General features: G+C 75.5%; 36 protein-coding genes and 3 pseudogenes. 9 read left to right on the forward strand and 30 right to left on the reverse strand.

The features are described 5' to 3' along the window. Positions 1-248 precede the first annotated feature (248 nt). A complete protein-coding gene (locus H7K62_RS20915; protein WP_186722405.1) occupies positions 249-599 on the forward strand; it encodes an integrase core domain-containing protein in 351 nt (116 codons plus the stop codon). 342 nt (positions 600-941) lie between these two features. Further along, positions 942-1,580 carry a hypothetical protein gene (locus tag H7K62_RS20920; RefSeq protein ID WP_186722407.1) on the forward strand — a complete coding sequence of 213 codons (639 nt, stop codon included), beginning with the start codon at positions 942-944 and terminating at the stop codon, positions 1,578-1,580. Positions 1,581-1,598: 18 nt separating this feature from the next. Here H7K62_RS20920 and H7K62_RS20925 read toward each other — a convergent pair whose 3' ends face one another. The 16 genes and pseudogenes from H7K62_RS20925 to H7K62_RS20995 all read right to left on the reverse strand — a co-directional run. Continuing rightward, a complete protein-coding gene (locus H7K62_RS20925) occupies positions 1,599-2,090 on the reverse strand; it encodes a hypothetical protein (RefSeq protein WP_186722409.1) in 492 nt (163 codons plus the stop codon). An 11-nt stretch (positions 2,091-2,101) separates the two neighbouring features. Beyond that, positions 2,102-3,265, reverse strand: coding sequence for a WXG100 family type VII secretion target (locus H7K62_RS20930; RefSeq protein ID WP_186722411.1), 1,164 nt, complete (start codon positions 3,263-3,265; stop codon positions 2,102-2,104). 58 nt (positions 3,266-3,323) lie between these two features. Continuing rightward, complete coding sequence (locus H7K62_RS20935; RefSeq protein WP_186722419.1) at positions 3,324-3,590, reverse strand: WXG100 family type VII secretion target; 267 nt, start codon at positions 3,588-3,590, stop codon at positions 3,324-3,326. A gap of 148 nt (positions 3,591-3,738) precedes the next feature. Beyond that, on the reverse strand, positions 3,739-4,974 hold the full coding sequence (locus H7K62_RS23355) for an RDD family protein (RefSeq protein ID WP_186722421.1): 1,236 nt from the start codon (positions 4,972-4,974) through the stop codon (positions 3,739-3,741). Continuing rightward, a complete protein-coding gene (locus H7K62_RS20945; RefSeq protein ID WP_186722423.1) occupies positions 4,974-9,395 on the reverse strand; it encodes an FtsK/SpoIIIE domain-containing protein in 4,422 nt (1,473 codons plus the stop codon). The genes H7K62_RS23355 and H7K62_RS20945 overlap by 1 nt, the downstream gene beginning before the upstream one ends. A 19-nt stretch (positions 9,396-9,414) precedes the next feature. Then, on the reverse strand, positions 9,415-11,673 hold the full coding sequence (locus tag H7K62_RS20950; RefSeq protein ID WP_186722426.1) for a transglutaminase-like domain-containing protein: 2,259 nt from the start codon (positions 11,671-11,673) through the stop codon (positions 9,415-9,417). Further along, entirely contained in the window at positions 11,670-12,917 is a 1,248-nt protein-coding gene (locus H7K62_RS20955) for a DUF58 domain-containing protein (protein WP_186722428.1), read from the reverse strand. Before H7K62_RS20955 ends, H7K62_RS20950 begins: the two co-directional genes overlap by 4 nt. Positions 12,918-12,924: 7 nt before the next feature. Next, positions 12,925-13,908 carry an AAA family ATPase gene (locus H7K62_RS20960; protein ID WP_186722430.1) on the reverse strand — a complete coding sequence of 328 codons (984 nt, stop codon included), beginning with the start codon at positions 13,906-13,908 and terminating at the stop codon, positions 12,925-12,927. 422 nt (positions 13,909-14,330) lie between these two features. Beyond that, complete coding sequence (locus tag H7K62_RS20965) at positions 14,331-20,996, reverse strand: Ig-like domain-containing protein (protein WP_186722432.1); 6,666 nt, start codon at positions 20,994-20,996, stop codon at positions 14,331-14,333. Further along, entirely contained in the window at positions 20,993-21,778 is a 786-nt protein-coding gene (locus tag H7K62_RS20970; RefSeq protein ID WP_222438003.1) for an FHA domain-containing protein, read from the reverse strand. The genes H7K62_RS20965 and H7K62_RS20970 overlap by 4 nt, the downstream gene beginning before the upstream one ends. Continuing rightward, positions 21,775-23,385, reverse strand: a complete 1,611-nt coding sequence (locus tag H7K62_RS20975) for a serine/threonine-protein kinase (RefSeq protein ID WP_186722435.1) — start codon at positions 23,383-23,385, stop codon at positions 21,775-21,777. The genes H7K62_RS20970 and H7K62_RS20975 overlap by 4 nt, the downstream gene beginning before the upstream one ends. Beyond that, positions 23,382-24,533: an FHA domain-containing protein gene (locus H7K62_RS20980; protein WP_186722444.1), complete on the reverse strand. Its 1,152-nt coding sequence runs from the start codon at positions 24,531-24,533 to the stop codon at positions 23,382-23,384. The genes H7K62_RS20975 and H7K62_RS20980 overlap by 4 nt, the downstream gene beginning before the upstream one ends. Next, complete coding sequence (locus tag H7K62_RS20985) at positions 24,530-25,330, reverse strand: PP2C family protein-serine/threonine phosphatase (protein WP_370591888.1); 801 nt, start codon at positions 25,328-25,330, stop codon at positions 24,530-24,532. The genes H7K62_RS20980 and H7K62_RS20985 overlap by 4 nt, the downstream gene beginning before the upstream one ends. A 573-nt stretch (positions 25,331-25,903) precedes the next feature. Then, on the reverse strand, positions 25,904-27,097 hold the full coding sequence (locus tag H7K62_RS20990; protein ID WP_222438004.1) for an APC family permease: 1,194 nt from the start codon (positions 27,095-27,097) through the stop codon (positions 25,904-25,906). A gap of 82 nt (positions 27,098-27,179) precedes the next feature. After that, positions 27,180-27,470 (reverse strand): annotated as a pseudogene (locus tag H7K62_RS24405) (Putrescine importer PuuP); the annotation flags it as partial. Beyond that, positions 27,467-28,270 (reverse strand): annotated as a pseudogene (locus H7K62_RS20995) (amidohydrolase); the annotation flags it as partial. The pseudogenes H7K62_RS20995 and H7K62_RS24405, both read right to left, overlap by 4 nt. Before the next feature lie 357 nt (positions 28,271-28,627). Between H7K62_RS20995 and H7K62_RS21000 the strand changes: the two are divergent. Next, the gene (locus H7K62_RS21000) at positions 28,628-32,488 is read left to right on the forward strand and encodes an NACHT domain-containing protein (protein WP_186722449.1); all 3,861 of its coding nucleotides are present in this window, start codon (positions 28,628-28,630) and stop codon (positions 32,486-32,488) included. A 1,239-nt stretch (positions 32,489-33,727) separates the two neighbouring features. Here H7K62_RS21000 and H7K62_RS21005 read toward each other — a convergent pair. Genes H7K62_RS21005 through H7K62_RS24410 form a run of 3 tightly spaced genes read right to left on the reverse strand, consistent with a single transcriptional unit; the run spans position 33,728 to position 37,931 of the window. Then, on the reverse strand, positions 33,728-34,636 hold the full coding sequence (locus H7K62_RS21005; RefSeq protein ID WP_186722451.1) for a hypothetical protein: 909 nt from the start codon (positions 34,634-34,636) through the stop codon (positions 33,728-33,730). Next, entirely contained in the window at positions 34,633-35,139 is a 507-nt protein-coding gene (locus H7K62_RS21010; protein ID WP_186722454.1) for a hypothetical protein, read from the reverse strand. Before H7K62_RS21010 ends, H7K62_RS21005 begins: the two co-directional genes overlap by 4 nt. Before the next feature lie 23 nt (positions 35,140-35,162). Next, on the reverse strand, positions 35,163-37,931 hold the full coding sequence (locus H7K62_RS24410) for a cell wall-binding repeat-containing protein (protein ID WP_186722462.1): 2,769 nt from the start codon (positions 37,929-37,931) through the stop codon (positions 35,163-35,165). Positions 37,932-38,086: 155 nt separating this feature from the next. Between H7K62_RS24410 and H7K62_RS21020 the strand changes: the two genes are divergently transcribed. Then, positions 38,087-38,506 (forward strand): phosphomannose isomerase type II C-terminal cupin domain, encoded by a 420-nt coding sequence (locus tag H7K62_RS21020; RefSeq protein ID WP_222438006.1) that lies wholly within the window; start codon positions 38,087-38,089, stop codon positions 38,504-38,506. A 458-nt stretch (positions 38,507-38,964) separates the two neighbouring features. After that, positions 38,965-40,803: an HNH endonuclease signature motif containing protein gene (locus H7K62_RS21025; RefSeq protein ID WP_186722466.1), complete on the forward strand. Its 1,839-nt coding sequence runs from the start codon at positions 38,965-38,967 to the stop codon at positions 40,801-40,803. A gap of 48 nt (positions 40,804-40,851) precedes the next feature. Here H7K62_RS21025 and H7K62_RS21030 read toward each other — a convergent pair whose 3' ends face one another. Together H7K62_RS21030 and H7K62_RS21035 are read right to left on the reverse strand one after the other, a co-directional pair. Then, a complete protein-coding gene (locus H7K62_RS21030; protein WP_186722468.1) occupies positions 40,852-41,523 on the reverse strand; it encodes a LuxR C-terminal-related transcriptional regulator in 672 nt (223 codons plus the stop codon). Continuing rightward, positions 41,501-43,330 (reverse strand): sensor histidine kinase, encoded by a 1,830-nt coding sequence (locus H7K62_RS21035; protein WP_186722470.1) that lies wholly within the window; start codon positions 43,328-43,330, stop codon positions 41,501-41,503. The genes H7K62_RS21030 and H7K62_RS21035 overlap by 23 nt, the downstream gene beginning before the upstream one ends. A 145-nt stretch (positions 43,331-43,475) precedes the next feature. Here H7K62_RS21035 and H7K62_RS21040 point away from each other — a divergent pair, with 145 nt between their 5' ends. Then, a complete protein-coding gene (locus H7K62_RS21040; protein ID WP_186722475.1) occupies positions 43,476-43,922 on the forward strand; it encodes a hypothetical protein in 447 nt (148 codons plus the stop codon). A 33-nt stretch (positions 43,923-43,955) separates the two neighbouring features. On the opposite strand, the gene H7K62_RS24415 is transcribed toward H7K62_RS21040, so the two are convergent. Then, complete coding sequence (locus H7K62_RS24415) at positions 43,956-44,570, reverse strand: response regulator transcription factor (RefSeq protein WP_186722476.1); 615 nt, start codon at positions 44,568-44,570, stop codon at positions 43,956-43,958. Positions 44,571-44,729: 159 nt separating this feature from the next. Here H7K62_RS24415 and H7K62_RS21050 point away from each other — a divergent pair, with 159 nt between their 5' ends. Beyond that, complete coding sequence (locus H7K62_RS21050) at positions 44,730-45,356, forward strand: Uma2 family endonuclease (RefSeq protein ID WP_186722477.1); 627 nt, start codon at positions 44,730-44,732, stop codon at positions 45,354-45,356. A gap of 390 nt (positions 45,357-45,746) precedes the next feature. Here H7K62_RS21050 and H7K62_RS21055 read toward each other — a convergent pair whose 3' ends face one another. After that, on the reverse strand, positions 45,747-46,352 hold the full coding sequence (locus tag H7K62_RS21055) for a response regulator transcription factor (protein WP_255480949.1): 606 nt from the start codon (positions 46,350-46,352) through the stop codon (positions 45,747-45,749). Between the two features lie 219 nt (positions 46,353-46,571). On the opposite strand from H7K62_RS21055, the gene H7K62_RS21060 reads away from it, so the two are divergent. Both H7K62_RS21060 and H7K62_RS21065 read left to right on the forward strand, forming a co-directional pair. Beyond that, complete coding sequence (locus H7K62_RS21060; RefSeq protein WP_222438007.1) at positions 46,572-47,576, forward strand: helix-turn-helix domain-containing protein; 1,005 nt, start codon at positions 46,572-46,574, stop codon at positions 47,574-47,576. Positions 47,577-47,680: 104 nt separating this feature from the next. Beyond that, entirely contained in the window at positions 47,681-48,679 is a 999-nt protein-coding gene (locus H7K62_RS21065) for an endonuclease/exonuclease/phosphatase family protein (protein ID WP_186722480.1), read from the forward strand. A 73-nt stretch (positions 48,680-48,752) separates the two neighbouring features. Here the strand turns inward: H7K62_RS21065 and H7K62_RS24420 are convergent, their stop codons facing one another. The 7 genes and pseudogenes from H7K62_RS24420 to H7K62_RS21100 form a co-directional block, all read right to left on the reverse strand. Continuing rightward, a complete protein-coding gene (locus H7K62_RS24420) occupies positions 48,753-49,343 on the reverse strand; it encodes a helix-turn-helix transcriptional regulator (RefSeq protein ID WP_186722481.1) in 591 nt (196 codons plus the stop codon). A gap of 129 nt (positions 49,344-49,472) precedes the next feature. Next, positions 49,473-50,933: a helix-turn-helix transcriptional regulator gene (locus H7K62_RS21075; RefSeq protein WP_186722482.1), complete on the reverse strand. Its 1,461-nt coding sequence runs from the start codon at positions 50,931-50,933 to the stop codon at positions 49,473-49,475. A 73-nt stretch (positions 50,934-51,006) separates the two neighbouring features. Next, positions 51,007-52,587: a hypothetical protein gene (locus tag H7K62_RS21080; protein WP_186722483.1), complete on the reverse strand. Its 1,581-nt coding sequence runs from the start codon at positions 52,585-52,587 to the stop codon at positions 51,007-51,009. A gap of 33 nt (positions 52,588-52,620) precedes the next feature. Further along, complete coding sequence (locus H7K62_RS21705; protein WP_222438008.1) at positions 52,621-53,661, reverse strand: lytic transglycosylase domain-containing protein; 1,041 nt, start codon at positions 53,659-53,661, stop codon at positions 52,621-52,623. A 2-nt stretch (positions 53,662-53,663) separates the two neighbouring features. Next, positions 53,664-55,328, reverse strand: coding sequence for a hypothetical protein (locus tag H7K62_RS21090; RefSeq protein WP_186722484.1), 1,665 nt, complete (start codon positions 55,326-55,328; stop codon positions 53,664-53,666). 64 nt (positions 55,329-55,392) lie between these two features. Next, positions 55,393-56,928 (reverse strand): hypothetical protein, encoded by a 1,536-nt coding sequence (locus tag H7K62_RS21095; protein WP_186722485.1) that lies wholly within the window; start codon positions 56,926-56,928, stop codon positions 55,393-55,395. Next, positions 56,909-57,224 (reverse strand): annotated as a pseudogene (locus tag H7K62_RS21100) (hypothetical protein); the annotation flags it as partial. The pseudogene H7K62_RS21100 and the gene H7K62_RS21095, both read right to left, overlap by 20 nt.

A 57,224-nucleotide genomic window follows, 5' to 3' on the forward strand; every position in this document is an offset into this window, starting at 1 on the left:
CGAGCAGCGTCCACAGTTCGTCGCTGATCGAGTCCATGGCGGGGGAAGGCGCCTTGGACGGCATGCCTCAGCAGGTTGCTCCGAGCCCCACAAGATCGCTACCGGACATCTGCAACGTCTTCTAAGCCGAGGTCGATGAAGGTCTACGTCCGGGCACCACCACCGACGAAGCGCAACGGATCGCCAAGCTCGAGCTGAAGCTGGGGCTGTGGACTCAGGCGCACGCCGGCCGCGATGTCGCCGGCGTCGTGGCGCGCTCGGACAAGGGCGCCCAGTACGTCGCGATTCGCTACATCCAGCGCCTGACCGAGGCCAGCGCCGACGCGTCGGTCGGGTCCACCGGCGACTCGTATGACAACGCCCTGGCTGAGGCGTTCAACTCGCTGTTCAAGGCCGAGCTGGTCCGTCACCGGGGCCCGTGGAAGGGAACCGACGACCTGGAGATCGCGGTGGCGGAGTACGTCGACTGCGTCAACCAGCGACGTCTACACGGCGAACTGGGCCTGGTCCCGCCGGTGAAGTTCGAGGCCAATTACTACGCCAGCACCGCTGGCATCCGCGTTCCGGCTACCGTCGAGGCGTTAGTTTCGAGTCTCTGACAGAGACAGACCGTAGCCCGGCGGCGTCAGCGACTGGCCGCCGTACCCGGCGTGGGACTGCACCAGCCCTATGGGGTCGGCAGCCCGGGCTGGCCGGGCTGCTGCTGGCCGGAAACGGCCGGCGGGCGGTCGAAGGCGTCGTCGTTGCTCATGTGCTCCGACTCGCACGCCGCGACCTACACGGCCGACGGCTCCTCCCCCACGGTAGAGCTCAGGTGGCGCGCAGCGGCCCGCGCTGAGCCGCTCGTCGTCACCCTCCGTCACCTCCGCCGGGGGACGGGCGATGCGCCAGCGGCAGGGAGCGTCATCGCTCCACCTCGAGCCGTCGGGCAGGGTGGCGCCGTGCCTGCGAAGCGCTCCCACCGCCCGGCTCCGAGGCGCCGCCGCACCGCGCCGGTGCGCCCTTCCTCGCTGGTCACCCCGCTGGAGAAGTTCACGTCCTTGCACGACGAGGTGCAGACCTGGCTGGTCGAGACGGCACCTGACCTGGGCGCCGACGAGCTGCAGTCGATCCACCGGGACATGGCCCTCACCGTCAGGCTGGCCCAGGAGGCCGCGGGGCTGACCCGCCTCGGTGCGTGGACCATCGAGCACGTCCAGGCCCTGGTCGCGGCGGCCTCCCACGTGGAGGGGCGGCTCATCGAGGACGCCGGTGGCGCTGGCGCCGCCGGCGTCGACCCCGCGGTCGCTGACCTCACCGAGCGCGTCGTCGCCGCGCTGGGCCCGCTCGCGGCGTTCCTCGTGAGCACCGACCGCTGGAGCGGCAGACAGGAAGACCTCGACGACGTGCACGCCCTGCTCGACCACCTCTCCCCCGCGACCGCGCAGGCACGGGCGCTCGCCGAGGTGCTCGACCGCCCCGACGACCCCGCCGCGCAGGCCGCCGAGGCCGCAGCGCTCACGGAACGGCCTGCATCGTGGGTGGAGGAAGTCCTCACCCGAGCGCTCGACGAGATCAGGATCCCCCCCCCGTTCCGTTAGCACGGAACCGGGCTGTACTCATGGCTGTCGCGCCTCCGTCGTGTCGCTGCCGCCCGCGGTGCTGCGGGGTTCGCTGGTCAGGTCCGCCGAGGCCACAACGCGGCGCAGCCCGTCAACGACATCGGCGGGGGCTCCCCCACCGACGGTGCCGACGCAAGTGAGGGTGGTCCCGCCATCTCGGGGCACCAGCAGCCGGTAGACGGTGACCTGCGCGCCGCCCTCAGCACCTCGATGGGCCACCTCGAGCACCTGCTCCTCGCGACCGTCTGCGGTGTCCCGACGCCCCTCGAACGCCGTGGTCGCCTCCAGCAGGCCCGCAGCCCCCAGGCGCAGCGCGTCCCAGGCGGCATCTGCCGAGTCGGCGGTGTCGAGCGCCACCTGCACGCTCGGGGCCATGACGCCGTCTGCCGGCTCCGGGCCGACCACGAGGAGCACGAAGCCGGAGGCCTGCAGCTCCCCCCACGTCGGCGGGACGTCGGCGGTGACCACCAGCGGCGTCCCCGTGATCATGCGGGTGAGTCTCATCGGATCCCCTTCCAGAAACGTGCTGCGCCCTCGGCGACGTCGTCGGCGAGCTCGGTCGGATCCACGCTGACGTCGACAGCGCCACCAGCGCCCAGCCCGATCGCCGCTCCCACGTTGGCCCTGAACCCGACCTTGTGCGCCGTGAGCGACAGGCCCGCGTCGGCCTGGGCCCCGGCACCAGCGTGCCCCTGCACCTGGGCGTCCACCGTCAGGGGGCCGAACTTGGTGCCCAGCCCGGCGGTGACCGTGGCCATGACGCCGGCCTCGGCCTTGGCGTTGAGGTCGGCCCCCTTCGGTCCCACCTGCACCTTCCCGCCGGCGTCGGCGTAGGCCTTGAGCTCACCGGCCACCCGGGCGTGGGCGTTGACCGCGTCGGTGCCGACACGACCGGCGGCGGACGCGCTCACGGCCGCTACCACCCCGACGCCTGCGGCGGCCGCGAGACCGTCTGAGGAGAGCTTCGCTGAGGCGTCAGCGGTGACCGAGGCCTCTGCTAGGGCCGCGGCGTCGTACTGGAACAGGCCGTCGGCCGTGGCTCCGTGGTGAGAGGCCTCGACGTGCCCCTCCACGCCGGTGTGCGCCTCGCCCAGCCCGAGCTGCGGGCTGAGGTGCACGGCCTCCACCAGGGTGTCGACGTCTCCCTGCCAGTGCAGGAACTCCGACAGCAGGTGCGGATCACGTGCCAGCTCGGTCAGCAGCGCGCGGGTGGTGTTCGAGGCGCCGTCCAGGCGCTCCAGCACGGTGAAGAGACCCGGGGGGAAGAACCGGTCGGAGTAGGCGAGGTCTGGTCGCTCGACAACGCCGCGCAGCAGAGGACCGAGGACCGAACGGCCAGCTGCGCCCAGGAGGAGGCCGTCTCCAAAACCCCCTCCTGCGCCCGTGCTGCCGCCGGAGGAGCTGGCGCGCTCCTGCTCGTCGGCGTTGCGCCGCAGCGTGCGGGCCGCCTCCTCCAGCAGGCCGACGGCGGATCGGAGCGCCACGAGGTCCGTGCCGTTGAAGCGGCGCCGGTAGTCGTCGGCGCGCTGCCCGGTCCACGGGGCCGCCGCCAGCGACGCCCGGACCCCCTCCCCCAGGGTCCGGACGCGCTGGGCGCCCAGGTCCAGCTGGCGGGCGAGGTCGCGCAGCTGCGCGACATCAGCTCCGGTCAGGTTCCCTGCCACGCCCCGCCCCTCCCCTCGTCACGCTGCGCGGTGTTCTGCGGTGTGCTGGCCGGCCGCCTCAGCGGCCCGAGACGTCGCGCTGCTCGCGGGCGTTGCGGGAGGCGGCCTGGCTGGCCTGGTTCAGGCCGTCGACCACGCGCTGCAGCGCGGTGCGGTGGGTGCCGTTCCACTCGTTGAGGAACTGCTGCTGGTCGTTGCCGACCCACTCGGCGCTCTGCAGCAGGCTGGAGAGCTTGGCGGACAGCTGCTGGATCTGCTGACCGGCGTCGCTCAGCTGACGCGCGACACCCTCGACCTGCTCCACGTTCATGCCGACCATCGCCATGGCTGCCTCCTTCATCAGGCCCCGAGCGCTGTGCCCGGGGGCTCCTCCCCGGCTGTTCCGGGGTGGTGGGTGAACTCCACCGCAGCGGCGCTGCGGCGTCGATGGGGACAACTCCCCGCCGTCGAGAAGAGCCCTGCGAGCAGCAGTTTCAGGTGCGCTGCACCGTGATGACCACGCCCCCGAGGGAGAGCTGGTCCCCGGTGCGCAGCTCGGTGCGGTCCTCCGGGACCAGCCGACGGGGCGGCTCGCCGGCCCGGACCAGCTGCGTGCCGTTCGTAGAGCCACGATCGACGGCCCACAGCGCCCCGCCCTCGGGGCGCAGCAGCAGGTGGGTCTTGGACACGAGCCGGTCTCCGTCGCGGACAGGCACCAGAGCGGCCGCGTCCTCCCCGCCTCGCGGCGCCGGGTCTCGCCCCAGCAGGGTGGCCTTGTCGACGACGACGGCGGTGCCGTCGGCGAGCACCACCCGCCAGCCTCCGACGGAGGGCGGGGTCGACGGGCGCCGCACGTAGCGCGTGACGTCCTCGTCGTCATCCTCGGCCTCAGGGGCTGTGGAGGTCGACGCAGCGGCGGCCGCCCCGCCTGCAGCCGGCGCGGACGGCGACGGCGGCGACGACGGCCCAGGTGGTGCCGGTGGCACCGGTGGCGCGGAGGAGCCGGGCACGCCGGTGATGAGCCCCGTGGTCGGCGGTGGCGGGGCTGGCGCAGGAGCGGGCGCACGATGCGGAGGTGGCGGCGCGAGCCGCGGGGCCGACGACGACTCGCTCGAAGCTCGCGGCGCGGGCGCCACCGGGGCAGCCGGGCCCGGGGCGCTGACCGGCACCGGACGGTCCAGCGGCTGGCCGAACGGCCGCGCCTGATCCGGCGCCGCGTCGGATGGGTCCGGCGGGCCGGAGACGGCCCGCTCGTCGACGACGATGCTGTCGAAGGCCTGGTCGTGCCACATGCGGCCGCCACGGCTGGGATCCCGCGCTACGAGGACGATCATGATGATCGTGGCGATGCCGAACGTCAGGCCACCGATGAGCCCGAGGACGAACACCCGGCCGAAGGCCTGTCCCGTCGTGAGGTTCTCCCCGCTGCTGACGCGCGCGACACGCAGTCCCAGCAGCCTCTTGCCGGGGCTGGCACTGCGCGACTCCATGACGGCCAGGGCCACCGACCACGCCAGGCCGCCGAAGAGGTAGACGAAGATCACGATGACGCTGCCGGCGCCCGAGACGGCTCCCGCGCCCGCCTGCTCGCCCAGGGCGATCACGAGCAGCCCGAGGAAGAACACCACGAGCACCGCCACCACTCCGATGGCGGTGTTGATGAGGTAGGCGCCGATGCGGCGGTCCAGCGGGGCGGGAACCGGCTGTGGCGGGTGCAGACCGAACGACATCACGACACCTCCGGGAGAGCGACCTGCACCCGCACGGCAGCGCCGCGGGAGACGAGCAGCCCGCGCCCGGGCGGGAACTCCGCCCGGGCCACGCGGGGGAAGGCGGTGCGGAAGACGGCGTCGCCGTCCACCTGGTCCGGCTGCAGCACCACGCCGCGCCGCCCGGCGCGCACGGCGGTCAGCAGCGGGCCCCACTGGGTCAGTGCGCTGGTCTCGCCGTCCACCAGCAGCGTGTGGCCGCCGCGGAGGCAGGCAGCGACGAGGTCCACCAGGGCGGTCTCAGCCAGACCGCCGACGTGCAGCGGAGCGTCCTCGACCACCACGAGGTGCGGGGCGGGTGCGTTGCCAGGGCGGCCCAGCTCGTCGAGCACTCGGCGGGCGGCCTCGTCCACCGCTTCGGGGCCTACGGCGCGGGAGGTCCACGCGAGCAGACCGGTCAGCGACGACGGGTCTGCGCTGAGCAGGTGCGTGCGCACCTGCGGGCACCAGCGCTGCACGCTGCGCGCCAGGGAGGCCAGTGCGGTGGTGCGTCCGCTGGCGGGCGGTCCCGCCACGACGAACACCCCGCGCGGGTCGAAGCCCACGGGCGCGAGCCCGTCGTCCTCCACGCCCAGCACCGGCAGGCCGCCCACCGCCACGGGCAGGTCGGCCAGCGGCACCCGCTCGGGCAAGCGTCCCACCGGCTCAGCCACCGCACCGGGGCGGCGCGCCACGCTCGTGGCCAACGCACGCAGGGCCTCGCTCTGGTGGCGCACGCTGCGCGAGCCCCCGAGAACCGCCACCTGCACCTCGCGCCCGTCCAGTACGCCGCGACCGGGCGGTGAGGCGGCACCGAGCACGTCCTTGGGCACGTCGACGAGGGCGTAGTCGTCCTCGGAGGCCAGGCGCAGCACCAGGCGGCGCTGCACGGACGAGGCCAGCGCCGGTGGGATGCCACCGGGTCGGTCGTTGCTCACCGCCAGGTGCACGCCCACCGCCCGCCCGTCGCTGGCCACCTGCAGCAGCGCGGTGAACCACGGCGCGCCGCGGCCCACCTCGTAGGCCTCGCGGAACGCGCCCAGCCCGTCGAGGAGCACCAGCACGCGCGGTTCCTCGGGGGCTCCGGCCAGCTCGCGGTACTCGGTGATGGTGGAGGCGCGCGCTGCCGCGTACCGCCGACCCCGCTCCTCCACCAGGGCGCGCAGGCGCGCCAGGAGGCGCACCACGCGCTCGCCGTCGTCCCCGGAGACCACCGACCCCACGTGCGGCAGCCCCTCCAGGATCGCCAGGCCACCCCCGGCGAAGTCGAGGGCGTGCACGTGCACCGGCCCGCCGCGCGGGGTGATGGCCGCCGCCACCGCCAGCGTGCGCAGCGCGGTGCTCTTGCCGGAGCCGCCCGTGCCCAGCACCAACAGGTTGCCCTCGGAGTCGGGGTGGAAGGCCACCGGCAGCTGCCGCTGGTGGTCGGGGTCGTCGGCCATGCCTAGCACCAGCTCGCGGTCGTGGCGCTGACGCAGGTCCGCCAGGTCGTACCCGTCACCCAGCGGCTCCAGCCAGGGGCGGCGCGGTGTCGGCAGCTCGGCCAGCTGCGCGGCCGTCTGCAGTGCGCCCACCAGGCGCGTGACATCGGTGGGGCCGTCGTCGTCGTCAGCGGTCGAGGAGGACGCCGACGGCCAGGGCCGCCCCCCGGCGCCCAGCCCCTCCACCGAGACCTCCGCGGCCGCGGGGCGCCCGCTGCCCGAGCGGCCACCGGCGTAGGCCGCCTGGAAGGGCGTGAGGCTGGTGGGCCCGCTGCGGGCCAGGGCGCGGCCTGGCACCGACGGGTCGATCTCGGCGGCGGCGGGGTCGCCCACCACGTCGTCGGAGTCTTCGGCGTCGGCCAGGCGCAGGGCGATCCGCAGCGCCGTGTTGGCCCGCAGGCTGCCGGTGATGACGCCGGCGGGGCGCTGCGTGGCCAGCACCAGGTGCAAGCCGAGGGAGCGGCCGCGCTGGGCGACGTCGACCACGCCGTCGACGAACTCCGGCACCTCCCCCGCCAGCGCCGCGAACTCGTCCACCACGATCACCAGGCTCGTTGGGGTGGCGGGGTCGCCGCTGCGCTCCATGGTCAGCAGGTCCTTGTGACCACCGGCCGCCAGCACGCGCTCGCGGTGGCGCAGCTCGGCGCGCAGCGACGTCAGCGCCCGCCGCACGAGGTGCGGGGTGAGGTCGGTGACCAGTCCCACCGCGTGCGGCAGCTCGGTGCACGCACCGAACGCCGAGCCGCCCTTGTAGTCCACGAAGAGGAACGTCAGCCGCTGCGGGGAGTGCCCCGCGGCCAGGGCCAGCACCCACGACTGGAGGAACTCGCTCTTGCCCGACCCGGTGGTGCCGCCCACCAGCGCGTGCGGCCCGTGCAGGCGCAGGTCCAGCACGAACGGCTCCAGCGCAGTGAGCCCGACCGCGGCGCGCAGCCCGTCACCGCGCGCCTCGCCCCACCGCTCGAGCGCGGCCTGCGGGTCGAGCGCGGCCGCACCGCCGAGCAGGTCGAGCAGCGCGGTGGAGCGGGGCAGGTCGCTGCCGTCATCGATGCGGGCGCCGGAGTCGACCACGGGCGCCAACCGGCGCGCGAAGGCCTCCGCGACCTCCGCCGTCACCGTCTCGCAGGCCACCGGGTCCACCCGGGTGCCGGTGCGCGGCAGCTGCGCGGAGGCACTGCCGTCAGGGCGCACGGCGACCACCGCCCGGCACGCCGACGGCAGCGCCTCCACCTCGGCGGCGCACCACAGGACGACGATGCCCACCGCCGACCCGCTCTCGGCCAGCTGCACCAGACGGCTGCGCTCGACAGGCGAGTCGCGGCCGACCACGAGCAGCACCGCGGGCAGCGGGCCGTGGTGCTCGTCGGGCTGCTGGACGGACTGCCGAGGACGGGCGGCGCCCGGCTCAGCAGCGCCGGCGCGCAGCTCCACCAGCTGCTCCAGGCGAGCTACGAGCGCGGCTCCGTCAGCGGCCCCGGCCGCGAGGTGGGCGGCGGTGGACCCGCCGAGCGGCGAGGCCGCCGAGCTGGTGTGCGGCAGCCAGCGCAGCCAGCTCCAGGCGGCAGCGCCGGCCGCACCGGTGGTGGCGGTCACCACCACCTCGGCCGGGGAGTGCAGCGCGACGAGCTGCACCACGAGGGCGCGGGCGGTGCCGTCGGCGTGCTCGCCGCGCCCGGCGACGCCCACCACGCCCGCCGGCGCATGGGCGGTGCTGTCCGCGGCGGTGAGCAGGGGCACCACCACGGGCACGCCGGTGAGGGTGGCGCGGCGCTCGACCAGCTCGGCCACGGCCCGCAGGTGTTCGGGACGGCCGCGCACCCCGGAGGAGACCGCCACGTGGTGGCGTGCGGGCGCAGCACCCAGGCCCAACCGCAGGGCCAGGAAGCGCGCGGAGTCGGGACGTCGGCACCACAGCAGCGGCTGGAGCCGGTAGGCCGCGGCCACCGCGTCCGCCGTGGAGGGCGCCTCGGCCAGCCGGTCCTGGCGCTCCTGCTCCTGCAGGTGGCCGAGTTGCTCGTCGAGGGCCGCCAGCGCGGCGGTGAACGCAGCCGCCTCCTGCCGCTCCTGGCGGCGGCCCGCAAGGCGCTGGTCGAGCCAGACCGCCACCGCGAGCACGGGGCTGAGCAGCACGAACACGAGCGAGAGCAGGGAGCCGGTCACCACCAGCAGCACCACGCCGGCCACCAGAGGGGCGAGCATCGCGAGCAGCGGCAGCGGGTAGGGCTGCACAGCACCGGGGGGCTCGGGCGGCTCCAGCGCGGCACCCGTCGGGGGCTTCTCGGACACCGGCGACCTCACGAAGGCGACGGAGGTGCTGCCGTCCTCGCGAGCACCCGAGCGTGGCAGCAGCCGCACCGACAGCTGCGTCTCGCCGACCACCACGACATCGGAGGGGCTCAGGACGGCGCGCCCCACGGGCCCTCCGCCCACAGCGGTGCCGTTGGCGGAGCCCAGGTCCACCACCTCGGCCACCTCGCCCACCACGAGGCGGGCGTGCCGCTTGGAGGCGAGCGGGTCGTCCACCACCACGTCGCAGCGCGGGTCGCGCCCGATCACGGCGGTGCCGGCGGGCAGCTCCACCTGCCGGCCCGCGTGCGGGCCGGTGAGCACGGTGAGCACCGCGGCGGTGGGCCCGCGGTCAGCCCGGGGGTCGGCCCAGGACCGGCCGGCGGTGGTGGCCGAGACGGTGGCCCCGGAGGCCAAGGGGGCCTCGGCGAGAGGCTGAGACGGGTCGAGCACGAGGTCGGGCAGACCCCCGTCGGCGTGGCGGCGCAGCGTGAGGCTGCTCGTAGCGGCGGGACTGCTGGGGCCACCCGCGTCGAGGGCTGCTGCGACGTCGTGCACGGTAGCCACCACGTCGGCCGCCACGAGCACGTCCTGCGGCGCGCCGCCACGGTCCACCCAGGTCAGCTTGAGCCTCACCTCAGCTCCACCGGTCCCCTCACCGCCGGCGCCACAGGCTGCGGGGCGTCACGCGCGCCCACAGGCGGCGGCGCCGGCTGGTGCCGGCGCGCAGGTGCCCGAGCAGTTCATCGAGCTCCGACCAGGTGCCGGTGACCTCCGGCTCGCTGGGCTGCCTCGGGGCGAACGCCCCGGCGTCCACGCGCTCGGCCAGGGCGGTGGCGGCGGCACGCTGCTCGGGCGGCAGCACCGCGGCCGCCTCGCGGCGGGTCGCCCGGACCGGTGGTGCCGCGCCGAGGTCGCGTGCGGTGTCCACCAGCTCTTCCCAGGCACCCACCATCCGCTGCGCGCCGTCGCCGCGGGTGCGGCGGCGGCGCTGGCGCAGCGCCTTGGTCAGCACCAGGCCGCCCGACAGCAGCACCACGAGGAGCACGGGCGCGCCCCCGGCGGCGATGCTCCCCCACGGGAGGCCACCGGCGCTGCGGTCGCGGTCGGGCTGGTCGGTGTCGGTGGAGCGCGCCTGCGGCTGCTGCGGCTGGGGAGCCGGCTCCTGCTGGGGCTGCACCTGCGGCTCAGGCACCGAGCGCGGCCGGGCGGACTGCGGCTGCGGCACGCGGCTCGGGTCGGGTGTCGCGTCGACCGCCACCCACCCCACGCCCTGCACGTCCACCTCGGTCCAGGCGCGCACGTCACCGCCGGTCACCGTCACCGCACCACCACCGCCCCCTCGTCCGCCGGCGGCCTGCGGCGCGAAACCCATGACCACCCGCGACGACAGGCCGACCTGCCGGGCCGCGAGCGCCATGAGGGCCGCGTACTGCTCGTCGTCGCCGATCATCTGGTCCGACGCCAGCATCGAGGCGAGCCGGCCAGCGCCGTGGCCGGCGCGCGAGGCGGCGTCTCCCTCCAGACCGTGGCTGAAGAAGCCCTGCTGGAGCGCCGTTGCGAGGCCCTGCGCGCGCTGCGCCGCCGAACCGTCGCCGGCGTGCTCGGCGGCGAAGGCCCCCACGCCGGTGGGCACGGTGGCCGGGGCGGGCAGCGCGGTGGTGGCCGCAGGCGCGGTGGCGGCGCGCGGGTCGGCCAGCAGCTGGGTGAGGGTGATGGCGGTCACCGGCTCGGCCCGGACGGTGTACCCGTCGCCCGGGGCCAGGCCGGCCGACGTCACGGCGACCTGGGCGGCGGAGTCGTAGTGCAGCCCCTGCTGGAGGGCGGCGGCGCGGGGACCGGTGAAGCGCACATCGGTGACGTCACCGGTGGTGGGCAGCCAGACGCCGGAGTAGCCGCGGTCGACCACGCCCAGCCGCACGGTCGCGCCCGAGGGCGCCTCCCCCGCCAGCGGCACCCAGCGCCCCGACCCCGGCGACGGCGCGGACCCGGCGACGTCCCACACCGTGCCGTCGTAGGCGTCCATGACCGCCAGCCGCAGCCGCGCGCCCTGCGGCAGCCCGGTGACCTCGAAGACCGTCTGGTCGCGCAGGTCCTTGACGTAGTGGCGGTAGGCCGCCAGCGGGCTGGGGTAGGAGGCCGGGTCGAACGGCGGGGTGAGGGCGTCACGCAGCACGAGGCGCGGGGTGCTCGCGCCGACCGCCGGAGCCGCGAGCACCCCGCCCACCGCGCCGAGGGCGAGCAGCGCCGCAGCACCGACCGGGCGTCTCCACGACCGCGCGGCAGGGGCGGCCGGGGTGCCGGCGGGTGACGAGCTGCGGTCGCGCCGCCAGGAGGCCCACGCCAGCGACCCGACCACCAGCGCCGCACCGCGCAGCGCCGGCGCGAGCGGCTGGTCAGTGCCAAGCAGCGCCGTGACCACCAGCACCGCGGGCGCGGGCAGCAGCGCCACCCACCAGGCGCGGCGCTGCTGCACCCCCGCGGTCACCACGGCCCCGGCCACCAGTGCCACCACGAGGGGCGCCACGAGCACCGCGCCGCTGCCCGCCCCGGGTTGCACGGGCGCGGGCAGAGTGAGCAGCTCCTTCCAGCTGCGCAGCGCACCAGCGAGCACCGCCACCGTGCTGGACGGCGTGGGCAGCACCCCGGCGAGCGCCCGGCCCGGCACCGCTGCGGCCGGTCCTGCGACCAGCAGGACGACGACGGCGGCGGCGCTGGTCAGCAGCACCGGCCAGCGCCAGCGCACCGCGGCGAGGCCCAGGGCGGCGCCGAGCGCCGCGCCGGCGGCCACCACCGCCACCCAGCGCAGGCCGTCGAGCACGCCGACCCAGCCGAGGCTGGCCACGCCGACCAGCCCCAGGACGGCGGCGACGTCTGCGACCAGGCGCAGCGCCGGGTGGGGCTGCACGCTCACAGGGACGCCGCCCGGGCTGCCCGAGGCAGAGCCAAGAGGTCCGTCAGGCCCACGACCGCCAGGCGCCCGCTGGCGCTGACCCCGGCGAGGGCTGACGGCTGCTGCGCGGGGATCCGTGCGCCTTCGCCGCCGAGCGCACGCACCACGACCACCGGAACGTCGACCGGAAGCGCCCGGGCGCCCCGCTGCACCTGCGCCAGCGCTCCGTGGGCGCCGGTCAGCACCACGGTCCCGCTCGCGCCGGACCGGCGGGCGGCGTCGCGCAGCAGCACCGCGACACCACCCGCGTCGTCGTCGGCCTTCTGGGAGCGGTGGGCGAGGGCGTTGTCGTCGAGGGCCGGCAGGTCCGCGAGGGAGTCGAGGAGGGCGCGCGGGGTGGCGGTCGGCAGCGGCCCCCGCGTGGTGAGCACAGTGGTGCGCTGCTCGGAGCGCATCGCTGAGAGCGCCCACGAGCCCGCCGCGCTGATGGCCAGCTCCAGCTCCGCCGCGCTGGCGTAGTCCGCCGGGGCCGTGGAGAGGACGACGACGACGTGCGCGCGGCGCGACTCGTCGTACTGGCGCACCACCAGCTCGCCCGTGCGCGCCGACGTGCGCCAGTGCACGTGGCGGCGGTCGTCGCCGGGCACGTACTGGCGCAGGGCGTGGAAGGCGATGTCACTGGAGGTGAGGGAGCCGCTGGCCGCGCCGTCGAGGTCGGGGCTGCGCCCGGTGGCGGGCAGGTCGAGGCGCACCGTGCGCGGGTGCACGCGCACGCTCTGCGGGGCAGTCCAGCGGACAGTGCGCCGCAGCAGGCCGAGCGGATCGCCGCGCACCGAGCTCACCGGGCCCACCACCACCACGCCGCGGCGGTCTGTGGGCAGCAGGAAGCCCTCCTCGTGCACCTGGCCGGGTGCCAGCGAAGGCAGGGGGAAGCTGGCCGTCAGGTCACCGACGGGCAGGTCGATGCGCGCGGGCAGCAGCCGGTGGCGGGCGGCGCACGTGATCCGCAGCTCGCCGATCGCCCGCTCGCCGACCACGACGCGGTCGGCGTGGACGACCACCTCGACGCGGTAGTCGGAGCGGCCGAGCGTGAAGAGCCCGGCGACGACGAGCACGGCCGCGCCGGCCAACGCCCCGGCGCGCAGCTCCACCCAGCCGGTCGGGCCAGCGGCCGCAGTGAGGACCGCGGTGGCGGCGAGCAGGGCCCAGCCGGCAGCGCTGGGGACGCGCAGGGCCCGGCGGGCCAGCCGCTGCAGCGCGCTCATCGGGCGGTCACTGGACCGATGGGGCCGGGTCGCGGCGGGCCACGGGCGGCGCCTCGGCAGCGAGCACCCCGCTGAGGACCTGCTCGGCGGTGGCGCCGGAGAACTCGGCGTCGGCGTCGAGCAGCACGCGGTGGGCCAGGACCGGCTCGGCGAGGGCCTTGACGTCGTCAGGGACCACGTAGTCGCGCCCGTGGCTGGCGGCCCACGTGCGCACCACCCGCACCAGCGCCAGGGCACCGCGGACGCTGACGCCGAGCCGGACTCCGGGCGCGACGCGGGTGGCCTCCACCAGACGGGTCACGTAGTCGAGCAGGGCCGGGTCGACGTCCACCTGCGAGGCCAGCTCGCTCATCTGCACCACAGCGCTGGGGGTGATGAGTGGCTCCACCACCACCGGGGTTCGGCCGCGCCCGGCCGAGGCCGCGAGGATCGCCACCGTGCTGGAGCGGTCGGGGTAGCCCAGGCTCGTGCGCAGCAGGAACCGGTCCAGCTGGGCCTCGGGGAGCTTGTACGTGCCGGCCTGCTCGACGGGGTTCTGCGTGGCGATCACCATGAACGGCTCGCCCACCTCGTGGCTGGTGCGGTCGACCGTGACGCGCCCCTCCTCCATGACCTCCAGCAGCGCCGCTTGCGTCTTGGGGCTGGCGCGGTTGATCTCGTCGGCCAGGACGACCGAGGCGAAGACCGGTCCGCGGTGGAAGTCGAAGTCCTTCGTGCGCTGGTCGTAGATGGACACGCCCGTGACGTCGCTGGGCAGCAGGTCGGGGGTGAACTGGATCCGCTGGTGCGTGCCCTGCACGGTCTGCGCGAGCGCCCGGGCCAGGCTGGTCTTGCCCGTGCCGGGGACGTCCTCGAGGAGCAGGTGGCCCTGGGAGAGCAGGCAGGCGACCGCCAGCCGCACCACCTGCGTGCGCCCGACCACCACCTTCTCGACGTTGGCCACCAGCTGGTCGAAGGTCTGCGCGAACCACTGCGCCTGCTCCGGCGTCATCGCGCCCCTCCTGTGCTCGTGCTGCTCGTGCTGTTCACGCCGGGCCGCCCTCCACCCGTGACGACCAAAGACCTCCGCGCCACATCGACGCGGCGGCGGCACTCGCCCTGCAGACATCCGCCCATCGCCCCAGTTCCTGCCCCTTCGCGGGAGCCGCCGCCCCATCAGCGCCCGCGAAGGGGCGCGAACTCCCACGAAGGGGCGCCAGCTCCCGGTCGCTCACCGGTGAGCATTCGGCAGCGCGACGATCAAGGCCCTGAGCGCCACGTCCGGGGCACTTCCGACCGCCCAGGGCGCCGGATGCGCCCCTTCGGTGCGTAGATGGCCCCTTCGCGCCGCGATGTGCCCCATCAGGGTCGTTCATGGGGCCATCTGCGCATGCGAGCGCCGAGTGCTCATCCCTGCTGCTCACGACGTCGCCCTCACGGCGTCGCCCCTGGTGGCGGTGCAGCTGCTGGGGCCTGGCCGGGGCCGGTCCAGTTGCTCAGCAGGATGCTGAGGTCGCGGACGTCGACGGTGCCGTCGCCGTCGAAGTCGCTGCGCTCCGCGCCGGTGCCCCAGTCCGCGTACACCGTGTCGATGTCGGCCTGGTTGACCTTGCCGTCACCGGTCGCGTCGCCCTTCATCGCCCGTGAGGCCGGTTTCACAGCGGGAGCAACCTTGACCGTGTTCGACGCGACTCCGTCCACAGCGACCTGACCGTTGCCGCTGTCCGTCGTCGAGCAGACACCACCGTCCCCCTGACCGTTCCCGGCGTCATAGCTGGAGGCGGTGCCATCCGCCTTGATGGTCATGGCGTGGCCGCCGATGGTGGCGCCGTCGAGGATGCACTGGGCGTTCACCACGTCGCCGGGGGTGAAACCCGCCAGCTTCACCACGAAGGTGTTGCCGCTGCCCGCGCCCCGCACCATCAAGCTCAGGTCGACGGACTTCGCCACCCTCGGGGCGGGAGGGACGAACGGCTCCACCATCACGGTGTTGGACCGGACGCCGTCTGCGGTGGCGCTCGCCTGCGCCGCCTGCCCCTGCGGCTTCGCCGCGGTGCACCGCGCAGTCCCTGAGCCGTCAGCGCCCGTGGTCAGCGAGGCACCGTCGACGCGCTGGCCCCCCATGAGGCAGTCGACCGCCACGGTGCCGTTCGGCGCGAAACCCGTCACCGTGATCGTGTACGCAGCGCCGGCACCGTTGCCCCCGTTCGCCGTCGCCACGCTGAGAGAGACCGCCTTCGGCACCTCAGGGGTGGAAGGGGTGTCGATGTGGGGCTGGACCACCACCGCGTTGGACGACACACCATCCACACGCGCGGTCGCCGTGCCCCCTGCTCGTGCACCGGCACACGACACGCCACCGGATGCGCTGCTGCCGGCATCCGCCGCTGCACCCGACGCATCGGTGGTGAGCACGCCGCTACCGACCTGCGCTCCGTCGAGGAGGCACTGGACGGCGTAGCGGGTGTTGGGCGTGAAACCTGTGATCGACACGTGGTAGGCGTTCGCGCTATCACTGTGCGGGTTGAAGATCACCAGCGAGACCTGGCGGTCGGCACTCGGCTTGGCGGGCGCAGCGGGGACGGTCACCGAGGTGGCGGTGCTCCAGCCGCTGCAGGCGTCACCGGCACACGCGCGCACCTCAACGGTGTGGGCGCCGGCCGCCAGGCCCTGCAGCGAGCCTGCGGCTCCGTCCAGGGCCGTCGGCCGACCGCCGTCGACGCGGGCCTCGTAGCGGGTGGGGGCGGTGCCGCCGGCCGCGGCCGTCGCGGTCACCGCGACCGTGCCGTCCGCCGATACCGTCGCAGCGGCCGCCGGCACGTCAGGGGCCACGGCGCCGGCTGCTCCAGCGGGGGCCTGGGTGGCGCCGCTCCAGTCGGACGTCCCGCTCGCGCTCACGGCGCGCACCCGGAAGGAGCCCCCGGCGCCGGTGGGCACCTGCACGGTCGTGCCGGCCGCCACCTGCACGGTGCGGGTGCTGCCGTCAGCGGCGGTGACCTCCACCTCGTAGCGCAGCACCGGGGAGCCGTTGTCGGTGGCAGGAGCGGTCCACGAGACGGTCGCCTGCCCGCCGGCCTGCTGCACCTGCGGCGCCGACGGCACCGACGGCCGCCCCGCGGGCACCGCCGAGGCCGACCACCCGCTCCACTCCCCCGCCGCCCCGGACGCGGACACCCCGCGCACGCGCACCTGGTAGGCCTGCCCGTTGGTTAGCCCGCCCACGGCGGCCGACGTGCCGTTCACCGCGGGGGTGCCCCCGGCCGGTGAGACCTCCACGTCGTAGCGGGCCGCCGGTGGGCCGCCCGCGGCCTGCCACGCAGCGCTCAGCTGCTGGTCGCCCGGTGTCACCGACGGCGCGGCGGGCGCTGTCGGCGCCCCGCCCACGGTGATGGACGAGCTCGGGGCGCTGGGCGGTCCCGCGCCCACGGAGCTCTGCGCGGTGACGGTGAAGGCGTAGACCGTGCCGGCCACGAGCCCGGTGACGGTGCACGTGGTGGCCGGGCACTGCTGCTGCAGCCCTTGACCTCGCACCACGTAGCCGGTGACGGGCGCGCTGGAGCTCGGCGCCTGCCAGGCGAGCACCGCGCTGTCGGCTCCCGTGCTCACCACCTGCGGCGCGCCGGGCTGTCCGGGGGGCGAGGCGATGGTGAAGGTCAGCACTCCCTCCACCGTCCGCGTCGTGTCCCCTGGGGCGTCCGTGACCCGGTAGCGCACGGTCGCGGTGCCGGCGGTGCCCGCGGGGGTGACCACCACGCGGTCACCGGAGGTGGTCACGGCGAACCCGGCCTGTTCCGACGACGCTGACACCAGGCTCAGGGACGCACCGGGGCCCCCGACGTCGTTGGCGAGCACGGGCACCGAGGTGGCAGTACCGGGCGGACCGGAGGCGGCATCGGCAACGGCCTGCACGAGCGGACCGGCCGCCGCGGTGACGGTGACGACCACCACGCCGGTGGCGCTCGAGGTGCCGTCGCTGGCACTGACCTGCACCGGCACCTGGCCCGCGGGGGTGCCCGCCGGCGCGGAGGCGCTCAGCACCGAGCCCTCGACCGACACCCGCAGGCCCCCCGGCGCACCGCCCGCCAGGGCGAAGCGCAGCCGGGAGGCGTCGGTGTCAGGGTCGGTGGCCAGGCGGCGCAGGTCCAGGGTCGCGGTCGGTCCGCCGGCGACGGCCTGCAGGGAGCCCCCGGCGAGGACAGGCGGCGCTCCACCGCCGGGGAGCACCGTGACGGGCAGCGACAGGCGGGCGGTGCGCGTGGCCGCGTCACCCGAGGGGCCGTCGGCCACGGTCACCGTCACCGCGCCCGGTCCGGGCTGCGTGGCGACGAAGGTCACCGCACCGTCCCCGTCGGTCGTCGCTGTGCCGCCGGCGGCCACCACGGGGGCGTCAGCGACCAGGCGCGGGGAGCGCCCGGGGGCGGTGACCACCGCGTCGGCCAGCGACAGCCGCACCGACTGCCCGGCAGTGACCTTGATCTCGGGTGCGCCGGAGCGCAGCGCGGGTGCCGCTGCGGCGGTCCCGGGCACCCACACCACGGCGCGGCCGACTCCGCCGTCGGCGTCGCGCACCTCGTAGGTGATGGCCTGCGGCGCGGACGCGGCGTGCACCCGCACGGACGTGCCGACCACCTCGGGGGCGTCCTTCGCGCCGTCGGCACCGGCCGCCCCTGCTGCGCCGGCGGGCAGCGACACCACCAGGGCCGAGTGCGGTCCGTCCAGGTCGACGTCGTTGTCGAGCACCGGCACGTCAACGGTGCCGGCCGCAGCGAGCTGCAGAACATCGACGCGGTCGTCGACGGCCACCGGCACCAGGTCCGGGGCATCGGGCGAGGCCGTGACGGTCACGGCGGCGCTGGCGGTGGCGCCGAACTGGTCCTGCACGGTGTAGCGGGTGCTGGTGGTGGACGCCGTGCCCGCGGCTGTGGGCACCACCACCTGGTCGCCCTCCACGCGGGCGGGTGCCGTGGTGGATCCGGGCACCACGGACAGGCGGTCGCCGTCGGGGTCGCTGTCGTTGGCGAGCACAGGAACCGACGCCGTGCGGCCGCTGCGCACGGTGACGGCGTCGTCCACCGCGGCCGGTGGGCGGTCCGCGCCCCGGGCGACCAGCGCCACCCGCACCGACACGGACGCCGAGGCGCCCAGCCTGTCGACCACGCCGAGCGTGAAGGCGTCGGTGCCGGTGGCCGACGGATCGGCCTGCAGGTCCACCCATCCGTCGCCGACGGCGCTGACGCGTCCGTGAGCGGGCGGCGTCTGCACCCCGACCAGGCGCACGGAGTCGCCGTCGGGGTCGGTGCCGTCGAGGGGGACGACGATGCGCGTCGTGGCCCCCGCCACCGCGCGGGCGACCACGGGCGGCACCACCGGTGCCCTGTTGCCGGTCGCGTCCACCGCGATCACCGTGAGCGTGACCTGGGCCGAGGCCTCAGCGCCCCGCGCGTCGCGCGCCGTGTAGGTGGCGGTGTACGTGCCCGGGGCGTCGGGCGCTCGCACGCGCAGCCGGTCGCCGCTGGCGAAGACCTGGGCGCCCGCGGCCGCCGGTTGCAGCGCGTCGTCGCCCACCACGAGGGACAGCGGACCGCCACCGCGGCTCTCGTCGTTGGCGAGCACCGGCACGCTCACGACGTCCCCCGCGCGCACCACGGCCGAGTCGGGTCGGGCCAGCGGCGCCTGGACCACCGGCGCCGGAGCCGGCACCACGGTGATGGTGCCCTCGTCCTGCTGCTGGCCGTCGGTCACGGTGTAGCGCAGCGTGGCCGGTCCGGTCAGCCCCTGCGGGGCGTGCACGCGCACCAGGTGCTGCTCCAGCACGTCGGCCACCAGGCCCGCCGCGGCGGCGTCTCCCGGGGCCGGTGTGACGGCCCCGGACACCGCGAGCACGTCGCCGTCGGGGTCCTCGTCGTTCGCCGTGACGTCCACCACCACCTCTCCGCCCGGGGGCAGCTGCGCCGTGTCGGCGACGGCCACCGGCGGCCGGTCGGCGCCGGCGGCCGCGAGCGCGTCGAGCCGGATGACGCCCTGCGCCTCGTGCGCCCCGTCGCTGACGCGGTAGGTGAGGTAGCTGGTGCCCTGGGCGCTGGGTGTGAGCACCGCGGTGCCGCCCAGTGCGTCCACCGTCACCGCCACCCCGGCGGTCGGGTCGACGCCGACCAGCCGCAGCGGGCGCCCACCGGCCTGGGAGTCGTTGGCCAGCGGGCTGACCTGCACCGGGGCGTCGACGGTGGTGCTGACGTGGTCCGGTCGGGTCACCGGTACCGCCGCCCCCGCCGCCAGCACCTGCACCCGGAGGGTCCCGCTGGCGGGCTCGCGCCCGTCCGTCACGGTGACGGCGACGTCGACCGGGCCGGCCGGCTGCCCGGCTCCCGCGGTGAGGGTGAGCTGACCGCCCGGCGTCCACGAGGCGTCCAGCCCGGCGGGGGCCTGGGCGCCGGCCAGGCTGACGTCGTCGCCGTCGGGGTCGGTCCAGCCCGAGAGGGCGTCGACGGTGGTGCTGCTGCCCGCCTCGAGCTGCGCGACGGGCACCCGGTCCTGGTGGGGAGCGGCGTTCGCGTCCCACCCGTGCACCTGCACGCGGGCGGTGGCCTGCGCGGTGCCGCCGCGGCCGTCGTCGGCGGTGTACGCGACGGCGGCGTTGCCGGTGGCGTCCGCCGGCACGCTGACCTGGAGCGCTGCGCCGCCGCGCACTACCGACACCCGGGCCCCCGCTCCCAGGCCGCCCGGCGGGTCGATCGGGGAGGACGGGTCGACCGGCGAGGCGGTGAGCACGTCGCCGTCGGGGTCGACGTCGTTGTCGAGGACCGGGAGCACCGTGCTGCGGCCGGGGCGCACGCCGAAGTCGTCGTCCTGGGCCACGGGGGGCCTGTTCTGGGTGGACCTGTCGGCCTGCTGGTCGGTGGACTGCTGCTCGCCGGCCTCGTCGCTCTGCTGCTGGCCGTCCTCGCTGGGCGGGGCGAGGTCCTTCCAGTCGTCGACGGGCGCCATGTCGCCGGAGGGGTCCCACACCGTGCCCTGCTGGGCATCGTTGAGGACGACGACGTCGCGGTTGGTGCGGAAGCGCAGCTGGCCCTCGGCCGGAGCGGGCTGCAGCGCGTGCGTGACGGGCTGCGAGGAGCCGCAGTAGCGGGCGTAGTGCGCGGCGGCTCCGTCCCAGGCGGCGTGCGCACAACCGCCCACCACGACCGGCTGTGCGGGCCTGCCGCTGCTCTGCTGCTGCTCGACCGCGGGGGCACCGCCGGCCAGCGGCACGCGGACGAGGGAGGTGCGCGTGGCGAGGACCACGTCGGAGGCGTCCGGCCCGGGCGCCTGCAGCTGCGTGGCGTCGTCGACGCCTTGCACCGCGGCGCCGCCGACCCCCAGGCCGCGCACCACCCCGTCCACGACGAGGCTGCCGCTGTCGCGGTCGAGCAGGACCGCGTGCGGGCCGACCGCTGTCAGCTGGAACCGCTGGGCACCATCGCGCGCGGCGCTGGCGAGCTGCGGGAGCTCGACCTCTTCGGCCTTCGTGTCTCCCGCCCCGCTGCCGCTCGCGGGCAGCGCCACCAGCTGGCTCTCGCTCGGGGAGAAGGCGTGGACGTCGTCGTCCAGACCCACCACGGCCAGCGCACCCCGACCGAGGTCGCGCACTGGCGCAGCGTCGGTGAAGGAGTCTGCCAGCGCGCCCACCGACCGCACCCACAGCTTCCCGGCGGTGCTGAGCACGGACACCGTGCCGCGCCCCAGCGAGACAGCGGCGCCTTCCGGCAGCACAGCCGGGTCGCCCAGGCGCACGTACGCCGGGTCGAGCACCTGCACGGAGCTCCGGTCGCCCGCGGCGCTCAGCACGAGCACCGTGCCGGCGTCCTGGAGGACGTCGACCGCGGAGCTGCCGGAGCGGACCGCTCCGTCGAGCTCGCCGACCTGGCGGTTGAGCCGCCCGACCTGCTGCAACGCGGCGTTGGTGACCCACACCCCGCCGTCGTCCGCGTGCACCTGCAGCGAGGTGGCGCCCGGAGCCAGCACGGCCCCGGCGGCCACCACGCCGGCGACGGCCGACAGGGCCACGCCCGAGCCGGTGCGCCGGGCGCGGCGGCTGCGCCACAGGTCCGCGAGCCGGCTCACGAGGCACCGCCCTCGGTCGAGGGTCCGGTGGCGGTGGTCGTCGCGGTGGCGGAGGCGGCCGCCGCCCGGCGCGCCGCGGCGAGCAGAGGCAGGTCTTCCTCACCGACCAGGCGCGAGGCCACCGCGTGCTCCACGAGACGGGCCCTTCGGCCGCTGGCCAGCTTGCCGGGCCCGCCTCGCAGCCCGGTGACGCCGCTGCGGTCGAGCCTGTCGCAGACGTTGTCGAGCTTGCGGTTGAAGCGGGTGAGGCTCCAGCCCAGCCGGGCCGCGGCCTGCGCGTTGCTGGGGAGCACCGCGCCGACGGCGCCAGAGCGCCGCAGCGCCGGCTCGCACAGGGCCAGCACCAGCAGCCGCTGGCTCTCGGTGAGCACCACGGGACCCACGGTCGCCTCACCCGGCAGCACCTCGGCGGCCAGCTCGGCGGCCCGGGTCGCGAGGCGCCCCGGCACGCGCACTGCCAGCTCGTAGGTGGTGGACCCGGCGGTGAAGAGCACCTTGGTGGTTCCCGGGGGCAGGGCCAGGCGCGCTCCCGACGCCAGCGAGCTGCGCACCAGGCCGGCGTCGTCGTGGACGGTCGCGGACAGCAAGCTGCCCTCGTTCGACAGCCACCAGGCGCCGTCCTCGTGGCGCAGCAGCAGGAAGCGCCGGTGGAGGTAGGGGTTGTCATCCACCGACAGGTCGGCGTCGCGCCCGATCCACAGGGAGCCGCCGCTCGGCACCACGTGCTCCTCACCGCAGAAGTCGACGACGGCGACCGCGCCCTCTGCGCGTGCCGCGCTCACGGGGCGCATCCCTTCACGGCGTCGTCGGAGGTGCGGCCATCACCGAGCACGGTCCGCACCTGCACGCACCGGGGACCGCCGGCCGGCAGCACCGTCGCGGAACCCGCGACCCGGTCCTCCCGGACCACGCCCCCGTCCGACAGCAGGCCCACCAGGTAGGCGGTGCTGGCGTCCGATCCTGGCGGAGCGGTCCAGCCGACCTGCACCGAGCCGTCAGCGGCAGGTACGAAGGTCAGTGCGGTCGGCGCCTCGACCTGCTCCACGAAGGTGGGGCCGAGGTCTTGCGCGGGAGCCGTCGGGTCTGCTGCTGGGCCCGAGGCTGTCGCGCCCGCACCGGTCAGCTGCACCACGAGCACCCCCGCTGCGGCCACCAGGCCGAGGCCGACGACCACCGCCGCCGCCGCCACGACCAGAGCAGTCCGCGATCGGCCGGGCGCAGGCGTGGGATCGGCCTCGAGCGACGGCCGAGCAGGTGGGCGCAGCACCGTGGCGGTGAGGCCAGCGGAACCGGTGTCGGGCGAGGGGTCCACCGCGTCGCCGAGCCGGTCAGCTGGACCGCTCGTCAGCTGGTCGGGCAGCTGCCCGGTGTGCGGACCCGTGGACGAGCTGGGGACCGCGGTGATGACCGAGGAGCGGCGCACCGTCGGGTCGGCGGGGCGGGGCTCCAGGAGGCGGAGCGGACGCAGGCGGGTGGGCTCTCCCCCGCCGTCGTCGTGCACCACCACCGGGGCGCCCGGAGACGGGGCCGGAGCCTGCGGCACCGGCGTCACGGGCAGCCCCAGCTCGGCCTGGACGGCCTGCAGCCCGAGCACCACCTCCTGCGCGCTGGCCTGGCGGCGGCGGGGGTCCTTGCTCAGCGCGCGGTCCAAGAGGCGCTCGAGCGACGGGGGCACGTCGCGGCGGCCGGTGCTCGGGCGGGGTGCGCTCTGGATGCGCGCGATGTGCGCCAGCTCGCTGCTGCCCTGCAAGGAGAAGGGGGACCTCCCTGTGAGCAGGGCGTGGAGGGTGGCGCCCAGCGACCACACCTCGGTGCGCGCGTCGGCCGCACCGCCCTCGACGAACTGCTCAGGGGCCGCCCACGGAAGGGACAGGCCGGTGGGCAGCGCGCCCTCGGCCAGCGGGGCCGAGATGCCGAAGTCGGTGAGGCGCGGGTCTGCGCCCACCAGCAGCACGTTTGCGGGCTTGATGTCGCGGTGCAGCAGGCTCGCCTGGTGCACCGCGTGGACGGCGCTGCTCAGCTTCACAGCGACGTCGAGGACCTCCGGGACGGACATCTGGCCGCCACGGCAGCGGTCGCCCAGGGTGCCGCCGGAGCAGTACTCCATCACGAGGTAGGGACGGCCGTCAGCGGCCACGGCGACGGCGTGGATGGTGACCACGTAGGGGTGCTCGCCGAGCTGGGCGATGCGATCGGCCTCGTCGTCGAAGTGGGACGGGTCGGCGGAGCCGGTCTTCAGCACCTTCACCGCCACCGGGCGCGAGGGTCGGTGCTGCTGGTAGAGGTGGACGTCGGCGAAGCCACCCGAGCGCAGGTGCTCGCGCCAGGTGTGGCCGGGGATCTCCGGGTGCGGGTCCACGGTGGCGGCGGCACCGCGGGCGGCGCTCACAAGTCCTCCTGGACGGCGGTGATGGTGACTCCGTCGCCGATGTCGAGGACGGCGCCGACGGGCACCACCGCGCTCGTGCCCGCGGGCAGCGCCGTGGGCGGTGCCTGGCCGACCAGCACGAAGGTGCCGTTGGTCGAGTGGAGGTCGCGGGCCAGCAGGGCGCCGCGCTCGTCCACGCGCAGTTCCACGTGGGTGCGCGAGACGTCACCGGTGGGGCTGTCGACGGGTACGAGGTGCGGTACGTCGGTGCCCGGCACGCGGTCGGCGCGCGGTTCGCGACCGACGAGCACCCGGCCTCGCACCGCCACCTCCTGTCCGTCGGACAGGCGCAGGACCCACGGCCGGACCGGCGGCATGGTGCCCTGCGTCTCCTGCTCGGCCATGGCTGCTGCGCCGAGGCGCTGGTGCAGGGCGGCGACGCCGGCGGCGGTGACGGTCATCTGGTCGTGGTCGGGGTCCGATCCTGATCCCGGACCCGCCGCGGGGTCAGCTGCGGCCTCGTCGGCCGGTGGCGGCAGGGTCCGGTGGTCGGTCGGTTCGAACAGGTGGTCCCACGGACCGGGTGCCGCCGCCTGGCCCTGTTCCTGGTCCTGGGGCAGCGAGACCGGTGCGGTGCGTGCGGGCTCCGCGAGAGCGGGTGGTGGTGCGAGCGGTGGCGCGGCGTCGACGTCGTCGTGGGCCGGCTCGTCGGGCGCGCCGTGACCGACCTGAGCGGCCCAGCGCACGGTGGAGGCCATCACGGCGCCCGAGCGCAGCGGCAGCGACGGCCCGTCGAGGGCTTCCCCCTGGGTGGGCAGGTGGACCTCGTGGACGGCGTCGACGCGCTGCTCTGCCCAGGTGAGCACGCCGTCCCCGGTGAGCTCGACCGCGTGACCGGCCGCGGTGGCGCTGACCCGGGCCGGACCGCGGACCACCACGGTCACCTGCTGGTCCTCGCGCCGCTCCAGCACCACGAAGTGCGGTGCCCGCGCCCAGCCGTCAGCCAGCAGCGCCTCGAGCAGACCGGTGAGGTCGGCGCCGGACACCACCGCCGGCCACAGGCGGTCCAACAGCTCGCGGGCGGCCAGCTCGGCGGTGGGCAGGACGGCCACGAGCGTCTGCCCGTCGAGCACCACGAGCCAGGCGCCGCAGCGGTAGGTGGGGGTCATGAGCGCACCGCCGGGGCCGCAGCGGCTCGCGGTCGGGTGGAAGCGTCGAGGCCATCGAGGTCGTTGTCGTCCGCGGAGACGTCGACGACGACGGCGCTGGCGTCGTCGGGTCCGCTGCGCTGGGTCACAGCCCCCAGGAGGGCGGCCAGTGCGGCGTCGGGCTGCGCGTGCTCCCGGAGCAGCCGAGCGACCTCGACGTCGTCGACCACCGACGTGACACCGTCGGAGCAGAGCAGCAGCCGGTCGCCACCGGTCATCGGCACCAGCCAGCAGTCGGGGCCGGAGGCTCCCGGCGCGCCCAGCGCGCGGGTCACCACGTGCCGCTGGGCGTGGCGGCGCGCGTCCCCCGGAACCAGGTCCCCAGCGTCCACCAGCTCCTGCACCAAGGAGTGGTCGACGCTGACCTGCTCGAGCAGCCCGCCGGCGAGGCGGTACACGCGCGAGTCGCCGACGTTGAGCACCATCCAGTAGTCGCGGCCCCGGAGCTGCAGCGCCACCACGGCCGCCAGCGTGGTGCCCGGGCCCTCCTCGTCCCCGTCCCCGGCGAGAGCGCGCACCCGGTCGTCGGCGAGCCCCAGGCGCGAGAGCACATCGTCGGGGGTCAGGCTGTGGTGCTCGGCCTGCGCCGTGAGGGCCGCCAGCTCGGCGAGGGCCGACGAGCTGGCGGCGGCGCCGTCGGCGTGCCCTCCCATGCCGTCGGCGACCGCGAAGACCGGCCACGCAGCCAGCACGCCGTCTTCGTTGACAGAGCGCCGGCGGCCCGTCACGGACCCGCAAGCGTGGTTGAGGCGTCGCACGGTGCTCCTCTCGCGGCGCCCTGCCCGGGCTGGACTGCGGTGATGGCCAGGCAGCGGACGGACACTAGGCGGGGTTCGGTCTGCCCGACCAGGGGGTGTTTGTCCCTTCTAGGAGGACTGGCAAAGCCGTCCACCCTGGGGATCATGAGAACGCTAGACAGGGCTCCCCACCTGCGTCGATGGGGAGAACACCCCATGGCGGACCTCGCCGCGCCCCCGGCCGATGGCGTCAGGTGGGAGGGCGGTGGCCGGAGGCGACCCACAGCACCGAGGCCAGAACCCGCCTGTCCGGCTGGCTCCCACAGGCCGTACGCCAGCAGGTCGGTGAGGTAGTCGGCCTGCAGGGGCCAGCGGTCTCGCAGGTGCCCCTCCGTCGCGCGGAGCGGACCGAGGCGGGTGGCCGCGGCGCACACACGCGCCACGGTCACCCCGGCGAACAGGCGGGCCGGGACGTCGGGGGCGCCGGTGGCCGAGGTCTCGCGGCTGGCAGCCGCAGTCTCGGGGCGGGCCGCCGGGGCGGCGGCGCGAACTCGGCGAGGAGCAGACGGACGCCGGCGTCGAGCAGGGCCGTGGTCATCGGGTGCTCGGCCAGCCGCTGGCGGGCGGCCTCGGTGCGCCGGGTGGAGGTCGTCGGGTCCAAGATCCGGCGCAGCACCCGATCATGGTGCGGGCCGGTCCTCCACGGCGGCGCGCCGAGACACGGCGGTGTTCCCGGAGAGGGGACGCCGACGCGGCCAGGGCAGCGGCAGGCCCCCGGGCGCTCAGTCGGTCAGCGCGGGCTCCGTCAGAGGCGGCGGGGGCACGCGGAACAGGCGCGTCCGCCACAGCAGCAGCACCAGACCGAGCACCATCCAGGCAGCGCCCAGCGTCAGCGCCGTCGCGTCCAGGCTGATGAACAGCAGCACGTTGACCGCCACCCCCAGCACCGGCAGCACGTAGCAGCCCACCACGTGGCCCGGCTCCGCTGCCGCGCACGAACCGCACCGCCACCAGCACCACCGAGGCGTTCACCGCCACGAACGCGACGAACGCGCCGAAGTTGATGACCGAGGCCGCCTGCGCCAGGTCGATGAAGACCGCCGTGCACGCCAGCAGCGCCACGAGCAGCGTGTTCGCCACCGGCACCCCGGTCCGCACCGAGACCCGCCCGAAGAAGCCGCGCGGCAGCACGCCGTCCCGGCCCATCGCGTACAGCAGCCGAGCGGCGCTCATCTGTTGCGTCACCCCGCACCCGAGCACGGCCACCAGGTACCCGGCCAGGAAGAACGCCTGGAAGGCCGGGCCACCGATGTACAGGGCGATCTCCGGGGAGGCCCCCACCACGTCCGCCAGCTGGGAGACGTCGGGGAAGAGCGACTGCATCGTGTACGTCACGCCTACGAAGAAGACGCTGGCCACCGCCACGATGATGAAGATGGCCCGCGGCAGGTCCCGGCGCGGCCGCTCGGCCTCCTCCGCGAGGGTGCTCACGGCGTCGAAGCCCAGGAACGACAGCGCCAGGATCGCCGCGCCCGCCGCCAGGCCGCCGACCCCGACGTCCTGCCCGGCGCCGAAGGGCGCCAGCGTGAACGCCTGCGCGCCCGGGCCGTCGAGCACGGCCTTCACGACCAGCACCACGAACGCCCCGGCCACCACCACCTGCACCGCCACGAGCAGCACGTTCACGCGCGCCGCCAGCTGCACCCCGGCGAGGTTCAGCGCCGTGCAGATGACGATCGTCGCGCCGATCCACACCCACGACGGCACGTCCGGGAACGCCGCGCCCATGTACCGCCGACAGCAGCGCGTTGAGCATCGGCAGGAACAGGTACGCCAGCGTGGTCGCCCACCCGACCATGAAGCCCACGTGCGGGTGGATGGCCTCCTTGGCGTACGTGTACGCCGACCCCGCCGACGGGTAGTGCCGCACCATCCGCGCGTAGCTCAGCGCGGTGATGACAACGGCGACGACGACGAGCAGGTACGACGCCGGCACCCGGTTGCCCGAGGCGTCAGCGGCGATGCCGAAGGTGTCGAAGACGGCCAGCGGCGCCATGTAGGCCAGGCCGATGAACACGATGTGCCGCAGCGTCAGCCTGCGCCGCAGGCCGGAGCCGGTGACCGCGGCGTCGTCGTCGCGGGTCCTCGTGGTGGCGCTCATGCCGGCACCCCGTGCGTCTGATGCGCCGAGCAGTGCGAGACCGCGCCGTAGTGGCCGACACCCGGCTCCGCTCCCCCGCCCCCCGGGCCGCTGCTGCCGACGTCGTGGACGACCTCACCGCCGACCACCGTCAGCGCCGCCTGCTGCTCCAGCAGCGCCGCAGAGTCTTCGGCGTGGGCGTACAGGTCGTCGGACCAGACCACCAGGTCGGCCTTGGCGCCGACGCGCAGCACCCCGAGGTCGCCCTCGGCGTGCCAGGCCCACGCGCCCTCGGCGGTGTAGCCGCGCAGCGCCTGCTCCAGGGTGAGCCGCTCGTCGGGGGTCCAGGCGGCACTGCCGTCCAGGCCCGCCCGCGTCATGGCGGAGTACACGCCCACCAGCGGGTCCATCTCGCCCACCTGCCAGTCGCTCGACAGCGCCACGTGCGCCCCGGACGCTGCCAGGGAGCGCAGGCGCCAGGCGCGGTCCCAGCGGGCCTGGCCCACGTTCTCCATCCACGTGCCGGCCACCAGGTCCGGCGAGCAGTGCCGCGGCTGCATGGCGGCGACGACGCCGAGCGCGGCGAAGCGCGGCAGGTCGGCCGGACTGAGGCACTCCACGTGCACGATGCCGTGGCGCCGGTCGCGGGTGCCGTTGGTGCGCGCGGCCGCCTCGATGGCGTCCAGGGCCAGGCGCACCCCGCCGTCGCCGGTGGCGTGGGTGTGCGTCTGCAGGCCGAGGGCGTCCAGCGCAGTGACCGCCTCCTGCAGCACGCCGGGCGGGGCGGGCGGGGCGCCGCGGTGGCCGGGGCGGTCGGCGCACTCGAGGAGCCACCCCGGTAGGTGCCTGGCATGGGCGCAGAAGGCGCACACGACACACGCGCCCACGGGCGTTGGCCGCGCAGCCCTCCGCCAAGGACGGCCCAGACCTGGGCCGCTGCACCCTGCTTTCTCCCCGGAGTCGCACACGCCTGGTAGAGAGGCGGCGTGCCCGCAGCCCTCCTGACACCCACGGAGAGGTACTGGCTCCCTCTCGATGCCACCCCGTCGATGGACGAGAGGGGATGGCTGGCGCAGCCATCGCAAGCCCTGCCGTCCGCTGAGCCTTGGGCAGTTGTGCCCGCCCTTGCACCAGTGGCGGCTCCCTCGAGATCAGCGCCCTTCACCCAGAGGTGCTCCGTGCTGCTCGGTCCCGCCGGCATGGGCAAGACGACGGCGATCCGCGATCGCTTGGTGCTCGCTCCTCATGGGGTGCCTTTAGCGCGCGTCGACCTCGAGCGACTGGGCCGAGAAGACCTCGAAGATCTCCTCCGCGAGGAACCCGAGGTGCGAACGTGGGAAGCCGGTGGCGGAGAGCTGTGCCTGGTCCTGGACTCCTTCGACGAGCCCCAGCACCGCCGCGAGGACTTCACGCAGGAGTTCGAGCGGCTGCTTCATCGGTGGCCCGTGGACCGGTTGTGGCTCCGCGTGGCGTGCCGCAGCGCAGACTGGCCGACCTTCCTCACCGACTCGCTGGCGAGGGCATTTCCTCGGGGTGTCAGCACCTGGCAGTTGCTCCCGCTCACCCTCGACGCGATCCGCCAGGTCGCCGCGCGAGCGGGTGTGGACGACGGCGCCTTCATCACGGCGGTCGCGCAGCGCCGCGTGGGGGCGCTCGCAGCAGCACCGATGACGCTCAACCTGCTGCTGGCGGCCTTCAAGTCCTCCGGCGAGCTCCCTGGATCGACGTGGGACCTCTACCAGCAGGGGCTGCTCTCCTTCGCCGAGGAACGCTCGCCCCGTCGGCAGTACGCAGCGTCCAGAGACGACAGCCGCCCTACCGCCCGTAGATCCCTGGACATCGCGAGCCAGGTGGCGGCCGTCAACACCTTCGCGGGACTCCCGCGGCTGTGGACGTCCACGGAGTCGACGGCTCCGCACGGCACGCTCACGTCAGAACGGTTCCTCGACGGTGTGCACGGCTTGCCCGGTATCTCGGCGGTGAGCAGGAGTGAGCTGAGGCACGTCCTGCGGTCAGGGCTGTTCCACTCGCACGGCGACATCACCGGATGGACCCACGCCACCGTGGGCGAGCACCTCGCGGCCGCTTGGGTCCGCGCGCTCGATGACGAGAGTGTCGCCGAGCTGCTGCTGGCCGGCGACGGCCGTCTGGCTCCCCAGACCTCTCGGATAGCAGCCTGGCTGGTGCTCGCCGACGCCCGTCGCTTCTCGTGGCTCGCAACGGCCGATCCGGCGGCGTTCGTCGGGCAGCTCGACATCCCGGACGCCGACGTGCGAGCAGCGGTCGCGGACGCCCTCTTCCAGCAGGTGGTCGCAGGCGATGCGCTACGACCGTGGTCCGCGGACTACCGCAACCTCGACCACCCGGGACTCAGCGCTCAGCTGGCTGGGTTCCTCGAGCACCCAGCCGTCGAGGCCCGGGTGCTCGCCGTCGACGTCGCACGGCAACTCCAGCCGCCGGGTCTCGGCGACCAGCTCGTGAAGATCGCTTTCGACCCAACAGAGCCGGTCCACCTGCGCGCCCGCGCCACACTTGCAGCCGGTGAGCGCAACGATGCTGATGGTCTGGTCGAGGTGCTGGTCCGACCGCCTGACGAGGACGACTTCGGAGAGCTCGTCGGAGCGGGCATCCTCGCTTGCTGGCCCCGTCGGATCTCTACACGTCAAGCCCTGCAGCACCTCAGTACGACACACCCCCGAGTCCACATCGGGGGGAACCTCGACACGGCCGCTCGTCACATCGCCGGCGGGCTGACCCAAGACGACATCGAGGCCTCGGCCGAGTTCCTCCTCGAGGCAGACCCCGGGCCGCAGGACGGGCACCTCGACGTCGTCGTCCCCGCAGCGTTCGTGCTGTGCGCCAACCACCTCGACGTCGGCCGCGCCGCCGTGGCATGCACGACCCTGCTGCTGAAGCGCCTCCGGGCGGGTCTGCCCGCCGTTCCAGCCGAACCCGACGGCACCTTCCCCGCTCTCGCCGACCCTCGCAGGCTCGCGCTGTTCACCATCTGCGCCGCCGGGCCGAACGACCCGGTGCACATGCTCATGGTCCCTCCCTCGTTCGGAGGTCTGCTGGGACCAGAGGACCGCGCCTGGTTGCTTGACCAGGAGCACCAGGTACCGGTGAATGACCCTCGGGTGTTCGCCCGGTTCCACGTCCCAGACGACGCGGGCTCGCCTCGCCCTCCCGCGCTGACCCCACCCTCTGCGCCCCGCAGGACCGGGCTCACCGCGGAGAACCGCGCACTCCTCGAGGCAGCTCTTGACCAGTGCGAGGGAGGCCTGGTCGATGTTTTCCTCGACGTGTCCTGGCTCGTGTCGGGGCGAGACGTCGACCCGACCTCCCTGGGCTCGCATGCAGCCGACCTCTCCCAGCGCCCCCGCTGGCGCCTCCTCCCGAAAGTCCACCGCGAGCGCGTGCTTGACGCGGCCGAGCAGTACGTAGGGCTCGGCTCGTGTTCAGCGTCACCGCAGGACAGCACGGCCGAGCGTCGACACGGCGAGGAAGGAGTCCGAGCGCTCGTCACCCTGACCGCCCAACGACCCGACGCCCTCAACAGGGTGACCCCCGAGGCGTGGCGGCGGTGGGGAGAGCCGATCGTGCGCTGGTCGTGGGGTCCGTTCGGCATGAACCGCATCGAGAAGACTTCTCTGATCGAGCGAGCGATGCCTCATGCCCGGGACGTCATGGAGGACGCGCTGCTCGCGGCCGTGGCGGCGGCGTCAGTCATCGGCGAACAATCGTTCATCGATGTCGAGGCCCGCTTGCTGTGGTCTGACGGGCTCGCGGACCGGCTCCTCGAGCGGCTGGCCCTCGGCCTCCCGCGCGTGACGCACATCGATGTCGCTCGCGTGCTGCTGACGCACGTGCCGCTCCTGGTGCGCCCAGTGCTCGCCACTCAGTGCGCCGAGGGGTCGCCTGACACGGCCGTGAGCTCCGCCATCGTCCTGCTGCGGTTCGACAGCCTCGCGTCCGATGAAACCATCAACTCGCTCATCACCGACCGACCTGATGTCCTCCGGCAGGCGGTGATCAGCATCGGTTCGCTCGGTCCCGACACAGCTCCCGAAGTGGAGCCCACCGTGGCCGCCAACCTCATCGTGTGGCTGATGGCCCAATCCGGTGCCACGAACGCCGGTCAACTGCCGCGGGCCTGGCGGCAGGACGACGTATTCAGCGAGTGGGCGGCTGCCCTCGCTGCAGCACTGCGTGCCGACGCGTCCGCTGACGCGGTCGCGGCCCTCGAACGCGTCGTGGTGACACTGCCAGACAGCGAGTACATGCGACACGAGCTCCTCTTGGCCAGGTCGGCGCACCGGACACGCACGTGGGTTCCGGTCGAGCCGAGAACGCTGATGTCTCTGCCGCACACCCACTCGCTCCCCCTGCGGAGTGCCGCAGACCTGCGGAAGGCCACCGTCATGGCCCTTCGAGAGGTGCAGCAGCGACTCTCCGCTGGCGGGGCCCGCCTTCTGTGGGACACCTATGCAGGTCGCCCGAAGGAGGAGGAGCAGATCAGCGAGTACCTCGCCGACCGTCTCGAAGATCTGCTCAGCGCCAGGGGCGTCATCGTTCAGCCGGAGGCCCACCTGTTCCGAACTCGGGCAACCGGGATCGGGGACCGAGCTGACATCCGCCTCGACGCGACCGTCCAGGCAGGTGCCGACCAGCGCGAGACCGTGAGCGTGCTGGTCGAGGTCAAGGGCGCCTGGAACAGGGACCTGCTCAACGGCCTCCAGGATCAGCTTGCTGAGCGGTACCTCGGTCTTGTCCCGGGTGCGCACGGGGTCTACGTCGTGGTCTGGCCTGACCCCGACGACCCCATGTGGAAGCAGACGCCCAAGGAGGATCCGCGCAAGCGCACCGTGGCGCAGCAGGAGCGACTCGGCCTCGTCGATGAGCTTGCTCGCAAGGCCCAGGAGCTGTCTGACGCCGTACGCACCATCGAGGTGGTCACCCTCGACCTGTCGACGAGGCGGCCAGGTCGGCTGCTGCCACGATCAGCCAACGCCGCTGGGTCGAACCCTATGGCGACGTGATGACGATGAACAGCGATGCCGGTGTTCCACCCGCGTCAAGTGCAAGCCGCTCATCGCCCTTTGTCCCGACCGCGCTGGCCGCCGACCGTGCCTCCACCTGCCACCCGTTGCTCGCGGCCAGGCCGACCGCCGTCACCAGCATGGCGTCCGGCGAGGCCCCCTCCCCAGTGGGAGGGTCCACGTGACCTTCGGCTGCGACCTGGAGAACAGCGTCGTGCCCTTCTGGCGGGGTCACCGCCCCCGGTCCCGTTGTGCCAGCGTTGGAGGGGGACACCATCGGGTCCTCGAAGATCGTCGGGGCACGGCCGGAGCAAGCCGTCGCTGCGGTGGTGATGAGCACGAGCGATGCGAGGACCGCACCTGCCATTCGACGCGTCACCGGTGCCTCGACGGCCTGTCCTAGGGGACGACGACGTCGTACCCGGACGCCTTGGCCCTGATCCCGGCGAGTCCGATGCCCGTGACCGCGCCGCCGCTAGCGATGCCGTTGGCCGTGGCGGGGTACCGAGGGCTCACCGCTGGGGAGAACACACCATGGCGGATCTCGCCGCGCCCTCGGCCGATGGCGTCATAGGGGAGGGCGGCGGCCGGAGGCGACCCACAGCACCGAGGCCAGAACCCGCCTGTCCGGCCGGCGCGACCGGTCAGCGATCTGCTGATCAGACGACCTCTGCGCAGCCGGGTCGCGCCCCCGCCTCCCGCACTCTCAGCGCCTCCAACGCCCGCACGGACTCCTGGTGCGCCGCCACGTGCCGACGCAGGTCCAGACGCTGACGCCGCACACCGACTTGTGGAGGCGGCGCTGACCCAGTGGTGATCGTGGTGGCGACGACGCCACCTCGACCGGGCGCGGCTCGGCAACTGCTCCAGCGGCGGCCAGGAGCTGCCGCTCTCAGGAACCACGACTGCAGCACAGCGGTGCGGGCTCGTCCGCAGTGTCGTCCCCGGAAGCCACGGCACCTGGCACGTGGGGACTCTCCAGCAGCGCCGATCCGCCCGGTCCGATCGACAAGGAGGTGCTCACGGCCATCGACCTGGCCACCACGACCACGGCCCCGTTCATCTCGGCCCGCGAGGGGCTGGGCTTTCCGGCGTTCGAGCCGAAGCTGTCGCCATCGCCCTCTGATGGGGTCGCCGAGGTCTGCGTGCCGCAGCCCGCTACGGCCTGCACCCGGCAGCGGAGGACGACGACGAGGCTCCGCTACCGATTGTGGGAGCGGAGCCTCGTCGTCGTCCTGGTCAATCGATGTGGGCCCAGTTCTCCCCGGGCAGCGGCAGCGTCGTGTCGTTGTCCATGAAGTCCCACGTCAGCACGTTGTCGCCGTGCGGCGGTCTGGACTCCGGTGCGTCGAGCGGCGTGCAGTCCGGCTCACGGCCCGACGACGTCGCGTCGTAGTGCTCGTGCAAGTCCCAGGCCAGGTTGGTCCCTGAAGCGAGGTGCATGTTGGGCTCCGGGGTGAGGGCGCAGCGCACCCACCCGCCCTGGTAGCCCTGCCCCTGCGTCTGGCTGTACACCCGCGCACCGGACGGAGTGAGCTCGAAGCCCATCCACTGCGGCCAGTACGACTCCGCGTTGCTCTCCCCCAGCACCGGTGCGGTGATCGCCTGCCCGATCAGCTGCAGCTCCCCGTCGCGCAGCGCGTAGACGTACGCCTCCGCCACGTTGGCCGTGGACATCTCCAGTCCCGGCTCGAGCTGGGAGTAGGTGCCCGCGGCGTCGGTGATGACCACCGCGAGCGCCCGGGCCTCGCCGTCCACCACGGCGTAGGAGCTGCCGAGCAGCTTGGCCGAGGTCAGCGGCGTCTGCGCGTTGCGCTCGGCCACGGTGTAGTGGTCCTGCGTGCCGGACCAGCCGGTCCAGGGGAAGGGGTAGGAGACCCGGTCCCAGGCGACGGTGCGGAGCACGGCGAGCGGGTCAGCCGCGGGGGTGGCCGTCGGCGTGGGCTCGACGGTGCGCACGGGTGCGGCCGCGACCGAGTCCTCGCTGGGCGCCACCGATGAGGGTGCCGCCGGAACGGGCTCCTGAGACGCCGCGACGACGTCTCCCGGGTCGCAGCCCGCCAGCAGGGCCGCTGCCACCCCGGCGAGCAGGGGTGCTGCTGCCCGCCTCCCGTACCGGGGCCTGGCCCGCTTGCGGGGCGCCGTCACGAGCCCATCCGGAAGGTGGCGCCGCCATCACCGTCGAACGTGATGGTGCCGCGGTAGCTGGCACGACCCGAGTCCGAGTCGGTCGAGGGCTGGCGAGAGGGCGCGTAGGAGGGGGTGTACGTGTAGCTCACCGTTCCCTCGGCGGTGCCGGAGACGCGCACGCTGCCGTCGTCATCAACCTCGGTCGCCCAGCTCCTGCGGGTCTTCGGCGTGTACGTCCACCGGACGTCGCTGGCGGTGATCCAGTAGGCCGAGTAGCCCAGGGGACAGCCAGCAGGCTCCAAGACCGTCGACCGCTCACAACGGTCGAGCGAGGTCAGCACCGCCTTCTGCACGGCGGCATCACCCGCCTGGCTGATGCCCACCCGCAGCGTGACGTCGCCCCGCTGCCCGCCTGCCAGCGTTCCGTTCCACGAGGAGACGCCGAGGTGGGCGGGCACCTGAGCCTTGACATTGGTGCGTCCGGGGAAGACCGGCACGCTGGTGGTGTCGTTGATGACCACCCCCCAGCTGGTTCCTCCCCGGGTCACCGGCTGAGCAGCGCGCCCGCCCTGCCGTAGGCCCCCTCGGTGACCGCTGACGCGCCCCCGAAGACCAGCACCCGCTCGGCCTGGAGACGGCCGAGGGCGGAGGCCGTGGAGGTCGGAACGGCGTCGACGCCCGTGGCGGTCAGCAGCAGCGGACCACCGAGGGCCGCCATGGCCGCCGAGCCCGACAGCGCGTCCGGCCACGAGGTCCCACCGGCCAGCCCCACCGTGGCCACCGTGCTGGTGGCCGTGCTGGTGGCCGTGCTGGGGATCCCGGGTGCGGCTGCCCGCATCGCCGCGCTGAGCTGGGCGGAGGTCTCGAAGCGGTCGGCCCCGACGACGGCGCGCTCGACAGCGCCGACGAGCCCCGCGGAGGCGGCGGCAGCCCTGGCCGGGCCGCCGATGGCGATGGCGCGGGTGCCGGTGGGGTCGTGCGCCGCGAGGTAGGCGGCGGTCACCGCGGGCATCGTGCCCCCGTCGGTCAGCAGCACCACCCCGCCGGTGGACTGGGCGTAGGCGGCCACCGAGACGCCGTCGGCGAAGTCACGGCCGGTGACCAGGTAGATGGGGCCGACGTCGCCGGCACGCCGTGTGGTCGCGTCGGCGACGGCGACGGCGGTCTCGAAGCGGTCCCCGCCGCTGAGGCGGACCACGGAGTCCCCGGCGACGAGGCCGTCGGTGGCCTGCTGCACCGCCGCGGACAGGGCCCGGTCCCCACCGAGCACGTACACCGTGCCCCCGGCCGCGACGAGCCGCTCGACCTGGGCGGCGGCCTGCTCGCTGAGCCGTCCGGCGTCGGTGAGCAGCAGCGGTCCGCCGACCTGCCCGGCCAGGCGGGCGCCGGGCAGCGCGTCGGCGTAGGAGGCCGCGGTGGCGATCACCACGTCGCGGCTGGTGCCGGTGGAGGGGGTGGCGAAGACCTCGGAGGCGATGTCGGCCGACGTGGCCACCCGGTCGGCGCCGGCGAAGCGCTGCGGGCCGGCCGGGAGGGCCACCACGGACGTCCGGGCGTCGGTGATGGTGACGTCGAGGGTCTTCACCGCGGCGGAGTGGGTGGAGGTGGCGGCGGCGGTGATGCTGACCGAGCAGGTGCCCGCCTTCAGCGCGGTGACCACTCCGGACGCGTCGACCGAGCACACCGCCGGCGAGGCGCTGCTGTAGCTCAGCCTCCCGCCGGCCACTCCCTGCCCCGTCGTCGACCCCGCCCCCGTGGCGACGGCGTTCAGCGCGAACGTGCGCGCCCCCAGCCCCACGACCAGCGGTGAGCCGGTGGACAGCTGCTGCGGGGGCAGGCCAGGACGCGCACCGCTGCTGGGCGGCGCTGGGAGCACGATGATCGCCGTCGACTCGGTGTCGCGGCCCGCGGCCGTCGTCGCCGTGATGTCGAACGTCGTCGTCCCCGCCGCCGTGGGGGTGCCGCGCACCGCACCCGTGGTGGTGTCCAGCGCCAGGCCGGGCGGCAGCGAGCCGGCGGTGATGCTCCAGGTGACCGCCGAAGAACCGGCGGAGACGCCGACGGGCAGCGTGTACGGAAAACCCACCGTGCCGGCCCTCGACATGGCGGGGAGGACGATGGTCGGCACCGTCCCCGACGGGACGGTCGCCTTCTCGATGAGGTTGTTGTTGTGGTCGGCGATGTAGACGTCGCCGGTGGCGCTCGCCGCCACGTCGGACGGCCGGTCCAGCTGGGCGCTGGTGGGGTTGGCCGTCGACGCGGGGTGCACGGCCCCTCCCCCAGCCACCACGCTGATCGCACCCGCTGACGTGACCCGCGCGATGCGGCTGGAGCCGGTGACGGCGATGTAGACGTCGCCGTCCGGGGTCACCGACACCCCTCCGGGAGAGACCAGCTGGGCGCTGGTGGCGGTGCTGGCCGAGGCCAGCGCCGTGGAACCACCACCCGCGATGACGCTGATCCCGCCCGACGGAGTGACCTTCGCGACCCGACCGTCACCGGTAGCGGCGACGAAGACGTTGCCGGAGGAGTCCACCGCCACCCCTCCCGGGGAGGAGAGCCGGGCGCTGGTGGCCGTGCTGGCCGAGGCGAGCGCCGTGGAACCGCCTCCAGCGACGACGCTGATCCCACCCGACGGGGTCACCTTGACGACGCGACCGTCACCGGCGGTGGCGATGAAGACGTTGCCGGCGGGGTCCACCGCCAGCCCGCTGGGGTCGTCCAGCTGGGCGCTCGTGGCGGCGGTCGCCGAGCCCACGGCGGTGGCGCCACCTCCCGCGACCACGCTGATCCTCCCCGACGGGGTGACCTTGGCGACGACGTCGGCGGACTGCTCGGCGAAGTAGACGTTGCCGACGGAGTCCGCTGCCACGGCGGAGAGGCGGAACAGCTGGGCGTCGGTGGCGGCCGTGGCCGAGACCAGGGCCGTGAGGCCCCCGCCTGCGACGACGCTGATCGCCCCGCTGGGGGTGAGCCGGGCCACGAGCCCGTCGTTGGAGCTGCCGATGTAGAGGTCGCCCGAGGAGCGCTCCAGCGCCACCGACTCGGGGAAGATGACGTCGGCGCCGGTGCCGGTGGTGGCCGTCGCCAAGGTCGAGGGACCACCACCGGCGACCACGGTGAACGAGGGGGTGTGGGGCACCGGCGCTGCTGCGGCGGGCCCGACACCGAGGAGTGCGCTCGTGACGCAGCTCAGCGCGACGGCCCCCGTCGAGCAGGCGAGCCGCAGCCGGCGCAGCCGGTCCAGCCGGTCCGCCGGGCTGACGGGCCCCGCCGAGGACGCACCGGACGCAGCAGGCGGGAGATCACGCACCCGACCACCGTCGTCCCTCCGCGGGATGACGCCGGGGAGGCGCGCCGACCCGCAGCGCACCACTCACGACGCGAAGGCCGCGACCCCCGGAGCGACCGGGCTGGGCCGCGGCGAGAGCACACCGACCACAGATGAGAACCACTATCATCTGGCTGGTGACGGCACAGCTCTCGACCGACCAGTCCCCCGCGGCCCAGCACCTGGAGGACCAGCGCCGCAGCGCGGTCTTCGTCGCGGAGCGGCCCTGGGGCCAGTTCCAGCAGTTCGTGCTGAACCAGCACTGCACGGTCAAGCTCATCACCGTCGAGCCCGGCTGCCGCCTGTCCCTGCAGAAGCACGCCCTGCGCGACGAGCTGTGGCAGGTGCTCGACGTCCCCCTGGACGTGCAGGTCGGCGAGCGGCGGTGGACGGCGCAGGTCGGAGAGCGCGTCTACACCCCCGCCGGGTCCCTGCACCGCCTGGGCAACTCCGGCACGCGGGCCGGCCGCATCCTCGAGGTGGCCTTCGGCCACTTCGAGGAGCAGGACATCGTGCGCCTGGAGGACGACTACGCCCGCCCGGAGACCGACGCCTGACGGGAACCGTCGCCGCAGCCGCGCCGGAAGGGCCCGACGTCCGGCGGTACGCCGCCCGGGTCACCTCCAGCTGCACCCAGTGGATGGACATCGGCACCAGGCCGTCCTCATCCGTCAGCAGCTCGCCGTCCGGTGACACGCGCATCGCCTCCCACCCGACGCGGTGGCGCTCCAGGGCGCGGATCACGAAGCCACCGGAGGGCCGCTCCCGGAGCAGGACGCCGTGGACACGTACGCGACCTGGCAGCGGTGGGCGCACACCATCCGGCCGATGAGCTCCGGCTTTATCCCGGTCACGGGTCGACCCCCCCCACGACCTGGTCAGCGTCCAGAGCCGGTGTCACGCCACGTGGCGTGCTGCTCCGTCCGGGTGCTCTTCAACTTGCAGAGATCATGCTCCTGTGCAGCGGCTTTGCACGGCCGTTCGACTGTCGGTGGTGCCCCCTAGCGTCCTTCCCATGACCTGGATCGGCGCCGAGACGCCCCACGAGGGCTCCCTCGACACCGGTGGTGCGGGCGGCGGCGGCGCGTGGGAGTCCGAGCCGCTGCCGCCGGGCGCCCTCGGCGCCGAACCCCGTCCTGACACCGAGCAGGACGACGACGGCGCCCTGCTCCCCGACCTGCCCCCGCTGCCGCTCGCGGGACCGCTGGCCGACGCCCTGGCCACCGCGCGGGCCGGTGCCGACGCCGCCGCCGAGGCCGCCTGGTACCTGGCGTCGGTGGGTCCCGAGCAGCGGGTGCAGGCGCTGCAGCAGACGTCCCGCGCGCGCGACGTGCTCGACGCCGCCCTGGTCCGCACCCTGGCCAGCTTCACCCCGGACGAGGTGCGCGCCCTGGGCGCGACGTCCCTGGTCGACCTGGTGCTCACGCACACCGGCGCCAGCCCGCAGCGCGCCGGTGCCGAAGTGCGGCTGGCGGGTGTGCTCACGGCCCCGGTCGTGCCGGTGACCGCCGGCGAGCCGGGGGACGGAACGCAGTCCGGGGCGGCGGACGGGGGGCCGTCCGCGGGGACCTCGCAGGTGGGGCTCGGGCGTGTCGGCGCCGTCCACGCCGAGGGGCGACTGTCCACGGACGTCGCCGCGCTGGCGCAGCGCACGGTGGCCGACCTTCCCGCCAGCATCCGCCGCGAGCACGGCCCCGCCGCCGACGCCACCCTCGCCAGGGTGCTGCCCGACCTCACCCACGCCCAGGCGCGGCTGGCGTGCATCGCGCTCGCCCACCGGCTCGACCCGGACCGCGCCGACCGCGGCTTCGACCCGGACGACATCGACAAGCGGTACCTCACCTACACCGTCCACGAGGACGGGACCGTGGAGTTCCGGGGGCGCCTCGACCCGATCGCCGGAGCGGAGTTCAAGGCCGCCATCGACCACCTCTCCAAGCCCGAGCCCACCGTCCGCGCACCGCTCGCGCCGGAGCAGGACGCGCTGCCCGGGCTCGACGGCTCCGGTGACGGCGCCACGGCCGCCGCGGTGGACGACGACGACGACGCGGGCCGGCCGGCGAGCGACGACACGGGCCAGCAGCACAGCCAGGGCCGGGGCGGTGCGTCGGCCGGGGTGCCCGTCCGCGACCCTCGCACCGCACCCCAGCGGCGCGCCGACGCGCTGTCCCGGGTGGTCCGCGCCGGGCGCGCCAGCGACGAGACCCGCGGCGGAGAGCCCGCCCGCGTCATCGTCACCACCACCGACGCCGCGCTGCGCGGCGAGCCCGGCGCCGAGCCGGCGCACTGCGAGACCACCGGCCGCGCCCTCACCACCGCGCAGCTGCGGGTGCTGGCCTGCTCGGGGTCGCTGCAGGCCGTGCGGCTCTCGTGCGAGGGCGCCGACGCCACCGCGCTCTCCCTGGGACGGGCGGTGCGCCTGTTCTCCGCTGGTCAGCGCCGGGCGATGCTCGCACGCGACGGCGGGTGCGCGATCCCCGGCTGCACCGCCCCACCCGGGTGGCTCGAGGCCCACCACGTGCACGAGTGGGCGCACGGAGGCCCCACGGACGTCTCCCAGGGCGTGCTGCTCTGCACGCGCCACCACGTGCTGGTGACCATCGGCGTCTGGGCGGTGCGGATGGTGGACGGCGTGCCGCACGTCAGACCACCACGCAGCGTCGACCCCCTACGACGCTGGGTCATCAACCCGAGGCGCGGGCTGCGGGAGCGCACCTCCGCCACCCTGCAGCAGGTGCTGCTGGAACCCCCCGACCTGTGGTGCGACGACCCGCCGGACCCACCGCGGCCACCGCACCCACCGGGCGACGACACCCCCGACATCCCCTCGACGCACAGCACCTGCGGGTGCTGAGGCGGCACCCCGGCACGCCCTCGCCGGACCTCCCCCCGGTGCGCGACGTCAGACGGGAGGGCGTCGCCCGGAGGTCGCCCACAGCACCGACGCCAGCACCCGACCGTTGTGGATGTCCACCCCCAGCTTCTGGTAGGCGTTCTTCAGGTACCCCTCCACCGTCCGGTCCGACAGCGCTCCCCCGTCCGGGCGGCGCAGCCGGTCGGCGATCTGCTGGTTGGACAGCCCCTGCGCGGCCAGGTCCAGCACCTCCGCCTCCCGCGCGCTCAACGCGTCCAACGCCCCCTCGCGCTCGGCGCGCGCCGCCACCTGCCGGCGCAGGTCCGGGTCCACGTACGAACCCCCGTTGGCCACCCCGTCCAGCACCGCCGCGAACGCCGAGATCCGCGCGATCGACTTCTTCTGCACCAGCCCCACACCGTCACCACCCAGCCGCTGCGCCCGCTGGACGTCCTCGACCTCCATCTCGAAGGAGATCAGCATGATCCCGATCCCGGGGAACCGGGCCCGCAGCGCCTGCGCGGTCTCGAACCCCTCCAGCCGGTTCGGGGGGATCGCCTTGTCCAGCACCACCAGGTCCGGCGGGTCGACCTCGTCGATCCGCGCCAGCAGCTCCGCACCACTGGTCACCGCCAGCACCAGCTGGTGCCCGTACCGCTCCAGCGGCCCGCGGAACGCGGCCAGCGTGAACTCCGAGTCATCCACCACCGCGTAGCGCACGGCTCTCCTCCACAGCTGCGACCTCCACCGGGAAGGTCATGATGATCCGCGTGCCCCGCCCCGGGGGTGAGTCGATCAGCACCGTGCCCCCCAGCTCGGCCAACCGGTCGTTCAACCCCTGGAAGCCGTGACCCCCGGCCCCGGCGGCCGCTCCCCCGCGGCCGTCGTCGTCGACGACCACCGTCACCGCCCCCTCGCGGCAGGTGCAGCTGATCGCCGCAGAGGTGGCCCGGGCGTGCTTGATGGCGTTGGTCAGCGCCTCCGTGACGGCCAGGCGCAAGGTGGTCTCCTGCGGCCCGGTCAGGCCCGCCTGCGCCAGCTCGGCCAGGTCCACCCGCACCGGGAACGGCGCCTGCTCGGCCATGGCCAGCACGCTGGCGGCCAGCTCCACGTGCGACAGGCCCGCCGCGAACTCCCGCAGCTGCGCGGTGGCTTCCAGCACGTCGTCGCGCACCTGCTCCACCTCAGCGCCCAGGGAGGGCAGGCCCGCGTCCTCGCACCGCTCGGCGATGTCCCCCAGCCGGAACGCCAGGGAGAAGTAGCGCTGCTGGGCGCCGTCGTGCAGGTCTCGCCGGATGCGCGCCCGCGTGCGGGCCTCCGCCGCGGTCACCGCCTCCCCCGCCGCCAGCGCCGCGCGCACCCGCGAGGCGTTCGCCTCCCGCTCCTGCGCGGCGATCAGCTCCGCGTGCAGCAGCAGCGCCAGCGGCGCGCTCAGCGCCGCAGCCGCCGTGTCCAGCAGCGGACCGTAGGCGCGCAGGCGGGCGTCCGCGGTGATCCACGCGATGGTGGTGCCCTCGAACACCGGCCCGCCCTCCACCGCCGGGGCCGAGACCGCCGCCACCGTCCGCCCCGCGAACAGGTCGGCGCCCTGCCCCGGCCCGCCCGGGGACCCCTGCGGCACCCGACGCCGCAGCGGGTCCCACAGCACCACCCGCAGCGACCCGTCGAGGAACTCGTGCGCCAGCACCCCCTCCACCGCGGGCAGCGACAGCGACGGCACCGCCGCCAGGCGCCCCAGCAGCCGGCGCCGACGACCCCGCAGGTGCAGGTGGCTCACCAGCACCGCGGCGGGGAAGAGCAGCACCCCGGCGCTCTGCACGGTGAGGTCCTCCGCGAGGGCCGCGCCCTCGATGCCCGCCACGGCGGAGCCGGCCACCAGGCCCGACAGGGACGCCCCCACCACCGCGGGCAGCCGGACCAGCCTGTCGATCGACACGGCCACCACCAGCCGCGCGGCGCACAGCACCGTCACCCACCCGGCCAGCACGAGCGTGCCCAGGCCGAACGCCGCGTTGAGGCCCTCGGACAGGTCCCGGTCCGGGGTGAACAGCTCCGGCCACCACGCGTCCGGTGAGGTGCCCGTCCAGGAGGGCAGCGAGAACATCGACGTGGAGACGAACAGCGGACCGAGGACGACGACGGCGACCGCGGCCAGCGCCGCCCGGTGCCGGCGCCCGCCCGAGAGCAGCTGGGGGAACCCCGTCACCACGTAGATCAGCAGGATCCACACGAAGCCGCTGTAGAGCCAGCCGACGTAGCTGAGCGGGCCCGAGCCCGTCACGGACGCCCAGCTCAGCGGCCACGTGGCGCCGCTGAGCGTGCAGGCCAGCCCAGGACCGGTGGAGCCGTGCGGCGAGGTGGCGATCCACCGCCCCGTGGCGACCAGGGCCGCGCCCGCCAGCACCGAGAGCAGGCAGCTGACCGGGCGTGCGAGGGCGTCGGCGGGCCACACCAGGGCGGTGGTGCCCAGGAGCAGTGCGCCCGCGAGCGCCGTCACGGCGTCCGGGGAGCGCGCGGCGGCTCTCACCCCCGCATCATCGCGGCGATCACCGCGCAGCGGGAGGGGTGCGGTGGGCCCCCGGGTCCGCACGGTGACGGGGCGCCGGGGCCGGTGGGATGCTCGGTGGCACGGCCTCCGCACGCGCCACCGACGGTCGAGGGGAAGTGAGACGGTGTCGAGCGACGACGAGCCCGCGGCCGCTGCGCCGCTGCCGGTGGTGCGGGTGGACAGCAACCTGGGCTACGTCGCCTACGGTCCGGCCGCCGCGCCCGAGGGGATCGACCAGGCGTCCACGGTGCGGCCCGCGCCGCTGGGCCGCCGGGCGCTGGGTGCCCTCACCACCGCGCCGGGGGGTGCGCTGCACCTGCGGGTGTGGGCGGTGGTGCTGGCCTCCCTCGTGCTCCCGGGCAGCGGTCACTGGGCGCTGGGGCGGCGCACCGCGGGGGCGCTGGTCTTCGCCGTCGCCGTCGCCACGGCCGTGACCTCGGCCGCGCACGCGGCGCCCGCGCTGGTGGGGGTGCTGGGGTGGGCGGTGCTGGGGGTCGGGTCGGCGGCGCTGTCGGGGGTGGCGGCGCACCGGACCCGGCGGGTGGCGCGGCAGCTGCTCGAGCGTTCCTGACGGCGACGCGGGCGGCCGACCCGCCGACCCGCGTCAGCGCAGGTCGAGGCGCCGGGCGAGGTCTGCCAGATCCATCCGGGTCTGCGTGGGCAGGCCCTCCCTGGTGGCCTTCTCCCGCAGGCGCTTGAGGTAGGTCTTCACCGTCTCGATGCGCACGCCCATCTCGCGTGCCACGAGCTTGGCCGGCAGCCCCGTGGCGTACCAGCGGAGCACGTCCAGCTCGCGCACTGAGAACAGGGTGCGCAACCGGCGGACCTCCGCCAGGCGGTCGGTCACCACCTCCGCCACGGCCAGCTGGCCGTCCGCGGCGCGCCGCACCACGCGGACCAGCTCCTCCACGGTCCCTCCCGCGGACGCCGCGCCCCGCGCGCCGGCGTCGAGCGCGGCCAGGACGGCGCCGGGCGGGTCGTCGTCGTCGACCAGCACCACCACGGTGCGCCCGTCCGCCACGCCGGCGCGCACGTGGTGCGCGGCCCCGGGCGTGCGGCCCACCACCAGCACGTCGGCGGCCTCCGGCACCCGGGTCAGCACCGTGCGCAGGCCGAGGGCCAGCACGGGACGGGCGTCGAGCACCGTGACCCGGGACGGGGGCGGCCCGCCGCCGTCCTCCGCGTCCCGCGGGGTCAGCTGCTGGTCGCAGCGCTGCACACGTCCTCCTCGCCCCGGTGACCGACCCGGGTGGTCGGCCCCCCAGGCTGGCCGGGAGGGAGGCGGCGCGGCAGCGGGCTCGCCCGGGGGTCGGCCCACGGGCCAGCCCGCGGGTGCGGCCCGTCAGGCGGCGGCGAGCGACGGGGTGAGCGGTCGCCTGTGGACAACGAGAGCGGGCTGTCCGAGGGTTCTGCCATGGTCGACACCGACGACGCCGACACCGCGGCAGACGTGGACCTGGACGAGCGAGGGACGCCGATGAGCACGCTCTTCGTGGAGAACGACCCGGTCGTCGAGTCATGGCTCGCGCGCCGGCGCGAGCTCGGTCTAGACGGCAAGGACGAGGTCTGGGAGGGGGTGTACCACGTGGCACCGCACGAGCACGGGCGCAACGGCGAGACGGCGATGGCGCTGGCCGAGCACCTCAACGCCCGTGCCCGCTCCCGCGGGCTGCGACCGGGTGGCTCCTTCAACCTGGGCGACCCTGGCGACTTCCGCGTCCCCGACCTGGGCTTCCACCGCGGCGATGAGTCCCCGGCCCTGTACTACGCCTCGGCAGCCCTCGTCGTCGAGGTGCTCAGCCCCCACGACGAGACCTTCGCGAAGTCCAGCTTCTACGCCGCCCGCGGCGTGGACGAGCTCTGGGTGGTCGACCCGCTGACCCGCTCGGTGCGGATCTGGCAGCTCGACCCCACCGGCACCGAGTACGGCGAGACCGGCACCAGCGACCTGCTCGACCTGACGGCCGTCTCCGTGGCTGGGCAGCTGCACTGGCCCGAAGGCTGAGGGACTCGGGGCCCGCGGCTCCTGGCGAGGGCTGCCTGGAAGCCCGGGGCCGTGGCCGAGAAGTCGTCGGCGAACCACCAGCCCGACGTGGGCACCCGGCTGGGCGCCCGGAGCCTCGGTCGGCGCTCGCACCGCGGGTGCCGCCGCAGGTGGCTTCGGGGCCCCGGTCTGGCGGACCCGCACGACCCGGAGTGGACCGACGCCACCCTGGACGACGCCGCCACCGCGGCCTCCGAGACCGGACGGGTCAGCGCCGCGGGGAGGCGTCGGCCAGGGTGCGCCCCTGCACCTGACCGCGGTCAGCTTCGGAGGCGACCGCGGTCAGGTACGGGGGCCGCTGCTGGGCCGTGACATCCGCAGGTGACCGCGGTCAGTTCCGCCCGGACGCCGTCACAGGAGGTCGAGCCGGCGGGCGAGGGCCGCCAGGTCCAGCCGGGACCCGGTGGGGAGGCCCTCCGGCTCGGCCTTCTCGCGCAGGCGCTTGATGTACGTCTTCACGGTCTCCAGCCCGACCTTCATCCGCCGCGCCACCGACTTCGCCGGCAGGCCCGTCGAGTACAGCCGCAGCACCTGCAGCTCCCGCGGGGTGAACAGCGCCCGCAGCCGCCGCACCTCCGCCAGGCGCTCGGCCACCGCGGCGGCCACCCGCACCTGCCCGCCGCACGCCCCGGCCACCACGTGCAGCAGCTCGGCCACCGACCCGCCCGACAGCGCCACGCCCCGGGCTCCGGCCTCCAGGGCGGCGGTCACCTCGCCGGGGCGCTCGACGTCGTCGACCAGCACCACCACGGCGCGGCCGCGCTCGGCGCCAGCCCGCACCGACTCCAGCGCGTGGGGCGTGCGGCCCACCACCAGCAGCCCCTCGGCGGTGGACGGGGCCGCAGCGAGGGCGGCGCGCAGGCCGAGCACCACCAGTGGGCGCTCGTCCAGCACCGCCAGCACCGCCGGTACTGGCGTCTCGCGCGGTCGGGGCCACGCACCGTCGTCCTCGAGCATCACAGCCGGTCGCCTCCCCGCTCACGGCACACCGCCCCCGGGCACCGCAGCGGGCGGTGGGCGGGTGTCAGCCGCGGCCGTCCACCGGTCCCCACTGAGGGGTACCGCGGTCACGCCGTCGTTGCGTGATCGGGCCGCTGACCTGCACCGTAGGCAGCCGCGAGATTGATGCGCGCGCCCAGCCGGCACGCAGAACCAATCGATCAACAGGGAGGCGACGTGGTCGGACGGCCCGAGCGGGAGCTGCGCGAGGACGGCACCCCCCTGACGGCCCTGGCCATCGCCCTGAGGGACCTGCGCCGGTCCGCCGGCAGCCCCAGCTACCGCGAGATGGGCCAGCGGGTGCACCGCTCCCCCACCACGCTGTCGGAGGCGGCCGGTGGGGAGCGCCACCCCACCTGGGACACCCTGCACGCCTACGTCACCGCCTGCGGCGGTGACCCCGAGGCGTGGCGCGAGCGCTGGGAGGGCGCCGCCCGGCGTGGGACGGCCAAGCCCGTGCCGGCACCGGACCCCGAGCCGGTGGAGCCGGTCGAGCCGGTCGAGCCGGTCGAGCCGGTCGAGCCGGTCGAGCCGGCGGGGACCACGACGACGACGGCGGGGCCCGCGGGACGGCGGCGCTGGCTGTGGCCCGCGGTGGCCGCGGCGTGCCTGGTGGTCGGGGCGGGGACGGGGTTCGCGCTGAGCGCGGGGGCGGACGGCGGCGGGTCGTCGTCGTCGCTCGCCTCCACCGGGGCCGGGGGCCTGGGCGCGGGGCAGGGGCAGGGCCAGGGCCAGGGCCTGGGCGCGCTGGCACCCCCGACCGGGACGGCGGCGCCGTCGCTGGCGGTCGCCGACGGCAGCGACCCCCAGGACACCGGCTGCGCCCGCCTGCCCGGGGTGGAGACCCTCGACAACACCGAGGTCCAGCAGAACGGCATGACCGTGGGGCTGGCGCAGCTGAAGTACTCCCCCGGCTGCGGCGCCTCCTGGCCGCGCTTCGAGCCGTTCCCCGGCGCGAGCCTGGCCCCGGGGACCGTGGTGCACGTCGACATCGTCAGACCGGCCACCGGGGACGCAGCGTTCCAGTTCTCCGCGCCCTCGGTGGACGGGCAGCCGACGTTCGGCAACCTCGCGGTGAGCACCTCCGCGTGCGTCTACGCCTCGGTGAGCCTGGAGACCGCCGCCGGGCGGACACCGGCCTCGACCACCCACTGCTTCAGGGGCAAGACCTTCGTGCAGTGAGCTCGCCGCTAGCGCTGGGACCGCTGGGACCGCCGGGACCGCCGGGACCGCCGAACGGGGCAGCGTCCAGCGTCCGCCCAGGTGGCTCCCACACGATCACCGCCGTGCGGAGACCGGTGACCTGGGCGTGGACCTGCTCGGCCGTGCTCGTGGCCTGCGCGGCGGTCCTGTTCGCGGCGCCGCTGGCCGGGTTCGAGCGGTGGCCCGTCATCGCAGCGGCGCTGCCCGCGCGCGCAGCGCTGGGGGTGCTGTTCGCGGTGGCCCTCGTCGTCGTCGCGGTGCTGCTGGCCCGGCGCACCTGGCGGCCGCGGGTGGGCGTGCCGGTGGCCGTGGCGCTCGCCGTGGCCAGCGCGCTGCTCCTGCCGGTGGTGCTGGCGCGCGGGGTGGTGGACGAGCCGGTGGCGGCGCCGGCCCCGGGGCAGCTGCGGGTGCTCGAGTGGAACACCAACACCGACCTGACCAGCCCGGACGTCGTGGCGCGGCTGGCGGCGGCGCAGCGGGCCGACGTCGTCATCCTGCCCGAGGTGGCCCTGCGCTCCGGCAGCGCGTACCGGCGCGCCTTCACCGCGGCGGGCGTCTCCCTCATGCGCGTCAACCGGCACTCCTCCACCACGCAGGTGGCCGTGTGGATGGCGCCGCGGCTGGCGCGGCACTACTCGTCGGTGCCGGGGCCGGACCCGGTGAAGACCGTGGAACTGACGACCACCACGCCGGGGCTGCCGACGCTGCTGGCGCTGCACGCGCCGTGGCCGGTGGGCGAGCGGCTGGCGGGGTGGGACGAGGACGTCGACTGGGTGGCCTCGCAGTGCGCGGCCGGGGCCGCCGCCGGCAGGCCCGTGCTGGTGGCGGGCGACTTCAACGCCAGCACGGACGACTTCGGCGGCCCGTCGCTGGGCGGCTGCACCGACGCGGCGACGCTGCGGCACAGCGCCGGGGTGGGCACCTGGTCGACCCACGTGCCGACGCTGCTGGCCATGCCCATCGACCACGTGCTCCTCACGCCGTCAGCGGGCGCCGTCACCAGCTTCACGGTGCTGACCAGCGAGGACGGGTCGGGCACCCGGCACCGCCCGACGATGGCGGTCATCACGCCCGGGCCCTGACGGCCGGCGGTGCGCACAACGCCCATGATCACGGGCGGTGGTGCGCACAACGCCCATGATCACGGTGGGGTGGTCAGAGGAGGTCGAGGCGGCGGGCGAGGTCCACGAGCTCCAGGCGGGTGGTGGTGGCGATGCTCAGCGGCTCGGCCTTGGCGCGCAGCCGCTTCACGTACGTCTTCACCGTCTCCAGGCCCACGCCCATCCGCCGCGCCACCGACTTCGCCGGGATCCCCGTGGCGTACAGGGCCAGCACCTCCAGCTCGCGCGCGGTGAACACCGACCGCAGCTGCCGCAGCTGCTCGAGCCGCTCGGCCACCGACGCCGCCACGGCCACCCGGCCGCGGACGGCGCACCGCACCACGTGCGTCAGCTCGGCCACCGTCCCGCTGCCCACCGCCACGCCGCGGGCGCCAGCGTCCAGCGCGGCGGCGGCCAGGCCCGGGCTGTCGGCGTCGTCCAGCACGACCACCACGTGCTGGCCGCGGGCCACGGCGGCGACCACGGCGTCCAGCGCGCCGGGCACCTGGCCGACCACCACCACACCGGCGGAGTCGGGCACGTCGGCCAGCGCGGTCTCGAGGCCCAGCGCCACGAGCGGGCGGTCGTCCAGCACCGTGGCGGTGCTGCGCCGCAGCAGCACCACCGCCTCGTTCGCGCGGTCCACGAGCTCCCCCCTCGCCCCCAGGGCGACCGGCCCGCACGGCTGCGGGTCGGCTGATCACCAGGACGGTGCCACCGGCACCCGCGCCGGTCCACGCGGGACGAGGGGACTGACCGCCAGCCCGGCTGGCGGTCAGGGCGTCGCTCGCCGGGCCAGCTCCTGGCGCAGCGCGCGGTAGGTGCGGTGGTGCAGCGCCAGCAGGTCGTCCGAGGGCGTGGAGCCCCGGGCGGCGCGGGTGCGGGCCAGCCGCGCCAGGGCCGCGACGTCGACCGCCACCTCCACCACCTCCACCGACGCCGCGCCGCCCGCGGTGGGCGCGGTGGGCGCGGTGGCACGGCGGACCTCGGCGACGGCGGCGGCCGTGGCGTCGCGGTTGAGCGTCCACTTGGACCGGCCGCGGCCGTCGTCGCGCTCCACCTGGGAGTCGGCGTCGTGCGGGAAGTGGTCCGCCAGGAACTCCCCCAGCTCCGCGCCGGCGCGCAGGTGCACGAGCAGCACGCGGCTGCCGGCGCACTTGGCGTGCAGGTCGTGCGCGAGGTCGTGCGCGGACTGCGCCGGCCCGTGCGCCACGACGTGCCCGTGCCAGCGGCTGCCGCGCAGCGCGGCGGTGCCCACCCACAGCGCCTGCCGGGCGTGCAGGAACCGCTGCCGCTCGCTGGGCGGGAAGCTGCGCCCGTACACCCGCTGCGCCTCCAGCGCCGTGCTGAGGAAGCCGAGCCCCGCGTCCCGGGCCAGCCACGCCCCCACCGTGTCGGGCCCGCTGCCCCGCGCCCCGACGACGACGACGAGGTCGTGCCGCCCGCGCAGGCCCGCCAGCTCCGCCCGCTCCGGCCAGCGCGGCGGGTGCCCGGCGTGCAGCAGCGGCACCCAGAACCACAGCTGGGCGGCGTACCGGTCCTGGCACCGGGCCAGCTCCAGCGGCCGGTCCTCCACCAGCGCCGGGGCCAGGCGCATCGCCGTGGCGTACGCCTCGGTGAGGTCCTGCTGGCACTCGACGGCGCGGCGGCGCTCGTCCGGTGCCGGTCTCACGGGACGCAGCCAGCCCGTGCGGGCCGCGGCGGGGTCGGCGGTGATGCCGACGTACTGGCGCAGCGGCTCGGGCCCGGGCGGCGCGCCGTCGCCGTCGTCGTCGCCGGGGGTCCAGGTGCGGGTCCAGCAGAACGCGTCGTGACCCAGCTCGAGCGCGCGGGCCAGCACGCCCTGAGCGCCGGCGCTCAGCTCGCCGGCGGGACTGTGGAGCAGCTCCAGCGCGCGAGCGGCGGAGCCGATGCCGTCCCTCGCGGTGGCCACCTGGTGGGCGTCGAGCCAGCCGAGGTCGTCGTAGAGGAGCGCCTCGTCGATCTCGAGCAGGCGGGCGATCTGCGAGACGCGCTCGCGCGGCGGCTCCGTGGTGCCGCGCATCCACGTGCGCAGGGTCGACACCCCGACGTGGCGGGACGGGTCGTCCGGGTCGGTGAGGGCCGCCGCGAGGTCCGCGCGGCGCAGGCCCATCGCCGCCAGCGACCGGGCCACACGCTGCGCCCACGGCGCGTCCGTGGCGTGGGGTCCACGGGGGGCGTCCGCACCGCCGGGGTGCCGCTCCGTCGTGGCCACAGCGGATGCTAGATCGGCGCGGCGCCCATGATCACGCAGTCGGGCGTGCCCCGTCGGAGGGACGAGGGGCGGGTCAGGCCAGCTGGGAGTCCAGGAAGGCCCGCGACGCGCGCGCTATGGCCGGCTGGTCCGCGCGGACGCCGTCGTCCCCGGTGGCCAGCGACCGCGTGATCTCCCCGTGCGCGATGGCGAGGGCCGCCCGCGCGAAGGTGCTGGGCACCACCCCGTCCGCCAGGCGAGCGCCGGTGCCCTCCAGCACGCTGCGCGTGTGCGCGAGGATCGCGGCGTCCGCCTCCGCGTGCTGCTGGGCGAAGTCGTCGACGATGCTCGTCCGCGCCGCCATCGTGGTGAGCAGCAGCCGCAGCCGGAAGTCCGGGCTCCCCTCCGACTGGCGCAGCCGTCGGTGCACCGCGGCGGCGTCCCGGTCGGCCGCGGCGGCGGCGTCCTCCCCGGGCCGCAGCTGCGGGCCGCGGCTCAGCAGACCGGCGCGGAAGAGCGCCCAGCCCACGAGGTCGTCCACGTAGTGCTCCTGCAGCGCCCACCGGTCCCGCAGCTGAGCGGCGGTGGCCGCGTGGCCCTCAGCGCGCGCCTGCTCCACCACGCGCGCGGCTGACAGGGACGAGAAGAAGCGGGGCTCGGAGACCGACGCGGCCACACCGAACTCCTCCCCCAGCACCGCCAGGCCGCCCTCGAGCAGCTGCGCGGTGATGCCGTCCTCGGCGAGGCGCCGCCGCGTGACGGCGGTGCTGCGGGTGCCGGTGACGGGGTCCACCAGGCGCAGCAGGACCTCGGCCGGACCGGTGCGCGGCACGGGTGAGACCGGCACCGTCGGGTCCACCGGGCGAGCACCGCCCGCGCCCCCGCCGTCGTCGTCGAGGGGCTCCGTCCAGACGCCCACCAGCCCGGTGAAGCCCAGCTGGAAGGCGTCCACGGCCTGGTCGCGGGCCAGTGCGCTCTCGCCGAGCGCGGTGAAGCGCAGGCTGACCCCCTCCCCCAGGCTGCCCACGGCACGGGCCAGGTCACCGGCCCCCACACCGGGGCGCAGCCGCAGGCCCAGCCCCAGCAGCAGCGGGGCGAGCACGCCGTGCCAGGCGCTGTCGTACACCGCGTAGTTGCGCTGCTGCACGGCTCGCAGCCACGGGCGCGACGCCGTGAGCGCGCACGAGAGCACCTCCACCCGGGACGTCACCGGGGCCCGCAGCGAGTACAGGTTGGTCTGCGCGAGGTGCCCGGCCACCTCCCACGCGGTCGCGCCGGCGGGCATCTCCGCGTGGAGCGCCTGCGCCTGCTGCACGGCCCCCGCGAAGTGGTGCTCGAACCACAGGGCGTGGCTGAGGAGGTCGTCGACGAAGTCGTCCTGGCGGGGCCACCTGTCGCGCAGGTGCGCCGCGGTCACCCGCAGCGGTCCGACGCGGGTGGCCGCGGCGCACACGCGCGACGCCGACAGGCACCCGAAGAACAGCGCCGGCGGGACCCGGTCCGCCCCGGGCCGGGGGGCGTCGGTGACGGGGGTGCGGGGCTCCAGCTCGGCCAGCAGCAGGCTGACCCCGGCGTCGAGCAGGGCGGTGGTCATGGGGTGCGCGACGAGGCGCTCGCGGGCCTGCAGGGTGCGCCGCGTGGACGTCTCCGGGTCCCTGAGGCGTCGCAGCAGCACGCCGCCATGGTCGCGCGTCCCGCGGCCGCGCGGTCAGGGGGCGCTGGTGAGGGTCGCGCTGACCACGCCGGCCGGGACGGACGTCGCCTCGACGGGGCGCCAGACGGGGCGGTCGGACGTCCACTCCTGGCCCTGCCACACCACGCGCTCCACCCCCAGGCCCCGGTGCCCGTCGACGAGCCCCCGGGCCACCGCCCAGCCCAGCTGCACCTCGGCGGCGTCCGGCGCCTCGCCGCCACCGTCCCCACCGCCGTCGCCGCTGGTCACGGGCAGGAAGCAGGTGCGCCCCCCGTCGCGCGCGCAGGCGGAGACCGGGGTGCGGGTGCCGTAGGAGGCGTCCACCCAGCGGCGGGCGAACTCCGCGTTGGGCGCCACCCCGTCCGCGCCCAGCGGCCACGCCGGCAGCGGCTCGGCCGGGACGGACCCCGCCACCACCAGGCCCGGGGTGGCGGGGACGGTGAGCCGGTCGGCCAGGGCGGTGATGGCCTGCACGTACCCGTGGGTCTGCCCCTGCGAGAACGACGGCGGGGGCACCCCGCGGTAGCGCTGCACCGCCCCCGGCCCGGCGTTGTAGGCGGCGAGCATGAGGGAGACGGGGTCCCCGCGGTAGCCGCGGCCGGAGACCTGCTGGAGCAGGTAGCAGTCGTAGGAGGCCGCCGACGCCAGGGAGTCGGCGGGGTCGGTGATGACCGCGCCACCGCCGTTCGCGTCCACGCCGTGCTCGGCCCAGGTGCCCGGCATGAACTGCCCGAGCCCGCGGGCGCCGACCGCGCTGACGGAGTCCGGGTCCCACCCGGACTCCTGCTGGACCTGCGCGGCGAGCACCGGCGCGGGCAGCTGCGGGCACAGGGTGAGGGCGTAGTCGAAGGCCTCGCGGTAGCGGTCCGGCACGCCCCCGGGCCCCACGGCCACCGACGACGAGGTCGGCGCCCGCCACCGGTCCCCGGCGTCGCGCCCGGCGGTGAGCACGACCACCACCACCGCGGCCACGAGCACCACCGCCACCACCGCGACGGCGGCGACCACGGCGGCGGCCGCGGCGGCGAACCACCACAGCGCCCTGCGGCTGACCACCGCTAGCGCAGCCGCTGGGCGGTGTCGGTGAGCCGCCGCTCCACGCCGTAGAGGACGTGCTGGACGGCGCGCGCGGGCCGGCCGGGCACCTTCCACAGGGCCTGGTGGGCGCCGAGGGACTCCAGCGCCGCCACCTCCACCTCGGAGAACCCCAGCTGGTCGCCGAAGACGCGGGCGTTGACGGGCTCCTGGCGGAAGGAGACGACGACGTCGGCGTCGTGCACGAACGACCGGCCGGACTCCTGCGCGGCGAGCACGTCGGTGAGGTGCTGGGTGGCGCCGAGCAGCTCCACGCCCAGCGTGCGGGCCTTCTTCACCACCTCCTGCACCACCGCGCCCAGCTCGGGGACGCGGACGGCGTTCCACAGCTCGTCGACCACCACCACGCCCCACGCGCGGCCGGGCGCCGTCCACGTGGTGAGCATGAGCGCCGCCGACGCCGCCATGAGGACGGGGACGACGTCGGGATGGGTGGCCTGCACGCCGGACAGGTCCCAGACCACGACGTCGGCGTCGAGGTCGAGCTCGGGCGAGGTGGGCCCGTCCACGAAGCCGGCGAGGTCCCCGAAGACGAGGCGGTCCAGCAGCAGGCCCAGGTCGCGGCCCCAGGCGTGCAGCTCCCCCTCGGTGAGCGCGTCGGTGGTGGAGCCGGCGACGGGCTCGTCGGGGTCGGCCGGGGCCGCCAGCAGCGCCTGGCGCAGGTCCACCACGGTGGCCTGCCGCCCCGCGAGCGCGGGTGAGGCCAGCGTGCGGTCCAGCTGCACCCGCAGCGCGAACCCCTCGGCGGGGGTGAGGCGGCGCCCGGCGAGGAACTGCAGCACCGAGCGGACCAGGCCCTCGCGGCCTGCCCGCTCACCGCCGCCGTCACCGCCGCCACCGCCGCCGCCGTGCAGGCGGGCGTCGAGGAGGTTGAGGCGCAGGCGGCCGCCGGCGGCGAAGCGGTGCACCGCACCCCCGGCCTCCCGCCCGAGCGCGCAGAACTCCCCCTCGCTGACCCGGCGCCCGCCGTCGGCGGCGTCGACGTGGTTGACGGCGCGGGTGTCGTAGACCCACGCGCGGAAGCCGTGCTCGGCCACGGCGCGCACCAGGTAGCTCTTGAGCAGCGCGGACTTGCCGGCGAACTTCGACCCGAGCACCAGGGTGGACGAGCCCGACGTGCCGTGGTCGAACCAGGCGCGGCCGCTGTGGCGGACCGGCTCGCCGGTGTGGGCGTCGTACCCGACGAGCACGCCGCGCGGGGAGTCCCAGGCGGGGGCGTGGGCGTAGGGAAAGAGGGGCTGCAGGCCGTAGAGGTCGCTGCGGATCGGCGGGGCCGCGTAGTCGCCGAAGCCCAGCGCGGCGGCGGTGCGGCGGGCGCGGGGGTGCTCCTCGAGCGTGGGCCGCAGCGATGACCCGGACGCGACGGGCGGGCGGGGCCGGGTGCCGTCACCGGGCTCGCGGAGCCGGTAGGCGGCTGCCGCGGCGGCGCGGGCGACGCCGTCCCACGCGGTGTCGACCCCCCGCGCGACCGCGACCGCCGCCCGCGACGCTGCCGTGGCACGGCGGCGCGCGTGGCGCGGGAGGGCCGGGATGCCCGCGACAGCGCCGCCGACGAGCTCCTCCCAGGGGAGCGGTTCCGGCGCGTCGGAGGATCGGCCCACATCCGGTGACGGGTCGGTCACTCCCAAGGGGCCGATCCTCCGAGCACCCGGAGAGCAGTCCCTCCCTGTGCGCTGGACGCGGACCGGAGCGTCAGAGGACACGGGCCAGCCCCCGCCCGAGCAGCGTGCCGGCCACCACGGCCTGGTCCTGGCGCCGCGGCGCCACCGGGGCCACGTGCACGCCGCAGGCGCGGGCGGCCGCGACGAGCGCGTCGCCGTCGTCGTCGAGCTCGGCCAGGGAGGGGGCGTTGAGCACGAAGAACGCCGCGCCGTACCCGCCGTGCCACCCCCCGCCGGCGGCGGAGACGTTGAGCCGGCGCTCGTCGGCGGGCCGGTCGAGGGTGGCGCGCAGGTGCGAGGTCGACTCCCGGACCTGGCGGCGCAGCTCCTCCCCCTGGTCGTGGCGGTGGGCCTCGGCCAGCGTGGACACCCGGTCGCGCAGGTCGACGACGACGGCGACGACGTGCTCCAGCACCCGCCCGCGCACCGCGGCGCCCAGCGTGTGCAGCGGGACCAGGTCCACCGAGCTCTTCGCCTCGTCGCTGAAGCCCGTGACCTCGTAGCCGCGCAGGAACCCGTCCCCGTGGCGGCCCAGCACACCGACGTGCGTGGGCCGCACGTCGAGGGAGGGGACCATGCGGGAGGGGTCGGTGGGCTCGGGGTCCCACAGGGACACGGACCTGTCCAGCAGACCGCGGTTGACCCCCGCCAGCAGCTGCGCGTCCAGCGGGCGGCGCACGGCCACCTCGGCGGCCTCCAGCAGCGGCACCGCGGCGCGCAGCCGGTCGGCCACCACCCGGGCGGCGGCCAGGTGGGGGTCGGACTCACCGCGGACGCGGGCCGCCCGGGCGGCGGCGCGCAGCGCCGGGCCGGAGGTGGCCCACAGGGTGAGGAAGTGGTCGTACCGGGGGTGGTCGGCGGCGTCCTCACGCGCGGCGTCGGCCACCTCCCGGAACGCCGGCGGCGCCGGGGCGGCTGGACCAGCTGTGCCATCGGCGTAGGAGCACACCGAGTACATCGCCACCCTGTCGAAGGAGTCCGACAGCTGTCCCAGCGCCCGCCCCAGCTCACCGCGCAGCCGGTCGTGGCGGAGCACGTCGGGCAGGCCGCCCCACGCGGCGTCCACCTGCACGCACACCCCGTAGTGCCCGCCCGCCGCCCCGGAGAGGGCGGTGGCGCCGGAGGCGGAGCTGGGCTGGAAGAAGACGCACACGTCGCCGTCCTCGTCCCCGAAGGGGACGTCGCGCCAGGTGATGGTGCCGAACGCCGCGGGCAGGCGGCCGGGGGCGTGCCGGCCCGCCTCCAGGCCCGCGAAGCCGCTGGCCGAGGAGTACCGCAGCTCCCCGGCGCGGCTCAGCCCCCGCCAGCGCACCACGTCGAGCAGGCGCTGGTGCAGCGGGCGCACCCCGAACGGCGCCGCGAACAGCGCGACGCCCACCACCGCCACCACCAGGCCGGTGAGCATGAGCTCGGGGCTGCGGGCCAGCACCCCCAGCGGCACGCTGAGCACGAACACCCCGGCGAAGAACCACGGCAGCAGCGCCTCGCGGGCGGTGCGGCCGCGGGCGAACGCGGCGTAGGTCACCGACCGCTCGCCGATCACGTGCTCATTGGCTGCGCGGGCCACGGGTCCTCCTCCTCGACGACGGGGACGACGGCGACGACGGCGATGACGACGGGGACGCCGAGGTGGCGGAGGACCCGCCCACCCGGCGGCCGCGGCGCTCGCGGGCGCGGTCCCCGTGGGTGCGGGCGGGGCTGGCGCCGTCCTCCCGGGCCCCGGGTCCGGTGCCGCCCGGACCGGGACCGGCGCCGGGGGCGCGGCCCACCCAGTACAGGGGGTTGACCGGCGTGCGGCGGGCCTCGCGCTCGGCGCGCTGGGCCTCCCGGTCGCGGCGGCGCGCGTCCCAGCGGCCGCCCACG

Origin of the sequence: Quadrisphaera sp. RL12-1S, from assembly GCF_014270065.1 — a bacterium.
Classification (GTDB): domain Bacteria; phylum Actinomycetota; class Actinomycetes; order Actinomycetales; family Quadrisphaeraceae; genus Quadrisphaera.

Excerpts from the sequence above, each read along its gene's own strand:
- H7K62_RS20925 (WP_186722409.1), bottom strand. The coding sequence starts at position 2,090 with ATGATCACGGGGACGCCGCTGGTGGTCACCGCCGACGTCCCGCCGACG.
- H7K62_RS20980 (WP_186722444.1), bottom strand. The coding sequence starts at position 24,533 with ATGACCCCCACCTACCGCTGCGGCGCCTGGCTCGTGGTGCTCGACGGG.
- H7K62_RS20960 (WP_186722430.1), bottom strand. The coding sequence starts at position 13,908 with ATGACGCCGGAGCAGGCGCAGTGGTTCGCGCAGACCTTCGACCAGCTG.
- H7K62_RS20990 (WP_222438004.1), bottom strand. The coding sequence starts at position 27,097 with ATGGGCGCGGCGTTCCCGGACGTGCCGTCGTGGGTGTGGATCGGCGCG.
- H7K62_RS21025 (WP_186722466.1), top strand. The coding sequence starts at position 38,965 with ATGACCTGGATCGGCGCCGAGACGCCCCACGAGGGCTCCCTCGACACC.
- H7K62_RS20955 (WP_186722428.1), bottom strand. The coding sequence starts at position 12,917 with ATGAGCGCGCTGCAGCGGCTGGCCCGCCGGGCCCTGCGCGTCCCCAGC.
- H7K62_RS20935 (WP_186722419.1), bottom strand. The coding sequence starts at position 3,590 with ATGGCGATGGTCGGCATGAACGTGGAGCAGGTCGAGGGTGTCGCGCGT.
- H7K62_RS23355 (WP_186722421.1), bottom strand. The coding sequence starts at position 4,974 with ATGTCGTTCGGTCTGCACCCGCCACAGCCGGTTCCCGCCCCGCTGGAC.
- H7K62_RS21055 (WP_255480949.1), bottom strand. The coding sequence starts at position 46,352 with ATGCTCGAGGACGACGGTGCGTGGCCCCGACCGCGCGAGACGCCAGTA.